This window comes from uncultured Flavobacterium sp. (assembly GCF_963975515.1).
Lineage (GTDB): Bacteria > Bacteroidota > Bacteroidia > Flavobacteriales > Flavobacteriaceae > Flavobacterium.
This window is the reverse complement of the sequence record NZ_CAXBGY010000002.1, coordinates 346,029-403,699: the sequence shown is the minus strand read 5'-3', so window position 1 is coordinate 403,699 and position 57,671 is coordinate 346,029. Positions and strand designations below refer to the sequence as shown.

At 29.4% G+C, this 57,671-nt stretch carries 56 protein-coding genes and 1 tRNA gene (2 of these 57 cut by a window edge); 32 read left to right on the top strand and 25 right to left on the bottom strand.

The features are described 5' to 3' along the window. The 3 genes in view from AAC008_RS04260 to AAC008_RS04250 are tightly spaced (at most 35 nt apart) and all read right to left on the bottom strand, a layout consistent with a single transcriptional unit that may run on beyond the window. Positions 1-267, bottom strand: the 5' portion of a protein-coding gene (locus AAC008_RS04260) for a DUF5458 family protein (protein WP_339887622.1). Its footprint begins 1,098 nt before the window's first position; the window shows 267 of its 1,365 coding nt (coding positions 1-267); it begins with the start codon at positions 265-267; the stop codon falls past the left edge of the window. Between the two features lie 11 nt (positions 268-278). Beyond that, entirely contained in the window at positions 279-743 is a 465-nt protein-coding gene (locus AAC008_RS04255; RefSeq protein ID WP_035666091.1) for a type VI secretion system contractile sheath small subunit, read from the bottom strand. A gap of 35 nt (positions 744-778) precedes the next feature. Beyond that, a complete protein-coding gene (locus AAC008_RS04250) occupies positions 779-1,759 on the bottom strand; it encodes a PKD domain-containing protein (protein ID WP_339887620.1) in 981 nt (326 codons plus the stop codon). Positions 1,760-1,959: 200 nt separating this feature from the next. On the opposite strand from AAC008_RS04250, the gene AAC008_RS04245 reads away from it, so the two are divergent. From AAC008_RS04245 to AAC008_RS04195, 11 genes are all read left to right on the top strand, one after another. Next, positions 1,960-2,706, top strand: a complete 747-nt coding sequence (locus AAC008_RS04245; RefSeq protein ID WP_339887619.1) for an electron transfer flavoprotein subunit beta/FixA family protein — start codon at positions 1,960-1,962, stop codon at positions 2,704-2,706. Positions 2,707-2,763: 57 nt separating this feature from the next. Continuing rightward, positions 2,764-3,732: an electron transfer flavoprotein subunit alpha/FixB family protein gene (locus tag AAC008_RS04240; protein ID WP_339887618.1), complete on the top strand. Its 969-nt coding sequence runs from the start codon at positions 2,764-2,766 to the stop codon at positions 3,730-3,732. 233 nt (positions 3,733-3,965) lie between these two features. Further along, a complete protein-coding gene (locus AAC008_RS04235; RefSeq protein ID WP_339887617.1) occupies positions 3,966-4,592 on the top strand; it encodes a bifunctional nuclease family protein in 627 nt (208 codons plus the stop codon). A 19-nt stretch (positions 4,593-4,611) separates the two neighbouring features. After that, complete coding sequence (locus AAC008_RS04230) at positions 4,612-6,270, top strand: nucleoside transporter C-terminal domain-containing protein (protein ID WP_339887615.1); 1,659 nt, start codon at positions 4,612-4,614, stop codon at positions 6,268-6,270. Positions 6,271-6,288: 18 nt separating this feature from the next. Then, a complete protein-coding gene (locus tag AAC008_RS04225) occupies positions 6,289-6,630 on the top strand; it encodes a hypothetical protein (protein WP_339887614.1) in 342 nt (113 codons plus the stop codon). 79 nt (positions 6,631-6,709) lie between these two features. Further along, a complete protein-coding gene (locus AAC008_RS04220; protein WP_339887612.1) occupies positions 6,710-7,534 on the top strand; it encodes a thymidylate synthase in 825 nt (274 codons plus the stop codon). A gap of 9 nt (positions 7,535-7,543) precedes the next feature. After that, positions 7,544-8,344 (top strand): energy transducer TonB, encoded by an 801-nt coding sequence (locus AAC008_RS04215; RefSeq protein WP_339887611.1) that lies wholly within the window; start codon positions 7,544-7,546, stop codon positions 8,342-8,344. A gap of 6 nt (positions 8,345-8,350) precedes the next feature. Next, entirely contained in the window at positions 8,351-9,148 is a 798-nt protein-coding gene (locus AAC008_RS04210) for an energy transducer TonB (protein ID WP_339887610.1), read from the top strand. Between the two features lie 33 nt (positions 9,149-9,181). Next, positions 9,182-9,667, top strand: coding sequence for a dihydrofolate reductase (locus AAC008_RS04205; protein WP_339887609.1), 486 nt, complete (start codon positions 9,182-9,184; stop codon positions 9,665-9,667). Between the two features lie 53 nt (positions 9,668-9,720). Further along, positions 9,721-10,452, top strand: a complete 732-nt coding sequence (gene ubiE / locus AAC008_RS04200; RefSeq protein WP_339887608.1) for a bifunctional demethylmenaquinone methyltransferase/2-methoxy-6-polyprenyl-1,4-benzoquinol methylase UbiE — start codon at positions 9,721-9,723, stop codon at positions 10,450-10,452. A gap of 9 nt (positions 10,453-10,461) precedes the next feature. After that, positions 10,462-11,151 (top strand): porin family protein, encoded by a 690-nt coding sequence (locus AAC008_RS04195; RefSeq protein WP_339887607.1) that lies wholly within the window; start codon positions 10,462-10,464, stop codon positions 11,149-11,151. Here the strand turns inward: AAC008_RS04195 and AAC008_RS04190 are convergent. Beyond that, entirely contained in the window at positions 11,148-11,879 is a 732-nt protein-coding gene (locus AAC008_RS04190; RefSeq protein WP_339887605.1) for an RNA methyltransferase, read from the bottom strand. The two genes, AAC008_RS04195 and AAC008_RS04190, sit on opposite strands and share 4 nt — an antisense overlap. Positions 11,880-11,915: 36 nt before the next feature. On the opposite strand from AAC008_RS04190, the gene AAC008_RS04185 reads away from it, so the two are divergent. From AAC008_RS04185 to accD, 3 genes are all read left to right on the top strand, one after another. Further along, positions 11,916-14,456, top strand: a complete 2,541-nt coding sequence (locus AAC008_RS04185; protein WP_339887603.1) for a BamA/TamA family outer membrane protein — start codon at positions 11,916-11,918, stop codon at positions 14,454-14,456. 45 nt (positions 14,457-14,501) lie between these two features. Then, positions 14,502-15,569 carry a class II fructose-bisphosphate aldolase gene (gene fbaA, locus AAC008_RS04180; protein WP_339887602.1) on the top strand — a complete coding sequence of 356 codons (1,068 nt, stop codon included), beginning with the start codon at positions 14,502-14,504 and terminating at the stop codon, positions 15,567-15,569. Between the two features lie 65 nt (positions 15,570-15,634). Further along, on the top strand, positions 15,635-16,489 hold the full coding sequence (accD, locus tag AAC008_RS04175; RefSeq protein WP_339887600.1) for an acetyl-CoA carboxylase, carboxyltransferase subunit beta: 855 nt from the start codon (positions 15,635-15,637) through the stop codon (positions 16,487-16,489). A 91-nt stretch (positions 16,490-16,580) separates the two neighbouring features. Here accD and AAC008_RS04170 read toward each other — a convergent pair whose 3' ends face one another. After that, entirely contained in the window at positions 16,581-17,219 is a 639-nt protein-coding gene (locus tag AAC008_RS04170) for a hypothetical protein (protein WP_339887598.1), read from the bottom strand. Positions 17,220-17,242: 23 nt separating this feature from the next. Further along, entirely contained in the window at positions 17,243-18,493 is a 1,251-nt protein-coding gene (locus tag AAC008_RS04165) for an ABC transporter permease (RefSeq protein WP_339887596.1), read from the bottom strand. 165 nt (positions 18,494-18,658) lie between these two features. Between AAC008_RS04165 and purH the strand changes: the two genes are divergently transcribed. From purH to rodA, 6 genes are read left to right on the top strand one after another with little or no spacing between them, the layout of a single operon-like run. Next, complete coding sequence (purH, locus tag AAC008_RS04160) at positions 18,659-20,191, top strand: bifunctional phosphoribosylaminoimidazolecarboxamide formyltransferase/IMP cyclohydrolase (protein ID WP_339887594.1); 1,533 nt, start codon at positions 18,659-18,661, stop codon at positions 20,189-20,191. A 57-nt stretch (positions 20,192-20,248) separates the two neighbouring features. Next, positions 20,249-21,277, top strand: a complete 1,029-nt coding sequence (locus AAC008_RS04155) for a rod shape-determining protein (protein WP_026717393.1) — start codon at positions 20,249-20,251, stop codon at positions 21,275-21,277. A 13-nt stretch (positions 21,278-21,290) separates the two neighbouring features. Then, complete coding sequence (gene mreC, locus AAC008_RS04150; RefSeq protein WP_339887592.1) at positions 21,291-22,115, top strand: rod shape-determining protein MreC; 825 nt, start codon at positions 21,291-21,293, stop codon at positions 22,113-22,115. Then, positions 22,105-22,611, top strand: a complete 507-nt coding sequence (locus tag AAC008_RS04145; protein WP_339887591.1) for a rod shape-determining protein MreD — start codon at positions 22,105-22,107, stop codon at positions 22,609-22,611. Before mreC ends, AAC008_RS04145 begins: the two co-directional genes overlap by 11 nt. Further along, on the top strand, positions 22,608-24,464 hold the full coding sequence (gene mrdA, locus AAC008_RS04140; protein WP_339887589.1) for a penicillin-binding protein 2: 1,857 nt from the start codon (positions 22,608-22,610) through the stop codon (positions 24,462-24,464). The genes AAC008_RS04145 and mrdA overlap by 4 nt, the downstream gene beginning before the upstream one ends. Before the next feature lie 3 nt (positions 24,465-24,467). Continuing rightward, positions 24,468-25,724 carry a rod shape-determining protein RodA gene (gene rodA / locus AAC008_RS04135; protein ID WP_339887588.1) on the top strand — a complete coding sequence of 419 codons (1,257 nt, stop codon included), beginning with the start codon at positions 24,468-24,470 and terminating at the stop codon, positions 25,722-25,724. On the opposite strand, the gene AAC008_RS04130 is transcribed toward rodA, so the two are convergent. Then, positions 25,725-26,513, bottom strand: coding sequence for a DNA/RNA non-specific endonuclease (locus AAC008_RS04130; protein ID WP_339887587.1), 789 nt, complete (start codon positions 26,511-26,513; stop codon positions 25,725-25,727). A 69-nt stretch (positions 26,514-26,582) separates the two neighbouring features. Between AAC008_RS04130 and AAC008_RS04125 the strand changes: the two genes are divergently transcribed. Together AAC008_RS04125 and AAC008_RS04120 are read left to right on the top strand one after the other, a co-directional pair. Further along, on the top strand, positions 26,583-27,164 hold the full coding sequence (locus AAC008_RS04125; protein ID WP_339887586.1) for a hypothetical protein: 582 nt from the start codon (positions 26,583-26,585) through the stop codon (positions 27,162-27,164). A gap of 145 nt (positions 27,165-27,309) precedes the next feature. Beyond that, positions 27,310-28,152, top strand: coding sequence for a L,D-transpeptidase (locus AAC008_RS04120; RefSeq protein ID WP_339887585.1), 843 nt, complete (start codon positions 27,310-27,312; stop codon positions 28,150-28,152). 57 nt (positions 28,153-28,209) lie between these two features. Here AAC008_RS04120 and AAC008_RS04115 read toward each other — a convergent pair whose 3' ends face one another. After that, complete coding sequence (locus AAC008_RS04115; RefSeq protein WP_339887584.1) at positions 28,210-30,342, bottom strand: carboxy terminal-processing peptidase; 2,133 nt, start codon at positions 30,340-30,342, stop codon at positions 28,210-28,212. Positions 30,343-30,510: 168 nt separating this feature from the next. Between AAC008_RS04115 and surE the strand changes: the two genes are divergently transcribed. From surE to AAC008_RS04085, 6 genes are read left to right on the top strand one after another with little or no spacing between them, the layout of a single operon-like run. Next, complete coding sequence (gene surE, locus AAC008_RS04110) at positions 30,511-31,278, top strand: 5'/3'-nucleotidase SurE (RefSeq protein WP_339887583.1); 768 nt, start codon at positions 30,511-30,513, stop codon at positions 31,276-31,278. Beyond that, positions 31,278-31,550, top strand: a complete 273-nt coding sequence (locus AAC008_RS04105; RefSeq protein WP_339887582.1) for a hypothetical protein — start codon at positions 31,278-31,280, stop codon at positions 31,548-31,550. Before surE ends, AAC008_RS04105 begins: the two co-directional genes overlap by 1 nt. Before the next feature lie 2 nt (positions 31,551-31,552). Further along, the gene (gene lpxB, locus AAC008_RS04100; protein WP_339887581.1) at positions 31,553-32,665 is read left to right on the top strand and encodes a lipid-A-disaccharide synthase; all 1,113 of its coding nucleotides are present in this window, start codon (positions 31,553-31,555) and stop codon (positions 32,663-32,665) included. 23 nt (positions 32,666-32,688) lie between these two features. Further along, entirely contained in the window at positions 32,689-33,342 is a 654-nt protein-coding gene (locus AAC008_RS04095) for a C40 family peptidase (protein ID WP_339887580.1), read from the top strand. 8 nt (positions 33,343-33,350) lie between these two features. Beyond that, the gene (locus AAC008_RS04090; protein WP_339887579.1) at positions 33,351-33,833 is read left to right on the top strand and encodes a C40 family peptidase; all 483 of its coding nucleotides are present in this window, start codon (positions 33,351-33,353) and stop codon (positions 33,831-33,833) included. A gap of 12 nt (positions 33,834-33,845) precedes the next feature. Continuing rightward, positions 33,846-35,858, top strand: coding sequence for a ComEC/Rec2 family competence protein (locus AAC008_RS04085; RefSeq protein ID WP_339887578.1), 2,013 nt, complete (start codon positions 33,846-33,848; stop codon positions 35,856-35,858). 7 nt (positions 35,859-35,865) lie between these two features. On the opposite strand, the gene AAC008_RS04080 is transcribed toward AAC008_RS04085, so the two are convergent. Genes AAC008_RS04080 through AAC008_RS04060 form a run of 5 tightly spaced genes read right to left on the bottom strand, consistent with a single transcriptional unit; the run spans position 35,866 to position 42,443 of the window. After that, complete coding sequence (locus tag AAC008_RS04080) at positions 35,866-36,318, bottom strand: thioredoxin fold domain-containing protein (protein ID WP_339887577.1); 453 nt, start codon at positions 36,316-36,318, stop codon at positions 35,866-35,868. 49 nt (positions 36,319-36,367) lie between these two features. Then, positions 36,368-36,832, bottom strand: coding sequence for a thioredoxin fold domain-containing protein (locus tag AAC008_RS04075; RefSeq protein WP_339887576.1), 465 nt, complete (start codon positions 36,830-36,832; stop codon positions 36,368-36,370). 52 nt (positions 36,833-36,884) lie between these two features. Beyond that, positions 36,885-38,690, bottom strand: a complete 1,806-nt coding sequence (locus AAC008_RS04070; protein ID WP_339887574.1) for a peptide MFS transporter — start codon at positions 38,688-38,690, stop codon at positions 36,885-36,887. A 35-nt stretch (positions 38,691-38,725) separates the two neighbouring features. Then, positions 38,726-40,270 carry an oligopeptide:H+ symporter gene (locus AAC008_RS04065; protein WP_339887572.1) on the bottom strand — a complete coding sequence of 515 codons (1,545 nt, stop codon included), beginning with the start codon at positions 40,268-40,270 and terminating at the stop codon, positions 38,726-38,728. A 1-nt stretch (position 40,271) separates the two neighbouring features. Beyond that, a complete protein-coding gene (locus AAC008_RS04060; protein WP_339887571.1) occupies positions 40,272-42,443 on the bottom strand; it encodes a S9 family peptidase in 2,172 nt (723 codons plus the stop codon). A 132-nt stretch (positions 42,444-42,575) separates the two neighbouring features. Between AAC008_RS04060 and AAC008_RS04055 the strand changes: the two genes are divergently transcribed. Then, positions 42,576-43,889 (top strand): hydroxymethylglutaryl-CoA reductase, degradative, encoded by a 1,314-nt coding sequence (locus tag AAC008_RS04055; RefSeq protein WP_339887569.1) that lies wholly within the window; start codon positions 42,576-42,578, stop codon positions 43,887-43,889. A gap of 90 nt (positions 43,890-43,979) precedes the next feature. Next, positions 43,980-44,894, top strand: a complete 915-nt coding sequence (locus AAC008_RS04050; protein WP_339887568.1) for a GYDIA family GHMP kinase — start codon at positions 43,980-43,982, stop codon at positions 44,892-44,894. Positions 44,895-44,898: 4 nt separating this feature from the next. On the opposite strand, the gene AAC008_RS04045 is transcribed toward AAC008_RS04050, so the two are convergent. The 8 genes from AAC008_RS04045 to AAC008_RS04010 all read right to left on the bottom strand — a co-directional run bounded on the left by AAC008_RS04045 (position 44,899) and on the right by AAC008_RS04010 (position 53,499). Continuing rightward, positions 44,899-45,753, bottom strand: a complete 855-nt coding sequence (locus AAC008_RS04045) for a hypothetical protein (RefSeq protein WP_339887566.1) — start codon at positions 45,751-45,753, stop codon at positions 44,899-44,901. A gap of 131 nt (positions 45,754-45,884) precedes the next feature. After that, positions 45,885-47,984 carry a peptidylprolyl isomerase gene (locus tag AAC008_RS04040; protein ID WP_339887565.1) on the bottom strand — a complete coding sequence of 700 codons (2,100 nt, stop codon included), beginning with the start codon at positions 47,982-47,984 and terminating at the stop codon, positions 45,885-45,887. 76 nt (positions 47,985-48,060) lie between these two features. Continuing rightward, positions 48,061-49,332, bottom strand: a complete 1,272-nt coding sequence (locus tag AAC008_RS04035; RefSeq protein ID WP_339887564.1) for a hemolysin family protein — start codon at positions 49,330-49,332, stop codon at positions 48,061-48,063. A 22-nt stretch (positions 49,333-49,354) separates the two neighbouring features. Next, the gene (locus AAC008_RS04030; RefSeq protein ID WP_339887563.1) at positions 49,355-49,531 is read right to left on the bottom strand and encodes a hypothetical protein; all 177 of its coding nucleotides are present in this window, start codon (positions 49,529-49,531) and stop codon (positions 49,355-49,357) included. Between the two features lie 49 nt (positions 49,532-49,580). After that, on the bottom strand, positions 49,581-50,138 hold the full coding sequence (gene lptC, locus AAC008_RS04025) for an LPS export ABC transporter periplasmic protein LptC (RefSeq protein WP_339887561.1): 558 nt from the start codon (positions 50,136-50,138) through the stop codon (positions 49,581-49,583). 1 nt (position 50,139) lies between these two features. After that, positions 50,140-51,507, bottom strand: a complete 1,368-nt coding sequence (locus AAC008_RS04020; RefSeq protein ID WP_339887560.1) for a hypothetical protein — start codon at positions 51,505-51,507, stop codon at positions 50,140-50,142. A 16-nt stretch (positions 51,508-51,523) separates the two neighbouring features. After that, the gene (locus AAC008_RS04015; RefSeq protein WP_339887559.1) at positions 51,524-52,774 is read right to left on the bottom strand and encodes a hypothetical protein; all 1,251 of its coding nucleotides are present in this window, start codon (positions 52,772-52,774) and stop codon (positions 51,524-51,526) included. Continuing rightward, complete coding sequence (locus tag AAC008_RS04010) at positions 52,771-53,499, bottom strand: type III pantothenate kinase (protein ID WP_339887558.1); 729 nt, start codon at positions 53,497-53,499, stop codon at positions 52,771-52,773. Before AAC008_RS04010 ends, AAC008_RS04015 begins: the two co-directional genes overlap by 4 nt. Positions 53,500-53,599: 100 nt before the next feature. Here AAC008_RS04010 and AAC008_RS04005 point away from each other — a divergent pair. After that, a tRNA-Phe gene (locus AAC008_RS04005) sits at positions 53,600-53,672 on the top strand. Between the two features lie 123 nt (positions 53,673-53,795). Beyond that, positions 53,796-55,325 (top strand): hypothetical protein, encoded by a 1,530-nt coding sequence (locus AAC008_RS04000; RefSeq protein WP_339887557.1) that lies wholly within the window; start codon positions 53,796-53,798, stop codon positions 55,323-55,325. Positions 55,326-55,327: 2 nt separating this feature from the next. Here AAC008_RS04000 and AAC008_RS03995 read toward each other — a convergent pair whose 3' ends face one another. The 4 genes in view from AAC008_RS03995 to AAC008_RS03980 are tightly spaced (at most 41 nt apart) and all read right to left on the bottom strand, a layout consistent with a single transcriptional unit that may run on beyond the window. Further along, positions 55,328-55,690 carry a nuclear transport factor 2 family protein gene (locus AAC008_RS03995; protein WP_339887556.1) on the bottom strand — a complete coding sequence of 121 codons (363 nt, stop codon included), beginning with the start codon at positions 55,688-55,690 and terminating at the stop codon, positions 55,328-55,330. 41 nt (positions 55,691-55,731) lie between these two features. Further along, positions 55,732-56,637, bottom strand: coding sequence for a pseudouridine synthase (locus tag AAC008_RS03990; protein WP_339887555.1), 906 nt, complete (start codon positions 56,635-56,637; stop codon positions 55,732-55,734). A gap of 28 nt (positions 56,638-56,665) precedes the next feature. Next, on the bottom strand, positions 56,666-57,586 hold the full coding sequence (locus AAC008_RS03985) for a geranylgeranylglycerol-phosphate geranylgeranyltransferase (protein ID WP_339887554.1): 921 nt from the start codon (positions 57,584-57,586) through the stop codon (positions 56,666-56,668). 2 nt (positions 57,587-57,588) lie between these two features. Continuing rightward, positions 57,589-57,671, bottom strand: the final stretch of a protein-coding gene (locus AAC008_RS03980) for a mevalonate kinase (RefSeq protein ID WP_339887553.1). The gene runs 856 nt beyond the window's last position; the window shows 83 of its 939 coding nt (coding positions 857-939); the start codon falls outside the window, past its right edge — the gene reads right to left on this strand; it ends in the stop codon at positions 57,589-57,591.

Genomic DNA, 57,671 nt, shown 5'->3' with positions numbered 1-57,671 from the left:
ATCTGATGATTTTAATGAATCAGCCCAAAGCTTTAAAACTTTTTTCAAAGTTTCTCTTTCGGCTTTTTTGTTAGATTCTGTTAAAAAAATATTTTTTCTAGCCTTTCTTTCTGGGTTTAAATTTTGAACGCCTTCAATTGATCCTTCTAATAAATCAAAACCTCCAAATTGAATGAATTTTTCTAAACTCTGTTCAATTGAATGTGATTTTTTATCATGTTCTTTATTTGCATTTGCTGCAGCTTTACTATTCTCTTGATTTGCCATAATATATATTCTTATTTATCAGATTGATCAATTTCAGAAATCAATGTTTCTAAAGTTTCTATAATAGATTTTTTTGCTTCAGGATCTTGTAAAGCCAATTTTAAAACCTTATTAGTTTTTAATTGCTTAATCATTTTTTGATACTGTTCTGTTTTAGTTTTTAAATCCGTTAAAAATGCGCTCTGTTGCGTTATCCCATTAATAGAGAAATCTCCTACATTTTTAAACTTTAATTCTTCTTTGATATTTTGTCCGGCTTCATCTTCAAAAGTTACATTTACTTTTGGATCAAAATGTTCAAAAACTTCATCCATATTTTTTAATCCAGTAACTATTTCGGGTTTTACTGGAGTTGTTGGTGTCAATTTCTGAGCAATTAAAGTCCTGTTTTGAGGGATTTCAAGAATTCCTTCTTGGCCTTCAACTCTAACTTCATTACCACCAATACCATAACTGTTTGAAAATGTTTTTGCCATAATATATTTATTTAGTTCTTTAAATTATTATTATATTAGAAAAATGTTTTTTGTTTGTAATAAACCAATACTAACACAATACATTTATTTTTCTCTTTATTAATTTTAACCTCTTTTATTTTTATTTTTTTATCTACTACTAAATCATAAAACTCTTTAAGCGAAATGTACTTAGCAACATCATTAACTTGTACCAGGGGAAGCTTGTCTAAACAAAAATTATTTTTAAAACTTTCATAAGATAATTTTCCTTCAGAAATAATATATATCAATTCTGTTAATTCGACTTCATTGATAGCTTTTATAACCTCTACTTTTGGAGTCTCCAATACCTCAACAACTACTTCGGGAACATTTTCAACTTTATTATTTACTTTTATTCTTTTAATCGTTTTTTTTACTTCTGGCATCACAACTACTATATCTTTAAATTTGACATTCTTCTTGTCTCCATTTACAACTATAGATACTGTTTTAACTCCTGCTGTTTTGTATGCATATGTTGGGTTTTTTTTCTTACTATCCACAACATCCGTTTCTCCAAATCTCCATTCCCAGGTTGTTCCATTTTCAGTTTTGTCCGAAAATTTTATTTTTTGACCTTGATATACCTTACTTGGGACGAAAAAATCAACATCTAATTTCTTCTCAACAACAGCAAGGCTTCTTGGTGAAATCTTAATGTTTTTCTCTAGAACACAAGAATTGTTTATTAATAATTTAACTTTGTAAATTCCGGATTTTTTAAAAACATGAGTCACTTTTGACTTGTATGAAATATCACTCCCATCTCCGAAATACCATCTCCAAGCATAAGAATTGTCAGAATTGTCAGAAAAAGTTAGCAATTCTCCTTCCTCTAACGCAAGGCCTTCAATATTGAAGTCTTCTACCAAACATGCTTCTTTTTCATTATTTTTAAAAGCCAATAAACCACAAGAAAAAACAAACAACAAAGCAAAAAAGATAATTACATTACTATCAAAGTGTGTTTTAATTTGATTCTGGTTGTTCATATCTATGATTAATTCTTACAAATATTTTTATCAAATATATAAAAAAAAATATTTATTATACTCTTTTTTTCCTAACATAAAATATTTCAGGAATATCTTTTTCGTTAAAATTCCAATTTTAATAAAATTTATTATGCATGCATAGTACTTTTAAAACATTTTTTTGTATTTTCGTGCCATAAATATTCAAATTAGATAAGATGAAAATATTAGTTTGCATCAGCAATGTGCCTGATACTACTTCGAAGATTAATTTTACAAATGGCGATACTGAGTTTGACACAAATGGTGTTCAATTCGTGATTAATCCGAATGATGAGTTTGGATTAACAAAAGCTGTGCATTTTAAAGAACAACAAGGAGCAACTGTAACGGTTATTAATGTTGGATTAGCTGATTCTGAAGCTACTTTAAGAAAAGCACTAGCAATTGGTGCAGATGATGCTATTCGTATAAACGCTAACCCAACTGACGGAACATTTGTTGCAAAACAATTAGCTGAAGTTGCAAAACAAGGTAATTATGACCTTATAATCGCAGGAAAAGAATCTTTAGATTATAATGGTGGAATGGTTCCTGGTATGTTATCGGCTGATTTAGGTTACAATTTTGTAAATTCTTGCATAAGCTTAACGGTTGAAGGAAATAACGCAACAGCCCAAAGAGAAATTGATGGTGGAAAAGAAACGCTTTCTGCAACATTACCTTTGGTAGTTGGTGGTCAAAAAGGTTTAGTAGAAGAAAAAGACCTTCGTATTCCAAACATGAGAGGAATTATGCAAGCTCGAACTAAAGTAATTACGGTTGTAGAACCATCTAACAATGAAACAGCTACAAAAGCTGTGAAATTTGAAAAACCAGCTGCAAAATCTGCTGTAAAATTAGTTAGTGCAGATAACCTAGATGAATTAGTGAATTTATTACATAACGAAGCAAAAGTTATTTAAATACGAATTTCGAAATCTTTAAATTATTAAATTTTTCAATCTTTAAATCAAAAAATTATGTCATTATTAATATACGCAGAATCTGCTGACGGAAAATTTAAGAAAGTTGCTTTTGAATTAGCTTCTTACGCAAAAAAAGTTGCAGATTCATTAGGAACAACCGTTACCGCTGTAACAATTAACGCTGGTTCAACTGCTGAATTAGCAAATTACGGAGTAGATAAAGTATTAAAAGTAAACAATGATTCTTTATCAAAATTCAATGCAAAAGCTTTCGCTGATGTAGTAAAACAAGCCGCAGAAAAAGAAGGAAGCAAAGTAATTGTTTTATCTTCTTCAACAGATAGTTTGTATCTTGCTCCATTAGTTGCAACCTATTTAAATGCTGGATTTGCTTCTAACGTGGTTGCTTTACCAGTTAGCACAAGTCCATTTCAAGTAAAACGAACAGCTTTTTCAAACAAAGCTTTCAATTTTACAGAAATCTCGACTGATGTTAAAGTATTAGCTTTAGCTAAAAACTCATTCGGATTAGTTGAAGCTAGTTCTTCTCTTTCTGAAGAAGATTTTACTCCAACACTTAACGAAGCAGATTTCTCTGTAAAAGTTGAAAAAGTTGAAAAAGTATCAGGTAAAGTAACTATCGCAGATGCAGATATTGTAGTTTCTGCCGGTCGTGGATTAAAAGGTCCAGAAAACTGGGGAATGATTGAAGAATTAGCCTCTGTTCTTGGAGCAGCAACTGCTTGTTCTAAACCAGTTTCTGACATGGATTGGAGACCTCATAGCGAACACGTTGGTCAAACAGGAAAACCAGTAGCCGCAAATTTATATATTGCTATCGGAATTTCTGGTGCAATTCAACATATTGCTGGTATTAACTCATCAAAAGTAAAAGTTGTAATCAACACTGATCCAGAAGCTCCTTTCTTCAAAGTTGCTGATTATGGTATTGTTGGAGATGCATTTGATGTAGTTCCAAAATTAATCGAAAAACTAAAAGCTTTCAAAGCTTCGAACGCTTAAAAACAAGTGTTTAAAAATAAATTATATTAAAATTAGAGTTATCTTTGTTTAGATAGCTCTTTTTTTTATTTTTGGAGCGAATGGCTTGGTCTTTATTTAGCAGCCATTTTCCTGCTTTTCGCTATATCTTTTTTTCAAAAAAGGATGCCGCTACAATCAGGGCTATTAGAAAAATGTATTTTGTATTTATTAATGTAAGGCTTGATTTAATCAACTCTTAACTTACACAAAGAATGAGTTTAGTAAAATTAACTATTAAAGGAATATCGTACAGTCAAACTCAAAATGGAGCTTATGCTTTAATTTTAAACGAAGTAGATGGCGAACGTAAATTACCAATCGTAATTGGAGCTTTTGAAGCGCAATCCATCGCAATCGCTCTCGAAAAAGAAATAAAACCTCCTAGACCTTTAACGCACGATTTATTCAAGAGTTTTGCTGATAGATTTGACATTGTAGTTAAACAAGTCATTATTCATAAATTGGTAGACGGCGTTTTCTATTCAAGTATTATTTGTGAAAGAGATAAAATTGAAGAAATAATTGATGCTAGAACTTCAGATGCAATTGCACTAGCTTTACGTTTTCAAGCACCCATTTTTACATATAAAAATATTTTAGACAAAGCCGGTATTTATTTAAATACAAATCCAATTGACGAAAACATCGAAAACATTGATAATGATGGTGTCTTATCAACTCCAGAAACTTTTGCTAATGAAGAAAAAAAACCTAAAGCAGATGGTTTAAGCCAATTTACAGTTAAAGAATTATACGAAAAGCTAGAAGAAGCTGTTCAAAACGAAGATTACGAAAAAGCTGCTCGCATTCGTGATGAAATTTCAAAAAAAGAATCTTAACAAAACTAACCAAACGAAAATGTTTAAAAAAATAGTTTTTTTGTTGGCTGTACTTTGCAGCTTCAATGCTATAAAAGCTCAAGAAATTGAAAAAAAATGGCAATTATCAAGTTCTGAAAGTGATTATTTAGAGCTTCAAAAAGGTTCTTACACATTACAAATTGCTAATGACAGCATTAATCAAAAAGGTGATTATTTAGTGCAAGATAATTTTATCTTTTTGTTCGAAAACGGTTCCGATTCACCAACAAAACGTTTTGTAATCGAAGCTAAAACAGATTCAACTTTAGTCATCAAAAACAAAGGAAAAGCCTATTCTTTTTTTGCATCAAATAAAGAAGTTAAAAAAAATACAAATGCTCAACTCATAAAAAGTAAAGGAATGACTTTCACTAGTATTTGGAGAGGAATTTTAGGAATGTTATCGCTTTTAGGAATTGCTTATCTTTTTAGTGCCAATAAAAAAGCCATAAATTGGAAAACGGTTGGTTTAGGAATTGCAGCTCAATTAATATTAGCAATTGGAGTTTTAAAAGTTCCTTTTGTAAAAGCTGGATTTGAATTTGTTGGAAATTTATTCGTTTTGGTACTTGACTTTACAAGAGCTGGAAGTGAATTTCTTTTAGGAGGCATGATGAATATCGAAAGTTTCGGATTCATATTCTTATTTCAAGTATTGCCAACTATCATCTTTTTCTCTGCTTTGACTTCATTATTATTTTATTTAGGAGTAATTCAAATTGTAGTTAAAGGCTTAGCTAAAGTATTAACTAAACTACTATCTATTTCTGGAGCAGAAAGTTTATCGGTTGCAGGAAACATATTTTTGGGTCAAACCGAAGCACCATTAATGATTAAAGCTTATTTAGAAAAAATGAATAAGTCAGAAATTCTATTAGTTATGATTGGTGGAATGGCGACGGTTGCCGGTGGAGTTTTAGCGGCTTACATTGGTTTCCTTGGTGGAAATGATCCTGTATTAAGATTAGAATTTGCTAAACATCTATTAGCGGCTTCAGTTATGGCGGCTCCAGGTGCAATTGTTATATCAAAAATGTTATATCCTCAAACAGAAGAAATAAATACTAATGTAGAAGTTTCTAAAGAAAAAATTGGTTCAAACATATTAGATGCAATTTCAACAGGAACTACTGAAGGTTTAAAATTAGCAGCAAACGTAGCGGCAATGTTATTAGTTTTTATCGCTTTTATTGCAATGATTAATTACACTCTTGGTTGGATTGGTGGTTGGACAGGCTTAAATGATGTCATTGCTAGTAACACTCCATATAAAGCTTTTTCACTAGAAACAATTTTAGGAATTATATTTTCTCCTTTAATGTGGCTAATTGGTGTAGCGTCTGAAGATATGATGTTAATGGGACAATTATTGGGTGTTAAATTAGCGGCTTCTGAATTTGTAGGATACATACAATTAGCTGAATTAAAAAACATGTCAAGTAATATTCATTTTACTTATGATAAATCTGTTATAATGGCTACCTATATGTTATGTGGTTTCGCCAACTTTGCTTCAATCGGAATTCAAATTGGTGGAATAGGTTCATTAGCACCAAACCAACGTAAAACATTGTCAGAATTTGGATTAAAAGCTGTAATTGGAGGAAGTTTAGCTTCGCTTTTATCAGCTACTATTGCTGGAATGATTATTGGGTAAAATTTAAAGAAAATTGAAATGTTTTTAAACCATGTTTTTAATTGTAATTTTTGTAATTCTGAAAACAAAGTAAAAATTGATTTTGATGATAGAGGAACTCTTCAGATGAAAAAAGGAGATGAATTGTCATACACATGTTTTTCATGTCATAAGAAAGACAAAATACACATTAATAAAATTACAGCTAAATCAAATAAAATAATTCTATTGATAAGTGTTTTTATTTCAATATTATCACTTATTTTGACCTTTAAATCTGGATTCATAGCCTATGCTTCATTGATTTTTCCTATTTTAGTTTACACATATTTAAAAAGCCTTGAAGATAATTTTAATTCATATAGAATAAAAACTAAATAGATGCTGAAGTTAATTCAGTAGACAAAAACAAACTCAAAGCCATTTAAACTTTTAAACACCTAACCTTTTAACCTAAAAAATGAAACAATATCACGACTTAGTAAAACACGTTTTAGAACACGGAAACCAAAAAGGAGACAGAACAGGAACAGGAACAAAAAGTGTTTTTGGCTACCAAATGCGTTTTGATTTGAGTAAAGGTTTTCCAATGGTGACTACTAAAAAACTACACTTAAAATCAATTATTTATGAATTACTTTGGTTTTTAAAAGGGGATACAAATATTGATTATTTAAAAGAAAACGGAGTTAAAATTTGGGATGATTGGGCAGATGAAAACGGAGATTTAGGTCCTGTTTATGGCTATCAGTGGAGAAATTGGAATGGTGAAGAAATTGATCAAATCACAGAATTAATCGACACTTTAAAAAACAATCCAAACAGTAGAAGAATGTTAGTTTCAGCTTGGAATCCAAGTGTTTTACCAGACACTTCTAAATCTTTTGCAGAAAATGTAGCTAATAACAAAGCAGCTTTACCACCTTGTCATGCATTTTTTCAGTTTTATGTGGCTGATGGAAAATTAAGTTGTCAGTTATATCAAAGAAGTGCTGATATTTTTTTAGGAGTTCCTTTTAACATTGCTTCTTATGCATTATTTACAATGATGGTGGCACAAGTTTGTGATTTACAAGTAGGTGATTTTGTACATACTTTTGGTGATGCACATATTTATAACAATCACATGGAACAATTGGAACTACAACTTTCAAGAGAATGTCGTCCACTACCAAAAATGATATTAAATCCAAATGTAAAAAACATCTTTGATTTTACTTTTGATGATTTTACTTTAGAAGGTTATGATCCTCATCCACATATTAAAGGAGCTGTTGCTGTTTAAATTTTATATATGAAAAAGCTGTTTTTACTTTCGTTTTTGTTTATTGTTTCAATTTCATTTGCTCAAAAAGACACCGTCTACAATAATGTTTTTTTTCATAATGATACTATGAAAAAATATTCCAAATATGAATATTCTAAAACTATTAAACAGATAATAAAAAATGAGTTTGTAAAAGAATTCAATTCAAATTATAAACTTAAAGAATTAGACAATTCCCCATTTAGTATTGTTATAGTTGCAGATACAACAGGAACAATCAGCATTTTAGAAGCAAGTAATAGTGAGGTCTTCACTTTTATTGACAAAATATTTAAAAAATTACCAAAAATTAAACCATTTGTTAATCAAGATAATTTTAAAAATTGGTATTCAATTGTTATGGTTTTTAGACTAGATTCAAAGTTTGAATTACCTATTGAAAAAGACACTGTAAAAGATCTTGATAGGTTTAAAATATTAGAAAAAATTCCACGTTTCAAAAATTGTAATCCTATTTTAAGCAATGAATCAATGAAAAATTGCTTCATGGAAAAAATGAATAATCACATAAAAGAGAACTTTACGTATCCAAAAAAAGCAATTAAAGATAACATTCAAGGAAGAACAATTGCTTTTTTTACTATAGAAAAAGATGGAACTATTGAAGACATTACTATTGTAGAAGGACATCCAATTATCCAAAGTAGCACTTTAGATTTAATCTTAAAATTACCACCGTTTATTCCTGGTGAATTAAATGGAAAAAAAACTAATGTTTCTTATGCACAACCTATATTTTATAAACTAGAAAATAAAAAAAGAAAATAATTATTTATGAAAAATTTATTTTTAATAACCCTTTTATTTATTACTTCAATATCTTTTTCTCAAAAAGACACCATCTATAAAAATATTTTTTTTCATAATGATACTATGAAAAAATATTCAAAAGCAAGTTATTCAACAACTATCAAAGAAGTAGTGAAAAATGAATTTGCCAAAGAATATAAAACAAATGAAGAATATGTAAAATTCAATAATTCATCTATCACTTTTACAATAATAATTACGACTGAAGGTAAAGTCGAAATTTATGAAGTTGAAAAAGAATCTGCATTCATAACAAATCTTCTTGAAAAAACTTTTAACAAACTACCACTAATAAAACCATACGTTAATAACAATGGTTATATAGAAAATTACATTGCAACAATGGTTTTTAAGTTAGATTCTGAATATGTTATGATAGAAAAATCAAATAAGCCAAACGAAAACACAAAAATTGATGTTATTGAAAAAATTCCATCTTTTAAAAACTGCAAAGTAAAAGAAGATAATGAGTTAATGAAAAAATGCTTTATGGAAAAAATGAATAACCATATAAAAAAACATTTCGCTTATCCAACATTAGCTAGAGAAAACAACATTCAAGGAAGAATACAAATTTTCTTTATTATTGAAAAAGACGGAACAATTGAAGATATAACAGTCTTTGATGGTCATCCTATTTTACAAAAAAGTGGCTTGGATATTATTCAAAAAATGCCAACACTAAATCCGGGTCAACAAAATGGCAAAAAAGTTAAAGTATCATACCTTCAACCAATTATTTTTAAAATGGTTGGTAGATAATAAAAGAATATTTTTAAAATAAACTCTATTAAAATGCTAACACTTATCGCAGCAGCTTCAGAAAATAATGCTCTTGGAAAAGACAACGATTTAGTTTGGCACTTGCCAGATGATTTTAAACGTTTCAAAGCTTTAACTTCTGGTCATTATATTGTGATGGGAAGAAAAACTTTTGAAAGTTTCCCAAGACCTTTACCTAATAGAACTCACGTAATCATTACAAGACAAGAAGATTATGAAGTTCCTGAAGGTTGTATTTTGGTAAATAGTTTGTCAAAAGCTATTGGAGTTTGCCCAGAAAATGAAGATATTTTTATTATTGGTGGTGGACAAATCTACAAGCAATCTATCGAAATTGCTGATAAAATTGAACTAACAAGAGTTCATACTACAGTTGATGCTGATACGTTTTTTCCTGAAATAGATGAAGACATTTGGGAAGTCATTCAATCTGAATATCATCCAAAAGACGAAAAACATGAATATGATTTTACTTATTTAACGTTTGTTAAAAGGTAATAATTATTTGATTATGATTATAAATTGTACTTTTGCAGTCCAATAAAAATAAAATGGCAGAAAACATAAAACCATATAAAGATTCTGAATTAGGTAAAAAAGAGCAAGTTGCCCAGATGTTTGATAACATTTCTGGTAATTATGACGGCTTAAACCGTGTAATTTCATTTGGAATTGATGTAAAATGGCGTAAAAAAGTATTGCAATTAGTTTCAGCTAAAAATCCCAAAACAGTTTTAGATATTGCAACTGGAACTGGTGATTTAGCTATCTTAATGACTAACACTTCTGCCGAAGAAATTATTGGTCTAGACATTTCCGCTGGAATGCTAGAAGTTGGAAAAAAGAAAATCGCTGAAAAAAAATTAGATTCAAAAATTCAAATGGTTTTGGGTGATAGCGAAAGTATTCCTTATCCTGATAATTATTTTGATGCTATAACAGTTGCTTTTGGAGTAAGAAATTTTGAAACTCTAGAAAAAGGTTTGTCGGAAATTCTTCGTGTGTTAAAGCCTAACGGTATTTTTGTAATTCTAGAAACTTCTGTTCCTACAAAATTTCCTTTTAAACAAGGATATGCTTTTCATTCTAAATTTATTTTACCTTTGGTTGGAAAATTGTTTTCAAAAGACAAAGCAGCTTATAGTTATTTGTCAGATTCTGCCAATGAATTTCCTTTTGGTGAAGCATTAAACAATATTTTACGAAAAATTGGGTTTATAGATGTACAGCATCTTCCTCAAACATTTGGAGTTGCTACAATTTATCATGCATCTAAGAAGTAATTGCTAAAAATGAAAAAACTTTTTATAATCTGTTTTGCGTTATTTACGCTCACTAATCAGGCACAATTTGGAAAAGACCCTATAATTAATTTAGAGAATTTTCAAAAAAATAGGGTTCATTGGGGATTTTATTTAGGTTTTAATTTCTATGACTTTCAGTTTGATTATAAATCCGTTACAAAAGATTTAGAAGTACAAAACACTACTGGTTTCAATGTAGGTTTAATCGGAAATTTAAGACTTCACGAAAATATTGACTTACGTTTTGAGCCAGGTCTATATTATACAGAACGAAATTTAATTTATCCAGATATTGTTGATCCTGTAGATCGCTTTAGAGAAGTTAAATCTACTTACATTCATTTTCCTTTATTGGTAAAATTCTCTTCTAAACGATTCGGAAACGTTAGACCATATCTTATTGGTGGTGTTTCTAGAAGTTTAAATTTAAGTAGTTTTGAAGATTCTCCAGACGATAATGAATCTGACGTTTTTAGAATGAAAAAATGGACTAACAATTACGAATTAGGGTTTGGAGTTGATTTATATTTGGAATATTTCATCTTTTCACCTTCAATTAGAGGTGTTTTTAGCATGAATGACGAATTAGTTAGAGATAAAGACCCAAATAGTCAATGGACGAATAACATAGATGCTATGCGAACAAGAGGCGTTTTCTTAAACTTTTCGTTTCATTAAGAATTTCTACAAAACTCACTTAATACAATTGCTGTTGCTGTTGCTACATTTAGACTTTCGGTTTGTTGCAAAGTTCCAAAACGTGGAATCGTGATTTTATGAGTAATTAGTTTTTGAATTTCTTCAGATATTCCATTAGATTCATTTCCTAAAACAATAATGCTTGGCTGCATTAATTTTTCAGCATAAATGTTTTTTCCTTCTAAAAGCGTTCCATAAACCGGAACTTTTGCTAAAAGTAATTCTTTTTTTAAATCGCAATACTCAACATTTACTCTAGCAATTGAACCCATAGTAGATTGAATAACTTTTGGGTTAAAAACATCAACTGTAGCTTCACTACAAATAATATTCTGCACACCAAACCAATCAGCTAATCTAACAATTGTTCCCATATTTCCTGGATCGCGAATGTCGTCTAATGCAATTTGTAAAGTATTTGAATAATCAACTTTAACTTTTTCTGGAATAATAAAAACCGCTAAACATTCATTTGGTGTAACAAGTGCACTAATGCTTTTTAAGTCAGCTTCTGAAATAAAATTTAATTTTGCTTTTTCAATATTTAAGAATAATTCTTGTGTTGTAAACAATTCAACCAATTCATAATTGGAATTAAGCAATTCTTGAATTACTTTTACACCTTCAGCAATGAATAATTGATACAGTTTTCTGTATTTTTTTTGTTGAAGACTCTTTATTAGTTTAATTTGATTTTTACTAATCATAAAAAGAAGTATTTTTGAACCAATATATACTGCAAATTGAAATATAATTTATCAAAAATAGCATTATTAATTGTAATAACTGCAATTATCTATTCTTGTTCTCCTTTAATGCGAGTGCCAGATGATGAAATGCTATTAGTAAAAAATGAAATTATCATTGACAATCAAAAAGTTGCAGAAGATAGTATTCAGGTATTACTTTATCAAAAACCAAATTCGAGCTTTTTAAAAATTCCCATTCGACTTTATTTATATCATTTAAGTAAAAAAGATGTTGATTCGTCTTATGTAGCTTGGTTAAATAAAAAACCGAATAGAAAAGAAAATTTAATTAACCTACTTTCCGAAAAACAGGTCAATCGTTTGGGAGAATCTTTTTTGGTAAAAGGATATAGTAATTTCTTTAAAAAAGTAGGAGAAGCTCCTATTATTATTGACGAAACTAAAATTGAAAAATCTAAAAAAAGATTAAATTCTTACTACAACAGCATTGGTTATTTTGACAATGAAGTAAAAGCTGAAATTGATTCGATAGGAAAAAAAAGAGGAAAAGTAACTTATACTTTAGTAAAAAACAAACCATATTTAATTGATTCAATATCCTCAATTATTGAAACTAAAATTATTGACAGCATGTATCAATCAATTAAAAACAAATCCTATTTAAAATTAAATAAAAAATATATTGTTACCGATTTTGAAATAGAACGCAAAAGAATAACTAATCATTTTAGAAATAATGGTGCTTATTATTTTCAAGAAAACGACATTAATTATGATGTTTATCAAGATACTATTACAAAAAAATTAGCTGTTGATGTAAAAATAAACGACAGAAACATAACTGTTGATGAAACTAATTATGAAATTCCACACAAAATTTACAAAATTGAAAAAGTAAATGTTTATGTAGATAATGATGCTATAAAAGACAAATCAAAAATCACAGATAGTATAACTTATAAGAACTATACAATTTATGGATCAAAAAAAATAAAATACAGACCAAAAGCAATTACCAATGCAATTTTTATTAGTAAAGATGATTATTATAGTGATAATTCTCGTTTTTTAACTTCACGTTCTTTGAGTAATTTAAATGTATTTAATTATCCAAATATTGACTATAAAGAAAATAAAGATAGTACAGCATTAATTACAAACATTAATTTATCGCCATTTAAAAAATATAATCTTAACCCTAATGTCGATTTTATACATTCAAATATTCAAGATTTTGGAATTGCAGGAAATTTATCTGTAACCTTCAGAAATGTTTTTAGAGGTGCAGAACTACTTCAAGTTTCAACTAGAGGAAATGTTGGTTCTTCTAAAGATTTAGCCAATCCAAAAGGAGTGTTTTTTAATTTATCGGAATATGGTGCTGATGCCAAATTAACTTTCCCTAGAATATTCTTTTTATTTCCAACATCAAAGCTTATTAGAAAAGAAATGTTGCCTTCAACAAATATGTCAGTAGGTTTATTTAGGCAAACAAATATTGGACTTGACAAGGAAAATTTTTCTGGAATTATTGATTATAGTTGGACTCGAAAAATCAACAATGTTTCCAAATTTGAATTATTAAACCTTCAATATGTAAGAAACCTAAATATTAACAATTACTTTAATGTGTATGGCTCTTCTTACGATGATTTAAATGCAATTGCTCAAACCTATAATATTAATCCTGAAAACATTGAAAACGGCAATTTAACCTCTACGGGTGCAGTGTCCTTTATTAATGATGTTATTACATCGCAAACATCTCTTACACCAAGCAACACTGACTATCAGACAGTAAGAAGTATTGGAGAAAGAAGACAACGTTTAATTGAAAATTACTTAATAGCTGCATCAAGTTTTACATTTTCAACTACTAACAAAAGTGATATTTACGATAATAGTTTCCACAATATAAAGGTAAAATTAGAAACTGCAGGAAATGTTATTTCTCTTTTAACAAATGTATCTGATCAACCCAATAGCGATAATGGAAACAAAACATTATTTGGTGTTGAATATGCACAATATATAAAAGGAGATTTTGAATACATTAAACATTGGGACCTAGGTGGAAAAAGAAGTTACGCTATGAGAAGTTTTGTGGGATTAGCTGTTCCTTATGGAAATTCTAATTCTATTCCATTTTCTAAAAGTTACTTTTCGGGAGGTTCAAATGACAATAGAGGTTGGCAACCATATGCCCTTGGGCCAGGCTCAAGTGGTGGAATTAATGATTTTAATGAAGCAAACTTTAAAATGGCCTTCAATGCTGAATATCGTTTCCCGTTTTTTGGACAATTATATGGCGCTTTTTTTGCTGATGCAGGAAATATTTGGAATGTTTTTGATAACGTAGAGGACAAATCTTACACCTTTAACGGAATTTCTTCATTAAAAGACATTGCATTAGGAACAGGAATAGGATTTCGCTACGATTTTAGCTTTTTTGTATTCCGTTTAGATTTTGGATATAAGACATATAATCCTGGAAGACCCGAAAATGAAAGATGGTTTAGAGACCTTAACTTTAATAAAACTGTTCTAAATTTTGGAATAAATTACCCATTCTAATATTTAAAATTCATATTTTTGTCAAAATAACATAACAATCTAATTATGGCTCACAATATTAAACCTGGTGTTGCAACAGGAGATGAAATACAAAACATATTTAAATTTGCAAAAGAAAAAGGCTTTGCTCTACCTGCAGTTAATGTAGTTAGCTCTAGCACAGTTAACGCTGTTATGGAAACAGCAGCTAAATTAAATGCACCTGTTATTATTCAATTTTCAAATGGTGGTGCACAGTTTAATGCTGGAAAAGGGCTTTCAAATGAAAATGAAAAATCTGCAATACTAGGTGGAATCGCTGGAGCAAAACACATTCATACATTAGCTGAAGCTTATGGTGCAACTGTAATTCTTCACACAGATCATTGTGCAAAAAAATTATTACCTTGGATTGATGGCTTATTAGATGCTTCTGAAAAACATTTTGCAGAAACAGGTAAACCTTTATATAGCTCTCATATGATAGATTTATCAGAAGAACCTATTGAAGAAAATATTGAAATTTGTAAAACTTATTTAGCTCGTATGAGTAAAATAGGAATGACTTTAGAAATAGAATTAGGAATTACAGGTGGTGAAGAAGATGGAGTTGATAATACTGATGTAGATAGTTCAAAATTATACACACAACCTGAAGAAGTTGCTTATGCTTACGAAGAGTTAATGAAAATTAGTCCCCGTTTTACAATTGCTGCTGCCTTTGGAAACGTTCATGGTGTTTATAAACCAGGAAATGTAAAATTAACTCCAAAAATCTTAAAAAACTCTCAAGAATACGTTCAAAAACACTATAATACTGAAGAGAACCCAATTGATTTTGTTTTTCATGGTGGAAGTGGTTCTACAGTTGAAGAAATTAGAGAAGCTATTGGTTATGGTGTAATAAAAATGAATATTGACACTGACTTGCAATTTGCATACACAGAAGGATCAAGAGATTACATGACTAAAAATATTGAGTATTTAAAAACTCAAATAGGTAGCCCAGACGGACCAGATAGTCCAAACAAAAAACATTATGACCCAAGAAAATGGGTACGCGAAAGTGAACTAACTTTTATCAAAAGGTTAGAACAAGCTTTCTCAGATTTAAATAACGTAAACACATTATAATAATTACGAATTTCGAATTACAAATTAATTCATAATTCATAATTTATAATTCATAATTATAAAATATGGCTTGGTTTAAAAGAAAAGAAAAAGGTATAACAACCGCTACAGAAGATAAAAAAGATGTACCAAAAGGTTTATGGTACAAATCTCCAACCGGAAAAGTTGTTGACACAGAGGAATTAGCAAAAAATCTATGGGTTAGCCCAGAAGATGATTTTCATGTAAGAATTGGAAGTAAAGAATATTTTGAAATTCTTTTTGATGAAAATACATTTAAAGAGTTAGATGCAAAATTAACATCTAAAGATCCTTTGAAATTTGAAGACACAAAAAAATATAGCGATCGTTTAAAAGATGCTATGAAGAAAACTGAATTGAAAGATGCAGTTAGAACAGCAGTTGGAAAATCAAAGGGAAATAATTTGGTAGTTTGTTGCATGGATTTTGCCTTTATTGGTGGATCAATGGGTGCAGTTGTTGGAGAAAAAATTGCTCGTGGAATTGATTATTCAATAAAACACAAATTGCCTTTTGTAATGATTTCAAAATCTGGTGGTGCACGTATGATGGAAGCCGCTTATTCTTTAATGCAATTGGCAAAAACTTCTGTAAAATTAGCACAACTAGCAGACAAAAAAATACCTTACATTTCATTGTGTACTGATCCAACAACAGGTGGAACAACCGCGTCATATGCAATGTTAGGTGATATTAATATTGGTGAACCAGGAGCTTTAATTGGTTTTGCTGGACCAAGAATTGTAAAAGACACCACTGGTAAAGATTTGCCTGACGGTTTTCAAACTTCAGAATTTTTATTAGAACATGGTTTCTTAGATTTTATAGCACATAGAAAAGAGTTGAAAAACAAAATAAACTTATATATTGATTTAATATTAAATCAAGAAATTAGATAAATAAAAAATCCCATTCTTAATCTGAATGGGATTTTTTTTATAATTAATATTTTACACTTAAAATCTATTTTTTTTCAACTAATGTTAAAACTTAAAGTTCTTGAGTAAGAATCCATTTTTTTGTGGGTTCAACCCAATCTTTATAGGGTTTGTATAAAAAACCATGGCCTAGTTTTTTATCAATTTTTATTTGCTCAAATTTGGTAGTGTAATTTGGTTTATTTTTCCAATAGTCATAATTCTTTCCTGCTATAGTATCAGAATCATCATAGAAACATAAAACTTGTCCGTGAAATTTCCATTCATTATGTTCTTCTTGATAATTATTATTACCAGCTAAAAAAACATAGTTTATTGGATTAGAGTTTATACTTGAAATGTTACTCGCAATAATAGCACCTTTTGATGCACCAATAACGCTTATATTTTTTGATTTAATTCCTGATTTAACTAGGCTATCTATTTCTTTAGAAACCTTTTTTGCATATTGTAGATAATCAACATTTTCATTTCTAACTTCTGCAATTACTATAGAATTTGAATCTTTAAATGCGTTAACAATACTGTCAAATTCATATTTTCCATATTCATCACTAACAGCATTTTTACCTTGAATTTCAATTATTCTTCCGTGTAAATAATAAATGTATTTTTTTTCATTATGTAAGTTTGAATTACATCTAATTTGAATTGCAAATAATGACAATATTAATAAAGATATTATTTTCATTTTTATTTCAAATTTGAAAAAAATTACATTCCAGTTCTAATGGCTTCCACAGGATCTAATTTCGAAGCTGTTATTGCAGGAATAATTCCAGATAATAAACCAATAAAAGCAGCTAAACCTGTTCCTAAAAGCATGTTTGATGCACTCAATACGAATTCAAAATCTAGAGCGCTAGATAATACTAAAGCTATTATCCAAACCAAGAACATTCCGATTAAACCTCCAATTAGAGATAAGATTATGGCTTCAAATAAAAATTGAAACAATATAAACCTGTTCTTTGCTCCTAATGCTTTTTGAATTCCAATTAAATTAGTTCTCTCTTTTACAGAAACGAACATAATATTTGCAATTCCAAAACCACCAACTAACAATGAGAACAAACTTATTACCCAACCAATCATATTCATTTGCCCAACAATATTGTCAATAAAATCCGTAAAGCCAGATAAAACATTCATAAAGAAATTATCAATCTCACCTGGTTTAACTCCACGCATTGTTCGCAATTTCTGACTCACGTCTGCCTTAAATTCCTCAATATCAATTCCTTTTTCTGGCTTAATTAAAATAGCTGGTGTTAATGATGTGTTGTTATCCCCATACATTCTTCTCAAAAAATTTACCGGAAAAAATACAGCAACGTCATTACTATCGCCAAACATACCTTCACCTTGCTTTTTTAGCACCCCTATAACAGTGAATTTTTGACCATATAATCTAATTTTTTCTCCTAATGGATCAGAGTTTCCAAACAACCCATCTGCAACTTCACTTCCAATTACAATTACAGCTGAACCTGAATTTGATTCTGATTCATTAAATAACCTTCCACTTTCAATTTTAAAGGATTCAATATCAAAGAACTCATTTGTAGATGGTTTTACACGAATAGAATTTACTGTTTTGTCTTCATATTTTATGTTTTCATTTCTGGTAAACATATTAAACGATATTTTATCAACTCCATTTACAGAGCGTTTTAAGGTTTCAAATTCTTCATAAGTTACATTTGGAAATTGTTCTCTTTTCCAACGAGGAACTTCAGATGGTCCAAATGAAAACCTCATTAGATAGATAGTGTTCATATCCATATCACTCAAATCTTCTTTTATTTTTTTATCCATAGAATCAACTGCTGCCAAAACTGCAATAATTGAAAAAATACCAATCGTAACACCCAATAATGACAAAAGGGTACGAAGTTTATTATTTCGTAAAGCATTTAAAGCAAATTGTAAACTCTCTCCAAGTAGTCGTAAGTATAAAATCATAATCTTGTTTGATTACTTATAAGTAGAATTAAATTTGAATTTGTTACATAAAAAACAAAAAAACACTTATAATTATTCTTGAATCTTTTGTTTACAATACCTACTTTTGCAACACTAAACATCATAAGAATCTAAAATCTATTTAGATTAAACAAACAACACACAATGACAACTACAAAAAAAATCAATTCGGCACTTATTTCTGTTTTCGATAAAACAGGTTTAGAGCCAATCGTTAAAGCACTTCACAATAATAACGTTACTATTTATTCAACTGGTGGAACAGAATCTTTTATCAAAGAATTAGGAATTCCCGTTGTTGCAGTTGAAGATGTAACTTCTTATCCTTCAATTCTTGGAGGAAGAGTTAAAACATTACATCCAAAAGTTTTTGGTGGAATTTTAAACCGTCAAGACAATGAAAGTGATGTTGCTCAAATGAAAGAATTTAATATCCCCCAAATTGATTTAGTAATTGTAGATTTATATCCTTTTGAAAAAACAGTTGCAAGTGGTGCAGGTGAAACTGACATCATTGAAAAAATTGATATTGGTGGAATTGCTTTAATTAGAGCTACAGCCAAAAACTTTAAAGACACAGTCATCGTTGCTTCAGTTGATGATTATTCTACTTTGCTAAGTTTCTATTCAGAAAACAATGGTGGTACAACTTTAGAAAACAGAAGATTATTAGCTACAAGAGCTTTTAATGTTTCATCTCATTATGATTCAGCAATTTTTAATTATTTCAACGCAACTCATGAAGAAGCTGTTTTGAAAATTAGTGAAACAAACGGAAATGTTCTTCGTTATGGAGAAAATCCTCATCAAAAAGGTTTCTTCTTTGGAAAATTTGAAGACATGTTCTCTAAACTTCATGGAAAAGAATTATCATACAACAATTTATTAGATGTTGATGCTGCTGTGAATTTAATGAATGAATTTAAAAATGACGAACCAACATTTGCTATTTTAAAACACAATAACGCATGTGGAATTGCTTCAAGAAAAACTATGAAAGAAGCTTATCTTGATGCACTTGCTGGTGATCCAACTTCTGCTTTTGGAGGAGTTTTGATTGCAAATGGTAAAATTGACAAAGCAACAGCACAAGAAATCAACAAGTTGTTTTGCGAAGTAGTTATTGCTCCAGATTATGAAAACGATGCTATTGAAATTCTTGAAGAAAAGAAAAATAGAATTATTTTAGTACAAAAAGATGCTGCATTACCAGCAACTACAGTGAGAACATGTTTAAATGGTGTTTTAGTTCAAGATAAAGATAATGTTACAGATACTAAAGAGCACCTAAAAAACGTTACTATAGCTAAGCCTTCTAATGAAGAGATTGAAGATTTAATTTTTGCCTCTAAAATTTGTAAACATACAAAATCAAATACTATTGTTTTTGCAAAGAACAAACAACTTTGTGCTTCAGGAACAGGTCAAACATCAAGAGTTGATGCCTTAAAACAAGCTATTGATAAAGCCGTTTTTTTTGAATTTGATTTGAACGGTGCGGTTATGGCAAGTGATGCTTTCTTTCCGTTTCCTGATTGTGTTGAAATAGCAGATAAGGCTGGAATAACTGCAGTTATCCAACCAGGAGGTTCTATTAAAGACGAATTGAGTATTAATTATTGCAATGAAAATAATGTTGCGATGGTATTTACAGGAATTCGTCATTTTAAACATTAATTTTATTACTTTTGTATCCATAAATATCTAACTAGTAACTAATACCCTTCTTATAATATGGGATTTTTTGATTTCATGACCGAGGATATAGCAATTGACCTTGGTACCGCAAATACCTTAATCATACATAATGACAAAGTTGTAATTGATAGCCCGTCTATTGTTGCAAGAGACAGAATTACTGGAAAAATTATAGCTGTCGGTAAAGAAGCCAGTATGATGCAAGGTAAAACACATGAAAACATTAAAACAATTCGTCCCTTAAAAGATGGTGTTATTGCTGATTTTGATGCTTCGGAAAAAATGATAAGTATGTTTATTAAAAGTATTCCTGCATTAAAGAAAAGATTATTTACTCCAGCTTTACGAATGGTTATCTGCATTCCTTCTGGAATTACAGAAGTAGAAATGCGAGCTGTAAAAGAATCTGCTGAAAGAGTTAATGGAAAAGAAGTATATCTTATTCATGAACCTATGGCAGCTGCAATTGGTATTGGAGTAGACATTATGCAACCTAAAGGAAACATGATTGTTGATATAGGTGGTGGAACAACAGAAATTGCAGTTATTGCTCTTGGCGGAATTGTATGTGATAAATCTGTGAAAATTGCAGGTGACGTTTTTACAAACGACATTATCTATTACATGAGAACACAACACAATTTATTTGTTGGAGAAACTACAGCAGAAAAAATAAAAATTCAAATTGGTGCAGCTATTGAAGAACTTGAAAATGCTCCAGAAGACATGTCGGTTCAAGGTAGAGATTTATTAACAGGAAAACCCAAACAAGTTGATGTATCGTACAGAGAAATTGCTAAAGCTTTAGACAAATCTATTCAACGTGTTGAAGATGCTGTTATGGAAACTTTATCACAAACTCCTCCTGAATTAGCCGCTGATATATATAACACAGGTATTTATTTAGCCGGTGGTGGTTCAATGCTAAGAGGTTTAGACAAGCGAATATCATTAAAAACTGATTTACCCGTTTATATTGCAGAAGATCCCTTAAGAGCAGTTGTAAGAGGAACTGGAATGGCACTGAAAAACATAAACAAATACAAAGGAATACTTATCAAATAATAGAAAAACGTAAATGCAGCAAATAGTAAACTTCTTTATTAAAAACAGCTATAAATTGCTGTTTTTGCTGCTTTTAGGCATATCTATTTATTTTACTATACAAAATAATTCATATCATAAAAGTAGAACAATTAGTTCTGCTAATTATGTAAGCGGTTATGTCTACGAAAAGATTGATGAAGTCAATATTTATTTTGATTTAAAAGAAGTAAACCAAGAGTTAGCCGAAGAAAATAGTCAGTTAAAACAACTTCTTTATAATAGTAAAGACACTATTTTAACTACTCCTTTAGATCTTCCTGAAAGCTTACTTCAGTATAAAGTTATTCAAGCTAAAGTTACTAAAAACTCTTTTGATGTGTATGATAATTATCTTTCTTTGAATGCTGGAACAAAAGATGGAATAAAAGAAGATATGGGTGTCATCAATAGCAAAGGTGTTGTTGGAATTATAGATAAAACCACAACTAATTATGCAACTGTTTTAAGTATACTTAATACAAAATCACAGTTGAATGCAAAAATTAAAAACACCAACCATTTTGGAACTTTAACATGGGATGCTAAAAACGCTGGATATGTTCAGCTAGTTGATGTTCCTAGATTAGCTAACCTTAAAAAAGGAGACACCATTGTGACGGGCGGACAATCTGTTATTTTTCCAGAAAACATTCCTATTGGAAGAATTGACAAAGCATATACAGACAAAAACACTAACTACTATACAATTAGTGTTCGGTTATTTAATGATATGACGAACGTAGGGTTTGTTTATATTATTGATAATACAAAAAAGACTGAATTAATAGAATTACAAAACTCATATAATGAACAGTAGTCTTTTACTAAATATATTTAGATTTATTGTATTGATAGCCCTTCAGGTATTAGTGTTTAATAACATTAAGCTTTTTGGCTACCTTGACCCATTTCCCTATGTGCTTTTTATTATTCTGTACCCAGTTAATAGCAATAGATCGTTATTTTTACTTATGAGTTTTTTGTTAGGATTAACTCTAGATATGTTTGGTGATACTGGAGGGATTCATGCAACAGCTTGTTTAATTCTAGCTTATATTAGGCCTTCAATATTTAAATTTTCTTTTGGCTTGAGTTATGAATACCAAACCATAAAAATTGCGGAAAAAATTTCTTATGATCGAATTTCTTTTATCGTTATATCCGTTTTCATTCATCATTTCCTTATTTATATGCTAGAATTATTGCGTTTTGGTTTAATTTTAGATATATTCCTTAGAACACTTTTAAATACTATATTCACAACCATTGTTTGTATTTTGACTATATATTTAATAAAACCAAATAGGCGATGAAAAAAATACTATTACCAGCAATAGTAATCATATCAGCAATCATTATTTTAATCAGACTCTTTTATCTTCAGATTATCGATGATAGTTTAAAAATAAAGTCAGACAATAATGCTATTAAAATTGCCTATGATTTTCCAGAACGTGGCTACATCTATGATAGAAACAGTAAATTATTAGTTGCCAATCAACCTTCTTATGACATCATGGTAATTCCTAGAGAAATTAAGGAATTAGACACTGTACAATTATGTCAATTACTTAAAGTTGATATGAGTTATTTTAAAAATAAATTAGAAAAAGCAATAGTATATAGCCCAAGATTACCATCTGTATTTTTGCCACAATTAACAAAACTAGAGTACGCTGCCTTTCAAGAAAAAATAAGAAAATTCAAAGGATTCTATATTCAAAAACGTTTTTTACGCGATTATCAAATAAACTACGCTCCTAATGTCTTTGGATATATTAAACAAGTAAACGAAGGTCAAATAAATAAAAACCCCTACTACAAAAGTGGCGATTTAATTGGCATACAAGGAGTTGAACAAGAATATGAAGAAATTCTAAGAGGTGTTAAAGGTGTTAAATATTTTCAAAAAGATAGGTTTAACAGAATTATAGGTTCTTATAAAGACGGAAAATATGATACAATTCCCATTCAAGGTAGAGATCTTACACTAACTATTGATGCTGAATTGCAAAAATATGGTGAAGAATTAATGATAAACAAAAGAGGTGGAATTGTTGCCATCGAACCTAAAACAGGTGAAATCTTAGCACTTATATCTGCTCCTTCTTATGATCCTGCACTTCTTGTTGGGAAAGATAGATCAAAAAATTATACCATGTTGTATTATGATTCTATTGCAAAACCTTTATATGACAGAAGTTTATTAGCTGAGTATCCTCCTGGTTCACCTTTTAAAATTTTGACTGGACTAATTGGCTTACAAGAAGAGGTAATTGACGAAAACACTGGCTTTATTTGTCGTCACGGGTTTTCTTATGGTCGCGGTGCTTTTATGAAATGTCACGATTCGGGATTATCTATTCTTCATAATGGAATTTATCGCTCTTGTAATACCTATTTTGCCAATGTATTTAAAAAAACTATAGATAAATATAAAGATCCATCCTATAGCGTTGATAACTGGAATAGACATTTACAAAGTTTTGGACTAGGTAATTATTTAGGGTATGATTTGCCTATTGGAAGAAAAGGCAGAATTCCTTCTTCAAGTTTATATGAAAAATTTTACCCCAATGGTGGTTGGAGAAGTAATACAATAATTTCAAACTCAATTGGTCAAGGAGAAATTGATGTTACTCCTATGCAACTTGCTAACATGATGGCAGCCGTTGCAAATGAAGGATATTATTACACACCTCACATTGTAAAGAAAATTAAAAATTTTCAAATTGATAAAAAATTTACAACTCGTCATCAAACGTCTGTTGATAAACAATATTTTAAACCTGTAATTGAAGGCTTGTATGATGTGTATAATATCGGAACCGCTTCAACTTTAAAAGTAAAAGATTTGGCAATCTGTGGAAAAACTGGTACAGCAGAAAACTTTGTTAAAATTAACGGTGTAAGAACTCAATTAACAGACCACTCTATATTTGTTGCTTTTGCTCCAAAAGACAACCCGAAAATTGCCATAGCCGTTTTAGTAGAAAATGGCTATTGGGGAAATAGATTTGCTGGCCCAATTGCAACATTAATGATTGAAAAGTACCTTAATAATGTAATTACTAGAACTGACTTAGAAAAAGCAATGCTTACAAAAAGCTTAGAATCAGAATATGCAAAAGTAATTAGTGGAAAACCTTTCACTATTAACCATTAATAAATGAAAAACCAAAGTGTAATAGCAAATATTGACTGGATAACGATTTTAATCTATATAACATTGGTTATTATGGGTTGGATGAATATCTATTCTGCTTCATTACCTTTAGAAGAAACTTATATTTTAGATACTTCACAAATTTATGGAAGACAACTACTTTTCATAATTTTAACCGTTCCAATTATTTTGATTGTCCTAAATATAAATGCCAAAATATTTGAAAAATTTTCAGTTATTTTTTACATAATAGGTATACTCTTATTATTAGGTTTATTTGTTTTTGGAACCTCGGTTAAAGGGCAAACCAATTGGTATAAAATAGGTGGTTTTGGTTTTCAACCTTCAGAAATTGTTAAAATATCTTGTTCTTTATTATTAGCAAAATATTTAAGTGATGCACAAATAAACTTAAAAATCAGGAAATTTCAATATATAGCCATAGGAATTATTATGGTGCCTGTTGGATTAATTATGTTGCAACCAGACGCTGGAAGTGCAATGATATTTTTAGCCTTAATTTTTGTTCTAAACAGAGACGGACTTCCATCTTGGTATTTATGGACTGGAGTTACTGCTATTGTAGTGTTCTTGTTAGCTTTGTTTGTAAAACCAATTTTCTTGGTCGCTTTTATATTACTGTTTATGATAATTCATTTTATCTTTAATACTAAAATATCTAGAAACCCTATTATTTATGTTTTGTTATTCATACTAATTTCTGGATTTACTTTATCGGTTGATTATGTATATGAAAATGTATTAGAACCCCATCAAAAAGATAGAATTGATGTATTATTTAACGATAATGTTGACATGAAAAATGAAGGTTATAATTTAAATCAATCAATGATTACAATTGGATCTGGAGGTCTATTAGGAAAGGGATATCTAGAAGGTACACAAACCAAAGGAAACTTTGTACCAGAACAACATACCGATTATATTTTTACAACAGTTGGTGAAGAATGGGGATTTGTAGGTTCCTTTGTTGTAATAGCCTTGTTTGTTACACTAATTCTTCGGATCATAAAATTGGCAGAAAATCAAAAAACCAAATTTAGTCGCGTTTATGGATATTGCGTAGCAACAATTCTCTTCACACACTTTTTTGTAAACATAACCATGCTGATAAAATTATTTCCAACTATTGGAGTTCCTTTGCCTTTCTTCTCGTATGGTGGTTCAAGTTTATGGTCTTTTACTGTTTTACTATTTGTGTTTATAAAACTTGATGCCAATAAAGTAAATGAATGGTAATTAAAACTTCCAGTTTTTATATCCGTTATTTGCTTCTAAACGATTTTCGAGATCATCTGGCAAATCTTTAAAAAAATCAATTCCAGTCATTTTTTCTATAGCATCAACAGGAACAACGAAATTGTATAAAGGTTTATTAGAATCCTTGTGAGGTATTAAAAAACCAATCATATTCGATCTGTCTTTAGTTAAAATAATTTTATAAAAATAATCAGGAACAGCAACATCTTCTGTACCAATTGTTTTTAAACCATCTTCTAAAACGCCTCCAGTAATTACATAAATACCATCATATCGTTCTGCCCAATATCTAGTTTTCTGTTCTAATCTATTCCAAATTCCAGCATTAAAATCATATAATTGAGGAGAAGCATTTGAAGTTAAAAAAGTTAACTCATACATTTCGTAAGAACTTTTTCTATCGGCAGCCGGACAAAGATGCCCTTTGTTATAGCCTGAATTTTTAAAATTTCTCCAATCTGCCGATTTAGTTTTAACTGATTTATCTTGGTTAAAATAAGGTCTTTTATAATCTGCTCTAGGCATATCACTTTTTGTTAACTCATAGGCAACCCATTCGGCTTGTTCAAAATTTTCCTTGTAAGAAAAAGTATAAGCATCATTCGAATAAACATCATTTGAAGTTGAAGTAGGCAAATAATTAAACTCAGAATTCTCAGTATAAGTAGACGATTGCTCACTTTCATCAAATATATCAACAGAATTTACCTGTTTACAGGATAAAAATTGCATTATGGCGAATAATAGTAAAATTTTGATGTTCTTCATACTTATAAGAATTATTTTAACTTGTTTTTTCTTAACTTTGTAAAGATAATTTAAAATAATAAAATCACTATGAAAACAAAATTAATACTAGTAATAGCAATCTTAACATTTCAATTTGGATTTAGTCAAGAACCCGTTAGAGTTAACTCTGTAGCAATTGATTCTGTTAAAACTGCACCTTTAGAATTAGAAAAAGAAACAAAAGCTAATGTAAAAGCAGAAAATGACAGATTGAAAGATGAAAAAAGAGAACTTGAAGCAGAAAAAAAAGAATTAGAAAAAGCTGAAAAGGAAAAAAATGCCATAGAAAAAGAGCATCAAAAAGAACTTGACAAAGCTAAAAAAGAAGCTAAAAAAGCTGAAAAAGAAAGAAAAGCTTCAGAAAAAGCAATAAAGAAAATAGAAAAAGATAAAAAGAGATTAGACAAGGCTACTAGAAATGTTGAAAAAACAGAAGATAAAATTAGAAAAGCAACTGCCGATTTAAAAAAAGAAAGAGCAAAATACGAAAAGGATAAACTAAGAGGAAAACTTTCTCCAAATGATGATGTTAAATTGAGAGAAAAAATATTAAAAAAAGAAAACAAAATCAATGATTTACAGCTTGACTTAGAAAAAGACAAAAAAAACTTAAACAAATTATTAAAATAGTTTAAATCTTTTATCAATAAAAAAATCCCATTCTTAATTTGAATGGGATTTTTTTGTTAAATATGTGAAACTAACAAGAGTTTTGAAAAATTATGTAAGACACTTTAATGCTATTTAAACCAATTTTACAAAAAAATAAATAGCTATGAAAAAATCAATTATTACATTAAGCATCATTATACTTTTTATATCTTCATGTAAAAATCAAACCGAAAAATCAAACCGAAAATTACCCAAAAGAAATGAACCAAAAAATGTGTCTTTCAAAATAGAGAATACAAAAAACTGGTTTGAGGAAAATAAAAACAACATTAAAAATTTAGATATTGTATTCGCTATAAATAGAGTTGACAAAGAAAACTTTACCAAATTGGATTCCGTAATTATTCCAACCGATTTAACTGGTGATAAAGAATTTTACTTGCCCTTTCCTTTTGAGGTGTCCTCTTTGGACAAAGTAGATAAAATTATAGTATTTTCTTATCCTGCACAAGCCTTTGCAACTTATGAATATGGTATTTTAACTTATACTGGACCAACAAGCATGGGAAGCAAAACACACAAAACTCCAACCGGTTTGTTTTTTACCAACTGGAAAGCTGAAGAAACAACTAGCACCTTTAATGACGAATGGGAGTTAAAATGGAATTTTAATATTGAGAATAAAGAAGGTGTCGGTTTTCATGAGTATAGTTTACCCGGTTTTCCTGCTTCACATTCTTGTTTGAGGCTATTAGAAAAAGATGCAAAACATTTATATAATTGGGCAGACCAATGGGTTTTAGCTAATGCAGAAACCGTGAAGATAAAAGGAACTCCTGTTGTAGTTTTTGGTAGTTATAATTTTAACGAACCAAAACCATGGTTGCAATTAGTAAATAACCCGAAAGCATTATCTCTAAGTGAAAATGAAATTAACTCTATTATCAAACCTCATTTAAATACAATTTTAAAAGAGCAAGAAAAAAGGATAGCCTCAAAAAAATAATACCAAAAAAATCCCATTTTCTCAAATGGGATTTTTTTATTTTAACTTATTTTAATCTTATTTTCTAGACTTATTCACAGAAACATAATTTGAAGACTTTACTAATTTAGCGATATCTTGTATAACATTTAATGATTCATCTACATAAGGATCTTTACTTAATTCTTCATGCCATCTATCTCTTTTGTCTTTTAGCAAAGTGTCTTTTTTAAATTCTTCCATTTCGTATGGAAGTGAGCTAAAAGTTAAATTATTTTTATAAGTTTTAAGTCCGTCATAAGTTTTGTTTTTAGTCTCTAATTCGGCTAATTCTTTTTTATATGTGATATAATTTAAGCTTACTTCTTTATCATCTTTACGTTCAAAATTCCATTTAGCGTAAGAATCAATTAAGTTAAACTCAATGTTTTTCTCAACTCTCATTTTACTATTGGCTAAAACCACATCAAAGTTAGCACCTGTTGTATTGTAAGTTGCAGGAGCAATTTTATCCCAAGGTAAAGCTTCTGGCTCATCTCTTTCACCTGTGTCAAAATAAGCAAAACGATCTGGCAAAACTATATCAGATAATACTCCTTCTCTCTGAGTTGAACCTCCATTAATTCTATAAAATTTTTGAATAGTTGTTTTCAACGAACCTAAATCACCTAAAGAGTTTCCTCTAACCATGTCATTTAAATCAATTACATTTTGAACAGTTCCTTTTCCATAAGTATGTTTACTTCCTATAACAACACCACGTTTATAATCTTGAATAGCAGCTGCGAAAATTTCTGAAGCTGAAGCTGAATAACCATTTACCATAACTACTAAAGGTCCGTCCCATTGAACACTTGAATCTTTATCATCTAATATGTTTGGTTCAGATTTGGCATATTTTACTTGTACAACTGGTCCTTTATCAATAAATAAACCAACCATATCAACAACAGTTTGTAGCGAACCTCCACCATTATCTCTCAAATCCATAATAATACCTTGAACTTTTTGCTTCTTTAAGCGTTCAATTTCAATTGCTACATCTTTAAAAGCATCTCTTTTATCTTTGTTATCAAAAGAAATATAGAATTTAGATAAATAAATTATACCAAATAATTTTCCATCTTTAACAACAGTACTAGATTTGGCAAAAGTTTCTTCCGTTTCAACAACATCTCTGATAATTGAAATTACTTTTACACTTCCATCAACACGCTTTACTGTTAAACGAACTTCAGTTCCTTTTGGTCCTTTAATTTTTTTAACAACATCGTCAATTCGCATTCCAGTAATATCAATTGGTTCACCTTTTCCTTGAGCAACTTTTATAATGATATCTCCTTGTTCTAATTCTTTTCCTTTCCAAGCTGGTCCACCAGAAATTAATTCAGAAACTTCTACTCCAACATTTTTCTTTTGTAAACGTGCACCAATTCCTTCGAATGTTCCACTCATACTTACATCAAAACGTTCTTTATTTTCTGGAGAAAAATAAAATGTATGTGGATCAAATCGCTCAACAATCGAATTTAAATAAACACCAAACCAATCATCTCTATTCAAATCTTTAATACTAAAATAAGTATCATCTAAATTCTTCTTAATTGATTCTCTAGCATCCTTTTCTAATTCAGTGAAAGTTTTAATTTCTACTTTATTATTTGTATCTGCTTTTTCCTGAATTTTTTCTTTGTCATCAATAGATGATAATACAGAAAACTTAAGCTGCTTTTCCCAAATTTGATATAAGTCTTTTTTATTTTTAGCAAACGGAATTTTTTCATAGTCCACACTTATGGTTTCATCTAAATTAAAATTAAATGGTTTGTCTAAAACATCTTTATAAATAGCTTCAGATTCATTCATTCTTTGAAGCAATCTACTATGGGTTAAATCAAAAAATTTCAAATCCTTATTTTTAATAAAATCATCAATTGAGTCTTCATAAACTTTAAATTCTTCAATATCAGATTGAACAAAATAGCGTCTAAAAGGATCTAATGAATTCAAATATTTATCGTATACTTTTTCAGAAAACTTATCGTCCAAAGCAATTGGGCTATAATGTCCTTTTTCAAGCACATAAGCCAAAAGCTCCAATAGCAATTTATCCTTCTCGGGATTTGCTTCAACTTTTTTAGGTCTAAAACTCCAAAAAAGCACTGCTGATAAGGCAGTTATAATCAAGATAATCTTATAATTCTTTTTCATAAATATGACTAAACGGTTCATTCAAAAATTTTCAACTAAATTACATAAAATATTATGCCAAACTCTTAAAAAGAAGATAAAAATTTGGTAATATTTACCTATTTGTGTGAAATATTAGCATAAAGTTACTTTCAAATTTAGTAATTTAGCATTTCCTATTTAAATAAAATGAAAAAACCTTTAATATTAATTACAAATGACGACAGTATTGTTGCTCCAGGAATAAGAGTACTTATTGAAGTTATGAAAGAAATTGGAGAAGTAATAGTTGTAGCACCTGACAGCCCACAAAGCGCAATGGGTCATGCAATTACTATAAACAACACTATTACTTTAGATAAATTAAATTTAGACAAAGAGATAGAGCATGAATATAGCTGTTCTGGAACACCTGTAGATTGTGTTAAAATTGCAGTTCATGAAATACTAAAACGCAAACCAGACTTATGTGTTTCAGGCATTAATCACGGGTCAAATTCTTCCATAAATGTAATTTATTCGGGTACAATGAGTGCTGCTGTTGAAGCCGGAATAGAAGGAATTCCTGCCATAGGTTTTTCATTACTAGATTATAGTTGGGATGCAGATTTTGAACCTTTTAAAGCTTATGTCAAGAAAATTGCAATGCAAGTTTTAGAACAAGGATTGCCTGAAGGTGTTGTGTTAAACGTGAATTTTCCAAAATTAAAAGCAGAAGAACTAAAAGGAATAAGAATTTGTCGTCAAGCGAAAGCAACTTGGATTGAAGAATTCGACAAACGAACAAACCCAATGGGAAAAGAATATTATTGGCTATCTGGTGAATTTGTAAACCAAGATAAAGGTGAAGATACTGATGAATGGGCTTTGCACAATGGTTATGTTTCTGTTGTTCCTGTTCAGTTTGACTTGACAGCATATCACGCTATTTCTCAATTAAATAACTGGAATTTATAATGCAAAAAAAAGATTTAATTATTGGGGTTTTAATTGGACTTGTAACTTCTTTTATAGGTTGTTTTCTATTTATAACATTATTTACTTCAATGGGTTTTGTAGAGGGCTATACCAATTTAAAAGCACAAGGAAGTTTAGGTAAATTAATTACGTTGGGAGCTTTATTAAACATGGGGATAGTCTTTTTATTATTCAAAAAAAATAAAGATGAAATGGCAAAAGGCGTTATTTTATGCATATTTATATTAACGATTTACACTTTATTTGCCTAGTTATGAAATACTACATAATCGCAGGAGAAGCTTCGGGAGATTTACATGGATCTAATCTTATGAAAGCATTGTATAAAGAAGATGCAAATGCTGAAATTAGATTTTGGGGTGGAGATCTAATGCAAAACGTTGGAGGAACTTTAGTAAAACATTATAAAGAGCGTTCTTTTATGGGTTTCTTAGAAGTCATTCAAAATATTTCTAAAATCTTTAAAGACATTGCTTTTTGTAAAAGTGACATCGCTTCTTTTAATCCAGATGCTTTGATATTCATTGATAATTCGGGTTTTAATTTGCGAATTGCTAAGTGGGCAAAAGAACAAAATTTTCAAACTAGTTATTATATTTCTCCACAAGTTTGGGCTTCTAGAGCTGGTAGAGTTGAGGCAATAAAACGCGATATTGACCACATGTATGTAATTTTGCCTTTTGTGGAAGATTTCTATAAAAAGTATGATTATAAAGTTGATTTTGTAGGTCATCCACTAATTGATGCCATTGAAAATAAAACATATGCTGATGAAACAGATTTTAGAAAAGAGCATAATTTATCAAACAATCCAATAATTGCACTTTTGCCCGGAAGTAGGAAACAAGAAATCACAAAAATGCTTTCTATTATGCTTTCTGTAACCGATGATTTTAAAGGGTATGAATTTGTAATTGCTGGTGCTCCAAGCCAGGAATTTGAATTTTATAAACCTTTTCTAAAAAAGAAAAATATAAACTTCATTTCAAACAAAACTTATGATTTGCTGAATATTTCTCACGCTGCTCTAGTAACATCTGGAACAGCTACATTAGAAACGGCTTTATTCAAAGTTCCTCAAGTGGTTTGTTATAAAGCAAATGCTGTTTCCTATCAAATTGCTAGACGAATTATTACTTTAAAATTTATTTCATTAGTCAATTTAATTATGGATAAAGAAGTTGTTAAAGAATTAATTCAAAGCGACTTAAATACAAAACAACTAAAGAAAGAGCTCAACAATATACTTACTTCACCAAAAAGAGAAGAAATTTTAAAGGACTACGAATTACTTCAACAAAAACTTGGGGGAAAAGGTGCAAGTGAAAAAACTGCTCATTTAATACACAAGAGATTGAAAAAATGATATATTTGCAAAAATTAAATACTTTGAAGCACTACTTTCTTACACTTTCATTTCTTTTCTTAATTCATTTTTCATCTGAAGCTCAGTCAGTTAACGAACACATGACTATTGCACCTGTTTCTGAAGGAATGGGTATTATTGAAAAATATGATGCAAGTGAAAAAGCATTGGTTAAAAACTTTAAAAAGAAAGATCAAGAACTTAAAAAATTAAAATTAATTTCTGTTAAACTTCAAAAAAGACTTACTCTAGAAGACGCCACTACTATTTCAAATGTAAATTTTCCTAATTTTCAAAAAGCTGAAGTTATTGAAGCCGCTAAAGAATATATTGGAACACCCTATCATTATGGTGGAATGTCAAAAAATGGTATTGATTGTTCTGCATTAATGTTGTTTGCTTACACAAAAAACGACATGGAACTTCCTAGAACTTCAAGAGCTCAATCAAAAATCGGCAGAAAAGTCAAAAAATCTAAAGCTGAACCTGGAGATTTAATATTTTTTAAAACCAATAGAAGAAGAAATATTATTACTCATGTTGGATTGGTAACAGAAAATCATGAAGGGCTAATAAAATTCATTCATGCTTCGTCAAGTCAAGGTGTTATTGAATCTTCTTTAGATAATAGTTACTATAAAAAAACATTTGCAAAAATCAAACGTATTATAGAATAATATAAATTTTGAAAAAACCTACCTTACTCTTATTTATCCTTTTTTCTGTTGTATTTAGTAGTTGTAAATCTTCAAAATCTGTTACAAATACATCTAAGAGCGTTTCAAAACAAAAGAATTCGATTGTAAAAACAGCTGAAGAAAATTTAGGAGTTAAATACAAATTTGGTGGCACAACAAAATCTGGAATGGATTGTTCTGGATTAGTTTATAGTACTTTTCAAAAATTTGATTACAAGTTGCCTAGAAGTTCTTATGAAATGGCAAATGAAGGCAAAGAAATATCAAAATCCAAAGCTGAACCAGGAGATTTAATTTTTTTTAAAACTGGTGGAAGTCGAAAAATAAATCATGTTGGATTAATTACTGAAATTAAAAAAGATGAAATATTTTTCATACATTCGTCAACAAGTAAAGGAGTAATAATCTCTTCCACAAACGAAGCCTATTACGCAAAAGCCTTTGACAAAATAAAACGAGTTATAGAGTAAAACATAACATAAATGGATGTACTAAAATATCCAATCATACTTATTGCTGTTTGTTTTGGATTAGGAATTGTAATCCAAAATTATGCGCATTTTTCGTTTACTACTCTTTTATATTCTTCAATAATTTCTTTCGTTTTGTTTTTAGTACTTTTTTTTAAGTATAGAAATAAAAACACTAAAAACATCTTATTTGGATTGCTTACTTATTTCCTCATTCTTTCTGTAGGAAGTTTATCTTTATATATTCATCTAGACTTTCACAACAAAAACCATTATTCTAATCTTGAAATAAAAGAACAAAACAATATTAAAGGTTTAGTTGTTGAAGAATTAAAATCAAATGAATTTTACACCAAGTTTATTGTTAAAATCGATTCCTTTAATCATCAGAAAAGTTCAGGTAAACTTTTGGTTTATTTTTCAAAGAAAAACCCAGATTCTTTATTTATTGGTGATTTAGTTTCTTTTAAATCTGAACTAAAACCAATTCTAAAAAACTACAATCCAGATACATTTGACTATGCTAATTACATGGAAAACCAAAACGTTTATCATCAAATAAAATGTTTTGAAAATGATTATTTTATTGGAGAAAAAGTCAAAAATTTTACCTTTTACATTAATGAACTTCGAAAAAAATTAGTGCATAGTTTTGATGCACATCATTTTTCTATTAGAACAAAATCTATAATTAACGCTTTATTATTAGGTCAAAAACAACAAATTGACAGCGAAACTTTAAACGATTATAAAAATGCTGGAGTTGTTCATATCCTAGCCATTTCTGGTTTACATATTGGTATTATTTATACTTTTTTCAATTTTATTTTTGGATTTCTAAATCGCGTCAAGCATGGAAAAACCATAAAACTAATTATCATAATTCTTCTTTTGTGGCTTTTTGCTTTGATTTCTGGTATGTCTGCTTCTATTACTAGATCTGTTACAATGTTTAGTGTTATTGCATTTGGCACTTTCTTAAACAGGAAGAACTTTATGTTTAATGCTATTGCTGCTTCGTTCTTAATCTTATTGATTTACAATCCACTTTTAATTTTTGATGTTGGATTTCAATTGAGTTATGCAGCAGTAATTTCGATTTTATTGTTTCAGCCATTTTATCAAAAATTTTATTATTCTAAAAACAAAATTGTAGTTTATATCACCGATTTATTTTTAGTTTCGTTAACTGCTCAACTTGGTGTTTTGCCTTTAATGTTGTTGTATTTTAAACAAGTTCCAATGTTATTTTTATTAGCAAATTTTGCAGTTATTCCTGTTGCAACTGTAATTTTGATTGTTGGAATTATAGTTCTTTTTCTGAATTTTGTGTATTTACCTTTAGCACTACTTTTAGGAAAACTGATTTCTTTTTTGGTAGAAACAATGAACAATTACATTCATTGGCTATCTAGTTTTCAAGATTATGTGATTAAGAATATAACATTTACACCTTTTTTAACTGTTGGATTATATCTCTTACTTTTAAGTGTTGTTTATTGGATTTACAATCCTAAAAACAAACGCTTTTTATACGTTTTAGTTCTGATACTTTCATTTCAAACCTTATATTTTTATACAAAAAACGAAACTTCACATAAAACTGAATTGATTGTATTTAACAATAAAGAAAGTGCTATTTCAATTTTTGATGCTAATAAAATTACAATTTTTTCGAATGATAGTTTAATTGATAAAAACCAAAGTATTCAAGAATATGCTACGGCTAAGTTTAATCCGAAAGTAGTATTTCATCCTTTGGAGAATGTCTTATTTTTCAAAAAGAAAAAAATAATTATTGTTGATGAAAACACAATTTACAACACATCTATAAAACCTGATGTTGTTATTCTTAGACAAAATTCAAGAATTAATATGGAACGTTTAATTTTAACATCAAAACCGCAACTAATAATTGCTGATAAAAGTAATTCGTACACTTCTTTAAAAAGATGGAAAGCAACTTGTATAAAATACAAAATCCCTTTTCATGCCATTGCCGAAAAGGGATTTTATAAATTATGATAAAAAATTATATCTCAGCTTTCAACTGTTCAGCTGTTCTATATCCTAATACATTTGTTTTTATTTCACCCGTTGCATCAAAAATATACATAGTTGGGTAACCTTGTACTTTTAGGAAAGAAGTAAATTCGTGTACTCCATTTCTTCCTGTTTTGCCAGCTACATATTTTGGATTAGTATATTTAACTCCTTTAAAGTTAATTGTTTCATTTCCTTCAGCATTAAACTTTACAGCATAATAATTTTTTGAAACAATTTCAACTATTGCAGCATCATGAAAAGTATTTTTATCTAACATTTTACATGGCCCACACCAATCCGTATAAACATCCATAAAAATAGGTTTTGGATCTTTTTTTTGAGCCTCAATAGCTTCGTCCATTGTCATCCATTTGATTTCTTGTGCAAATGAGACTATGCTCAAAAGACTTAAACTTAAAACTAATATTACTTTTTTCATTTTTACTGAATTTATTTTAGCATCTCTTCAAGGATACCGAATATTTTTGTTATTTCTTAATTATACTATTTGCTCCTTCAAGCCATTTTTCTGGACCACCAGCAACATAACCTGTACTACCTAATGCACTTAAATTAACTTTTCCTTCGTCTGTTTTTTCAGGATTTACCAACCATATTGTTGGATAACCTTTGACTTGAAAAATTTGTTGCATTTGCTGGTTTTGTTGTTTTACTGATAGATCTTGTGGAGTTCTTCTAGGATAATCTAGTTCAACTAAAATCACATTTTCTTTTGCCCATTTTGTAAACTCATCTTTTTTAAAGACTTCATTTTGTAAACGAATGCACCAACCACACCAATCAGATCCAGTAAAAAATAACATTAAAGGTTTCTTTTCTTTCATAGAAAGTTCGGAAGCCTTCGCCATATCTGTATGCCAAGTCAACTCCTCTTGTGCTTGAGCTACAATTGAAGACAAGGTTACAAAAAGTATGAATAGTATTTTTTTCATTATATTTTATTTCTATACAAAAGTATACAAAGAAGATGCCAAAGATTGTTTGTTATCTAACACCGTGCATTAATTTCTTGATTACTGGTGTCATTAAAACAGACAAAGCAGCCATTACTAAGGAGATTATAGTTAACATCCAGAAGAAAGAACTTAATCCTGACTCATTGGCAATTTTATCAATTTTTTCTCCAAACATACCTGCACCTTTCATTCCAATTGCTACAGCTAAGTACCAAACTCCAAACATAAATGCAATCATTCTTGCTGGCACTAATTTACTTACGTAAGACAATCCTACTGGAGAAATACACAATTCACCCATTGTATGGAATAAGTACACTAGAATTAACCAAATCATACTTACTGATGCAGTTTTTGCTCCTGGCTCAATACCTGTAGCTCCAATTGCGACACATGCCATTCCTAAAGCTAATAATCCCATACCAATTCCGTATTTCATATTTGCATTTGGATTGTATTTACTTTCCCACCATTTAGAAAACAAAGGTGCTAATGAAATAATGAATAATGAGTTTAATGTTGAGAACCATGTTGCTGGAACTTCGGTAATTGCTTCAGTTACTTTATCAATTTTTAACATTTGAAGTGTTGAATCTGAAAGATCAATAAATCCTGCAGTATAGAAATCTTTCATAAGCATCCAAATTGCAATTGCCCAAACAATTACAAAACTAGTTGCTAAAATTAAATTAGCTACTGCATAGGTTTTAAATGTTTGTTTGAATAATAAGTATAAAACCCAACTAATAATTGCTAAAGGAACTACTGTAATTAAAGTATTTATAAATAAGAAAAATGTGCTCCAATTTCCTTCTAATACTCTGTCTGTATAGTCACTTGCAAAAATTGTTAATGAGTTTGGAGATTGTTCAAAAATTGCCCAAAAGAAAATCGTTAAGAAGGCAAAAAATGTTACTGCAATAAGTTTCTCTCTTGTTATTTGAGAATACTTCATTAAACGAGTTACAAGTAAATAGATAAACAATAATAATGCAGTTACAATTGCAATTGCATTTCCGTTTTCCCCTAAGAAACCGAAAACATTAACTTTTCCTCCTGATATTTTTGATGCTGGATCATTTATAATCCATAGTAAACCTAAAGTTGCACTTACAGCAATTATTCCTAATTCTAATTTTGTAAAAGGATTTCTTGTATCAGTATCTTCAGCTTCTGCTTTTGCTTTACTTTCAACTGTTGGTTTTAATCCAATATCACCAAAGATATTTTGAGACATCCAGAATTGTAACATTCCGAAGAACATAAAAATTCCTGCTAATCCGAAACCGTAACTCCATCCTACTTTTTCTCCTAAATAACCACAAAGAAGAATTCCGAAGAAAGCACCAGCATTTACACCCATATAAAATAATGTATAAGCACCATCTTTCTTTTCTGGTCTGTCTTTGTACATTTCAGAAATTATAGAAGTCATATTTGGTTTGAAAAATCCGTTTCCAAATACTAACAACACTAAACCTAAATAGATAGAAAATTCAGTTTCAACAGCCATAGAAGCGTGACCTAAAGTCATTAAAACGGCTCCAACAACAACTGCCCATCTAAAACCAATAATTTTATCGGCAAAATATCCACCTAACATCGTAGATAAATAAACTAAACCTACATAAGAACCAAATAGTGCAGATGCATTTTCTCTAGTCCATTCCCAACCGCCATCTGTAAAAGATGCTGTTAAGAATAATATTAAAAGTGAACGCATTCCGTAGAATGAAAAACGTTCCCACATTTCTGTGAAAAACAATACAAATAAACCTGCTGGATGACCTAAAACAGGATTTTTAAAAAATTGATCTGTTGAATTTTGATTCATAATATTTAATTGTAAGTTAGTTTGGTTTTTGTTTGTTAGTTATTTAATTCTTTATCTACTCCGTGCATTAATTTTTTTATTACTGGAGACAAAGCTAATAAAACAGCTCCAAATCCAATACCTGTATAAAATAAATATTCAAATAATTTTAAATAACTTTGTTTAGCTAAATTCAAATCTGGTGCTTGTCCGTTTGATGTATCAACTGATGCAATATTAGCTAAAACAGAAGCAATAAATTCTGAACTTGCTGTTGCTAAAAACCAAACTCCCATCATAAATCCAACGATTTTTTTAGGAGATAATTTTGTAACTGCTGAAAGCCCAACTGGTGATAAACTTAATTCTCCACAAGTGTGTAATAAATAAGCTAATATCAACCAAACTGCTGCAACTTTTCCAGCTCCTGAAACGTTGATTCCCATTACTAAAGCTCCAAAACCTAATCCTACTAACATTAATGCTAATGCAAATTTAACTGCCGTATTTGGGTTATACTTTCCTAATTTAACCCACATCCAAGCAAAAACAGGAGCTAAAATAACAATAAACAATCCGTTAAATGTTAAAAATTGTCCTGCTGATGGTTCAAAACCAAAAATATGTCTGTCCAATGCTCTGTCTGCAAATAGATTCATAGAAGTATAAGCTTGTTCAAATAATGCCCAAAAAACAATTGTAAACACAATTAATATTGTCAAAGCAATTAGTTGATCTCTTGCTTTTCCATCTAATTGTGTGGCTGCATAATAAACTATATATAAGAATGAAATTCCACCAGCAATTTTTAATGCCCATGAAACTGCTTCATGATTTTGAACCATTTGCCAAAATAATAAAGTAGATAAAATACTTCCAATATAAATTAACCATTCATTTTTAAGTCCAAATGATTTTTGCTCTAAGAAAGGTTGATTGTTTGATTCACCTTTACCCATTAATAATTTTTTACCTGAAATAAAAGTTACTAAACCAAAGAACATTCCGACACCTGCAGCACCAAATCCGTAACTCCAACCATAAGTTTCTCCTAGCCAAACACAAATAATTGTTGCTAAAACAGAACCTAAGTTGATTCCCATATAGAAAATAGTAAAACCTGAATCTCTTCTTTTATCACCCTCAGTATATAATTCTCCAACTAAAGATGAAATATTTGCTTTTAAGAATCCAACTCCAAGAATAATTAAGGCAAGTGAAAAGTAAAACACTTGTAAAGCTACATTATCTCTTGTAATCTCTCCAGTAATTGATTGTGTGGCTGCATTTCCTTCATAAGCCATTCCTAAATGCCCTAAAACTAACATAATTCCTCCAAAGACAATTGCCTTTCTAAAACCTAAATATCTATCAGCAATAAATCCCCCAATAACTGGAACTGCATAAACTAAAGCAGCATAACTTCCAATTAATAAATTTCCAGTATCATCAGCAAATAAATGATATTTTGTTAGATAAAAAATCAATAAAGCTTTCATTCCATAGAACGAAAAACGCTCCCACATTTCTGTGAAGAACAATATAAAAAGTGCTTTTGGATGTCCAAAGAACGTTTGCTCTTCCATTGGTGTATTTGTCATATTATAATTTTTCTTGAATAAAATTAGTCATTTTTGTAAACAATTGTAATCTTGTGGCACCACCATAAATTCCGTGGTTTTTATCTGGATAAATAGCCCAATCAAATTGTTTGTTAGCTTGTACTAATGCTTCTACCATTTTCATAGTGTTTTGCACATGTACATTGTCATCAGCTGTTCCGTGAATTAAAAGATAATTTCCTTTTAATTTTTTTACATGGTTTATTGGTGAATTATCATCATATCCACTTGCATTTTCTTGTGGCGTTTGCATGTATCTTTCTGTATAAATTGAATCATAATATCTCCAACTTGTAACTGGTGCTACAGCAATTGCCGTTTTAAACACATCATTTCCTTTTAAAATACAGTTACTACTCATGAATCCACCGTAACTCCATCCCCAAATTCCAATTCTAGAGGCATCAACATAATCGTACTTTCCAATTACTTTTGCAGCATCAATTTGATCTTCAACTTCGTATTTTCCTAATTCTTTATAAGTCACTTTTTTAAAATCTGCTCCTTTGAAACCTGTTCCTCTTCCATCAACACAAACAATAATATATCCTTTTTGAGCTAACATGTAAAACCAATAATCATTATAAGAATTCCAAGAATTATGAACTTCTTGAGAACCTGGTCCAGAATATTGTGTCATAAAAACTGGATGTTTTTTTGAAGCATCAAAATCAGCTGGTTTAATTATGTATGCATTTAGCTCATGTCCTTTTTCAGTTTTTAAAGTAAAAAACTCTTTTGCACTAACTCCATATTTAGCTAATTTTTCTTCAGCTTCTTCGTTTGATAAAATCTTTTTAATTTCTTTTCCAGATTTTGATTCGTTTAAAGTATAAGATGGCGCTTGAGTTGCACTTGAAAACGAATTGATGTAGTAATCAAAATTTGGACTAAATGTAGCTCCATTTGTTCCTGTTTTTGATGATAATCTTGTTTTTGATTTTCCATCAATCTTAATGGAATAAACATCTCTATTTATTGAACCATTTTCAACCGATTGATAATAAATCATTCCCGATTTTTCATTGAAACCGTAATAATTTGTCACTTCCCATTTTCCTGAAGTGATTTGTTTTTTTAATTTTCCGTTTTTATCATAATGATAAATGTGATTGAATCCATCTTTTTCTGAAGTCCAAATAAAACTGTTGTCTTTTAAGAACGTTAAGTTATCCGTAATATCAACATAAGCTTTATCTTTTTCGTTTAAAACGATTGTAGTTTTTCCTGAATTTGAATCTACAAAATGTAAATCCAAATTATTTTGATGACGGTTCATGACTTGAACACTTAGAATATTTGAATCATTTGTCCATTTAATTCTTGGAATATAGAAATCAGTATAATCACCTAAATTAATTTTTTGTGATTTTCCTGTTTTTAAATCATACATATATAAGGATACAACTGCGTTTTTTTCTCCTGCTTTTGGATATTTGAAAACTTCTTGCGTTGGATATAATCCTTGATTATACATGTCCATTGAAAATTCTGGAACTTCTGATTCATCAAAACGAATGTAAGCTATTTTTGTTCCGTTTGAATTCCAGTCATAAGCTCTTACAAAAGCAAATTCTTCTTCATAAACCCAATCCGTAATTCCATTAATGATGCTATTTTTCTTTCCATCAGAAGTAATTTGTAAATGAGAACCCGAAAGCTCATCATATACATATAAGTTATTTTCAAATGCATAAGCTATTTTAGTTCCGTCAGATGAAAATGTAGGTTCTTGAATTTGTTTTGAAGTAAATTTTGATAATTTTTTTGATGAAATATCGTACACAAAATAATCGGCTGTGAATGAATGTCTAAAAATTGGAGCCGAATTTGAAGCAATTAGTATCTTTTTTTCAGCTTTATCAAACGTATAACTATCAATTGAAGTTAATTCTGGAAAATCTTTTGAGTCAATTAAAGTTGACACTTTTTCTAAAGTTGCGAAATCATATAAGTCAATTTGCGTACTTCTTGATGTTCTGTTAAAATCTAATACTGTGTATTGATTTGTGTTCTTCATAGCTTGGAGTTCGTCCATGCTTTGCGTTCTAAATGCTCCTGACCAAATCTCTTCTAAAGTGATTTTTTGTTGAGCAACAATTGATAATGAAGTAAATAAGAATAAAATTCCGAATAAAAACTTTCTGTTCATAATAATGTAAGGTAAAAAACTCCCAATTTTACTAAAAATATATGAGAAAACCTTGTTTTTTATCATAAATTCACAAAAAAAAGGTTGTTAAAATATGTTCTATCTTGCTTATATTTGTAAAAAATATATACAATGCTCCAAAATAAAGGTTTCTCTAAACTTACTAAAGAAGAAAAAATAAATTGGATTACAACCACTTACTTTTCAAATCCTGAAGAGGCTGAAAAATTAGTAAAACAATATTGGAATTCAGATGTAGATTTACAAAAATTGCATGATGAATTCATTGAAAACACATTGACGAATTTTTATTTACCACTTGGAGTTGCTCCTAATTTTGTTATAAATGACAAGGTTTACACAATTCCAATGGCAATTGAAGAAAGTTCGGTTGTTGCTGCTGCAAGTAAATCGGCTAAGTTTTGGGCTGCTCGTGGTGGTTTTAAAGCTACTGTTTTAGGAACAGAAAAAATTGGTCAAGTTCACTTTTCATATTCAGGTTCATTTGAAAAATTAGAAGCATTTTTTAACGAAATAAAACCAGCTTTTTATAAAGATACAGAATCCATCACCAAAAACATGGAAAAACGTGGTGGTGGAATTTTGGACATTAAATTAGTTAACAAAACTGATAAATTAGAGAACTACTATCAACTACATGCTACTTTTGACACGAAAGACAGTATGGGTGCAAATTTCATCAACTCTTGTTTAGAGCAATTTGCTAAAACTTTAGAGAGAGAAGTTTCTTCTTACGAAGGATTTTCTAAAAGCGAAAAACAAGTTCAAATCATCATGTGCATTTTGAGCAATTTTGTTCCAAATTGTGTGGTTAGAGCTGAAGTTTCTTGTAAAGTTGAAGACTTAGTTGAAGATTCAGGAATCAATCCAATTGAATTTGCTGAGAAGTTTGTAAAAGCAGTTAAAATTGCAGAAATTGAACCTTATAGAGCTGTGACTCACAATAAAGGAATCATGAACGGAATTGATGCTGTAGTTTTAGCAACAGGAAATGATTTTAGAGCAGTTGAAGCTGGAGCACACGCATATGCAAGTAGAAATGGAAGTTATTCAAGTTTATCTCACGCTTCCATTGAAAATGGTATTTTTAAATTTTGGTTAGATATTCCATTAGCTTTAGGAACTGTTGGTGGTTTGACTTCTTTACATCCTTTAGTTAAATTTTCATTGGAAATGTTAGGAAAACCTTCTGCCCAAGATTTAATGAAAATTGTTGCGGTGACTGGTTTGGCTCAAAATTTTGCAGCTTTACGTTCGTTAACTACAACTGGAATTCAAAAAGGACATATGAAAATGCATATTCATAATATCTTGAATCAATTTCAAGCTACGAAAGAAGAAAAGGAAAAAGTCATTGCTTATTTTAATGACACAACAGCTTCTCATAGTTTAGTTGTGGATTATTTGGAAAAGATTAGAAAGTAAAGAATTTTAACTAACCCTTTTAGGGTTCAAAACCCTAAAAGGATAAAAATAGTTTTAGTATGATGAGATACTGAAACGAGTTCAGTATAAATGAAAAAAGAAACCTATTATAGCAACGGAAAATTATTAATAACTGGAGAATATTTGGTTTTGAATGGAGCTAAATCTCTAGCAGTTCCAACAAAATTTGGGCAAGATTTAGAAGTTACACCAGCTTTAGGAAAAAAAATATATTGGAAGAGTTATGATTCAGATGGAATTATTTGGTTTGAAGACGAAATTCTTTTTGATGCTATAATTGAGAAAACTTCATATGTAGAAAATAAGATTAAAAACACTTTAGTCGAAATTTTACATCATGCTTATTTATTAAATCCAGATTTTATTATAAACACAGAAGGTTATATAATTGAAACTAAATTAACATTTCCTAGATTATGGGGCTTAGGCACTTCGTCTACGTTAATTAATAATTTAGGACAATGGTTGTCAATTGACTCATTTGAGTTGCTTAAAAACAGTTTTGGAGGAAGTGGTTATGACATTGCTTGTGCACAAACCAATCAATCTATTATTTATCATTTGGAAAACGAAAAACCCTTTTTTGAAACGGTTGAATTTAATCCAGAATTTAAAGAACATATTTATTTTGTGTATTTGAATAAAAAACAAAGTAGTAAATCAGCCATCAATAATTATTTGAACAAACAGTTTTCTTTAGATAAAGTAAAAATCAAGATTGATAAAATTACAGCATTTGTATCTGAAACGAATAATGTTGATGACTTTATGTCTGCATTAGAAAAGCATGAAATCTTATTAAGTGATATTTTAGAACAACTTACAGTAAAAGAATCTTTATTCCCAGATTTCAAAGGAACCGTAAAAAGTTTAGGTGCTTGGGGTGGAGATTTTGTAATGGTTGTTTCAAAAGAAAACCCTTTATTTTATTTTAATGAAAAAGGTTATGATACAATTTTGAAGTATGAAGAGATGGTTTTATAGAAATTTATTTTTCCATTTCTAAAGTCATTTGATCTAAATAATTATCATATTGATTTTTACTTTCTGACCATTTTTTTGCTTCCTCTTTCCATTTATAAAAATTCTTTTTGTCATTTTTTACATAATAATAATAATATGCTAAATTAAAGGCCGTTTCTTGTACAAAGTTTTTCTGTTTACAAATTTTAGTCATTAAATTATATACTTCGATATTTTTGTCAATTTTTTCAGAATTTTTATAAGTATAAGCTAACTCTTTTAACGTGTAACAATCTTTTGGGTCTTTTTTAACTGCCTTATTCAGTACAACTTCTGCTTTATCGAATTGTTCTAAATGGTTATACGAAAATGCCATTTCAGTTAACAATCCTTCATAATTTGAATCAATTTTTTCAGCTTTTTCTAAATAAATTAATGCAGTTTCACACTCATTCCATGCGTTATAAATAAAACCCTTATTAAATAATGAATTAATATCATTGTCATCTCTTTTATAAATTTCTAACCAATCAGGAAATTTTTCGACTTTTAATTCTTTAAATTTTTCTTCAGGAATTTCTGCAACACTATTTCTACTTACATCTAAGCGCATTTTTAATGAAGTAGATTCCTTCGCTAATTTATTTTCGATATTAACAAAGTCCCCATTCTTGTTAATTTTAAAATCACCACCATAATTAAAAGTTAAACCAGCACTATTATCAATGTATATAAACCCAAAAGTGTAAGTACTATCTTTACCAATAGGGAATGCCATCCACTTATCTACACATTTAATATAAGTTTTGTCATACTTAAGTGTATTTTGTGCACATACGTTAATTGCAAAAAAAAGTAAAAACAGATTAATAGACTTCATACTTTAGGTTTTAATTTTGGTTAATTCATATTTTGTAAGTAAATATCGAATAAAGTCTAAATATATCAAAGCTAAAACAAAAAAAATCCCGAACAAATTGTTCGGGATTTTTTTATACTATTAAATTCTTTTTATTGAATTCTTAAATCTTCAATTTCAGATTTTGCTTTTAAAGCTTCAATAGCTTTGTTAGATGCAGAACCTTGAGCTTGAGATTTTGCTTGATTTACATATGATGTATAATTTGGTATAGCATTAGCCTTTACAACAGCTTTTGTTTTTACAATATATACACCTAGGTTTCCATCAATTAAAGCTGAAGTAGTTCCTGCTTTTTGAGCAAATGCTTTTCCGACAACTTTAGGTTCTGGACCAATGTTTGGTAATAAAGCACTTCTAAAAACAACATCAGTTGCAGAAACAATAGATGCATTAGTTGCTTTTGAAACTTCTTCTATAGTCTTTCCAGTCATTTTCTTTCTAATAATAACTGCTTTCTTCTCGTTCTTTAAAATTGGCTCAACTTGCGCTCTAGCGTTTTCTACTGAAGTCAATCCTGAGTCATTAACTGCTTTTAATCTTGCAATTACATATCCAGTTGGTACATCAAAACGTTTTACATTTCCTATTTCAGTATCTCTACCAAATGCCCATAAAACAATTCCTCTTTGCGGACCAACAACTGGCATATTTTCATCAGATGTTTTAATATTTGGTGCTTGTGTAACTTCTAACCCCATATCTTTTGCTACTTGAGCAAAATCTTTACCATTAGCATCTGCTTCAAATTTAGAAGCTTTAGTATAGTTTTGATCAGAAGTTGCTTCAGATGGCTCATTTTTTTGAGCTACTGTTGCTAATAAAACTGAGTTATATTTATCTGATACTTTAATAACGTGAAAACCAAAATCTGTTTCAACAACTCCAATACTTCCTATTGGGCTATTAAATACAAAATCGTTAAAAGGTTTAACCATTTGATTTGGTGCAATGTTGTCATATTCACCACCAGTTTGTTTTGAACCTGGATCGTCTGTATTAGTTGCTGCTAAAGCTCCAAAACCTGCTGGATTTGCTTTTGCTTGCGCTAATAAGCTATTTGCCAAAGCTTTTGCTTCTTCTTTGGTTCTTTTTATAGCTGGGTCAGCTCTTTCTGCTCCTTCAAAAGCAATTAAGATATGGCTAGCTTTTGCAGCTGCACCAGATTTGCTTCCTATTTTTCTTGATAATTTTTGAAACCCATTATCTGCGTATGGTCCAAAAACTTCTCCAACAGGAAGATTAAATAATTGTTCTTGATATTCTAATGGTAAATCTTTTTTGGCAACATAAGTTGAATCAAATTTAATGTCAGAATTTTTATTTACATATTCTGCAACATTAGAAACATTTCTAAAACTAGGAATAGTATCATTTATACCCGTTTCTTTATTATATTCTACTTTTCCATTCAATAAGCCTTGAATAGAATTTTTCATTTGATCCTCATCATCTTTAGATGGTTTGTTTTCAATAAAAACCAATTCCACATCAGCCATTTTATCTGATTTGAATTTTTTCTTATTGTTTTTAATGTAAGCCATAATCTCATCATCTGAAATCTTAACTTCATCATCATTCACTGTTGCATAACCAACTGTTACAAAATCAAAATTTACTTTGTCATTTTCTTCTTCATATAAAGCTTGACCTTCTGCTTGTGTTGTATGTATACCTGATTTTATTAATGTATTATACATTTGTTCAGTAAACATTTTTTCAACATCAGCTTCAAAAGCTTCCCATTGAGCTTTTTGTTCTGGTCCTTGCGTATAAAAGTTAGTACTAACATATTCTTTGAACTTTGCTACATCAAATTTTCCTGCTTCGTTTAAAAACTGAGGATTTGATGCAAAGTTAGGATTCTCTTTCATTACATTGATTAATTGGTCTGGACCAACACGTAATCCTAATTTTTCAAACTGTTCTGCTAATAGAATTCTCTTAACTTCTTGATCCCAAACTCCATTTGAAGCTTGAACATTGCTCATACCTTGCTGTTCTGCTTGTCCAACTTTCGATTGGAAGTCTTGTATCATTATGTTTTCTCCATTAACAATACCAGCGTATTTTGAACCACTACCAAAAGATCCACTTTTAATTACATCCGCTAACACAAAAGAAAATAAGGCTAGTGCGATGATTACTATTAGGAAAAATGAACGTTGTCTAATTTTTGATAAAATTGCCATTTTATAATTTGTTTATTTTTTACAGAAGGCGAAAATACAATTATCTATGAAATAATAAAATACTAAAGCGATATTTTTATCTTTTTTCTTCAGATAATGAAAGTTTTACAAGTTCAATTTTTTTATTGCTTGCAGAATGTATGATTATTTCGAAGTTTTCTATGTGAATTTTCTCTCCATTTTGAGGAAAATCTTTAGTATAATCAACAATAAAACCTCCTAAAGTTGAATAAGAATCGCTTTCTGGAATTTCTAAATTATATTTTTGATTGATAAACTCTACATCTAATCTGGCAGAAAATAAATATACTCCATTTTCAATTTCTTCGTCGATTTTTTCTTCTCCTAAATCATGTTCATCTTCAATTTCACCAAAAAGCTCTTCGATTATGTCTTCAACAGTGATTAATCCAGAAGTTCCACCATATTCATCAAGAATAACGGCCATACTTTTTCTTTTTTTAGTCAAAATATCTAACAAATCTTTAATGAAAATAGTTTCTGGAACATATTCAATTGTCATCATTATTGACTTAATATCTTTAGGTTTTTTAAATAATTCAAATGAATGTACATAACCCAAAATATCATCAACTGAATTTTGATATACAATAATTTTTGAATAACCTGTTTTTATAAATAGTTCTCTTAACTCTTCAATACTATCTTCAATATCAACGCCAGAAATTTCTGTTCTTGGCGTCATAATATCTCTAGCTTTAAGTTCTGAAAACTCTAAAGCATTTTGAAATATTTGAATTTCTGAATCAATTTCATCATTGTCAGAAACCGAACTCATTTGTTCGTTAATGTAATTTCCTAATTCTACTTTACTAAAATAGTCTTGTACTTGATCTCCTTCTGTCTTGAAAAATTTCATCAAGATAAAATCTGAAATCCAAATAATAAATTTAGAAACCCAATAAAACAATTGGTGAAAGAAATAGGCTGGAACAGCGAATAATTTGATTAATTTATTGGAATAGATTTGAAAAAAAACTTTAGGCAAAAATTCTGCTGTGAATAAAATCAATAAAGTTGACAATACTGTTTGAGAAATTAAGCTTACAAACTCGTCTTGAAAAAATGGCGATAATGTTTCTAACCATTTTGTTATCAAATCACCCGTTATAAACCCGTAAATTACTAACGCCACATTGTTACCAACTAACATTGCTGTTATAAACTGAGAAGGTTTTTCGGTAAGTTTATTTAAGATGTTGGCATTAAAATTATTTTGTCTTTTTTCAATGGACAAAAAAACTTTGTTAGATGAAAAATAAGCGATTTCCATCCCAGAAAAAAAAGCTGAAAGCAATAAACAAATAACTATAATTGTTATTTCCATAAAATTGGATTAATTATTATACTTATTTATCGTATTTGTTGTTAAATCTTCTTCTAAAGAAAAACATAAACAACGCTGCAGCTGCAAGCAATAAGCTCATAGTTACACTTTCATTATTTTGATACTTTACAAATGCATCATAAACGAAAAAAGCTGCGAAAATTATATAAACGTATTGAAATAGTTTTAGAAAACTCATGGTTTAATTTTTGTCAAAAGTATAAATTTTATAAATAACTATACTACAATTAGTCTATATTATTTAATTCTCCATTATTCCCTTGCATATTAAAGACACTAAAGTCTTTACTAAAATCAACTCCAGGACCTTGAAGAAATCCTCCTTGACCGTCTGAATATTTGAATTGTTTTTCAGTAAAAAACCATTCGTTTTTTTGGTCGTAGTATAATTGAGATGTTTCTAGAATTTTATTGTCGAAAGAAGTGATTTTTACATTTCCTTGTAAGTCGATAAGGTTTGTTTTTTTATAAGACACCGCATAATCAGCATCTATATAACTTTTATTGTCTTTATCATCGAAAATAGTGACTTTTATACCTTTAGGGAATTCGGTATAAGGATTCTCAAGTGTACCGTAATCAATCATCTTTGGACTTACTAAGATAGCTTTTACTCTACCTGAATCCGTATAAACCAAATTAATTGTATCTGCTTGACCTGATGGAATAAATGTTTTTTGATTCAGTTTTTGTACTTCTTTAAAATTACTTTCACATGAAAAAAACATAGCCACAGCGAAAACTGTGACTATGTAAGTGATTATATTTTTAAAAGTCTTACTCATATTATAAATTAGGAACTCTTACTGATTCTCCAATCCAACAATTAAAAGATATTGTTTTTCCAGCCATATTAGCGTTAAAAATATCAGTTCTTGATGGCGCATAACCGTTATAAGAAGCTGCTTGTCTGTTTGCAGTAGCTTTTAAAGCTGGATCTACAGAAGCTGCTTTATTTGCATATTGAGCACATAACCAATAAACAGCTCTTTTATCAAATGGAGTTTGTCCACATTCATTTGAACTACTAGCATATAATTGAGCTATTAGCATATATGCTTGACCAAATGATGGTTTTGCACCTAAAGCTTTTTTAGCATATGTACGTGCTAAAGATTTGTTTCCATTACCATACATCGTTGCTATTTTGTAATATACTTTTGCTTTTTTAGTAGCATCAGTAAACAATTGCGCTGATTGGTTGAAATATTCTAAAGCTTTACTTGTATTTCTAGCTCTTTGAGCAGCAACTCCTAATAAATAAGCAGATTCTGCTGTTGGGTTCAATTTATGTAATTGCTCAGATATTTTAGCAAATAAAGGATCTGAATCACAATCTTTAGCTTCTAAACGCTCAGCAGCTCTTTTTAACCAAAGTACATCTGTTTTCTTTTCTTCAAATGATTTTTGGTAGAAAGGAATAAGTTTTTCGCAAGTAGAAAGCAATACAATTTTTGCATCCATACTTCCTTTTACAGTACTAAACTGTTCAATGTTATATTCGTTTCTTTCTTTAAGCCTTGTTTCTTTATCAGTAAGTTCTTCTTGAGCTTCAATTTTATTTAATAAAACATCTAACTCATCAGAAAGTCCTTTTTCTTCTAACTCAAGTTTTTCAGTAATTTCATCATACTTGTCAAACACTTGTTGTAACTCAAGACCTTTTTTCCCTGCTTCGTAGTCATCTACAAATAGTTCAAAATAAGTATATAATGCTTTAGCTGAAGTAAAGTTAGCTGCATCAGTTTTAAATGCATTATCTAAGTAACCGTAAGCTTCTTCTTTTGTACCTACATTATTATCTAAAAGCAACATTGCTTTCTTTACAGTATTACCTGCACCATTACCTGGATAGTTTTTATCATGTTCACCATATAAAGCAACTAAATCTTTAACAAATTTTGCTTTTTCTTCTGGAGCTTGTGTATTGTCAATCTTATCTTTTAGGATAAACTCTCCATAAATATAAATTGCTTTGTGATAAGTAGGACATTCCTTTCTCATACTCTGCAAATATGGGTAAGCATCGTTATAATCCTTAGATTTAGTAAATTGTACTAAATACTGAATATCTTCAGCACATTTATCACTTGACTGAGCATTAGTTAAAAAACTAACTGCAATTAATAACACTAATGTTAATTTCGTTTTCATTTTATAAAAATTTGTATTAATCATATTTTCTTTTTTCGAACCATAAATCATTTAAAGACAAACCTACGCTTATATTAAAATAATTTTCTTCTATTAAATTATTGTAGATAGTTCCTTTCTTTCCATATTCAAAACCAAGATTGATATTTGAGAACCTTCCGCCTACTGGTAAACCTAGACCAAAATTTATGCCATAATCGTTAATTTGTTTAGAATTTATTATTAGACCTGTGTTTTCATATCTAAATCCAGCTCTATAATTAACTCTACTCCAATAACTTGAGAACGAATTATACTTAGGAATAAAATTTCCTCCTAAGATTATTTTTTGAGAATTTTCGAATGTAGCATTGTTTATATCATCAAATCTATTACCTAAATTACTATTTTCTTGGTAAATATATTCTAAACCAACAAACCATTTTTTAGGTAGACCAATACCTGCACCAAGTGTGTATTTTGCAGGAATAACCAATTTAGTATCTCTGACTTCTAAGTCATCATTATCATTAACAAACTCAACTCCAGTTGAAGTATAAGAAATTGTAGCAATATTTCTAGAGTTTTCAGAATTTAATTTTGCTTCAGGAGCATAACCAAAACTAGTGTTTAAGGTTAATTTATTTGCTAAACTTTTAGTGTATAACAAAGCAAAGTTTGTAGAAAGACCGCGAATGTTTGATTTGTTTCTTTCTCTTGAGCCTAAAATTACATTAGGAAGGAATATTGCAGATTCAGTTTCGATTGTTCCAAAATTATATTGAATATCTAAACCAACACTAAGATTGTCCGAAATATTATAAGCTGTACCAGCAAAAAATTTATTAATTCCTCCTTCACCCGTATACCTAGTGCTTCTTAAATCACCGTCTGATGTTTGGTTTTGAATTTTGTATCCTACTGAAGAAAATGGCATTAATCCAAATACAGCTCCAAACTTCCCTAAAGGAAGACCAACTGCTAAATAATCTATAGCCGTTCTTTGGGCTGTTTCTTTGCCTTGTTCGCTAGATAAGTTATTGTAGGTTGTTGTTCCTCCAATTGTAAAGTTAGTGATTTTTAGTCTCGAATAAGTTGCCGGATTCAATAGATTTAAATGTATTGAGTCATAAGCTATTCCTAATCCTCCCATAGCTCTAGCGTCATGAGTTCCTTTAAATTTAATATCTCCTAATCCATAAAAAGAATATGGTGAAGATGTACCTTCTTGTGCTGAAACAACAACTGTTGCAAGGAAAGTTAATGCAAGAAATAATTTCTTTATCATTGTATGTTATATTGATATAATAAATTCAAACTCTCTAGTAAGAAATTTGAATTGGCAAATATGGGGTTTTTTAATCTTTTAGCCAAAAAAAGTGCATCACCACCTGTTAAAATTATTGTTAAATATTTATTTTCTCTTAAATAATCGTTAATAAAGCCTTCAATTTCATACACCACACCATTAACTACGCCTGAGTGAATGGATTGATTTGTAGAATTACCTATGTATGAATCTGGTTCTTCAGTATCCAATCTTGGCAATTTTGCAGTGTAATTATTTAATGCTTTATACCTCATTTCTATTCCTGGAGAAATTGCACCTCCAAAATAGTTCTTGTTTTCGTCTACAAAATCATATGTTATACACGAACCCGCGTCAATTATTAAACAATTTTGTTTTGGAAACTTTAATACTGCACCTGAAACAATTACTTTTCTATCCATTCCTAAAGTTAAAGGTGTTGCATATTTGTTTTCAAAAGGAAATTTGCTATCATTAGTAAGAAAATACAATTTACCCTTACTTTTAAGTAACAAAAAAACCTCTTCTGACACATTTGAAACGCTTGAAATGATTGTTTTATTACATTTTGGAAATTTTTTATAATTTTTTTTTAACCCTTCCAATAAAGTTTCATTTGTATAATCTTCTTTCGAAATCATTGTATCTTGTTCAAAAACAGCTACTTTAATTTTTGTATTCCCAACATCAATTGCTAATATCATTTTTATATTTTAAAACTTCAAAGATACAAATTGATTTTTTTTAATAATTGTTTTGTATAAATTAAAAATCATTCTATATTTGCACTCGCAAGAGCGAAAAGGTACCTTAGCTCAGATGGTAGAGCAATGGACTGAAAATCCATGTGTCCCTGGTTCGATCCCTGGAGGTACCACAAAACCCGAATAGAAATATTCGGGTTTTTTGTTTTTTAATGCCAACAAGATTAAATAATTCATTATATTTATTGTTGTTAGCAAATCTTATGCACAAGAATAAAAAAATCCTCTTCGTTGTTTTGGGAATAGTAATTTTTCTAGGCCTAATAAATTTAGGTATTAATATTTGGGTTGAATCAAAATTACCTAAATTAATAAACAATGAAAACAATACAGACTATAACATCGTTTATAAAGATATTGATTTGTCAATTTGGAACGCAAAAATCACTGCCTATGGCGTATCTATTTCTCCCAAAAAAGCTCTAAATGATTCAGATGAAAAATTTGGCCTTTATGGAAGTATTGATATAATAGAGATAACTAAATTTGATCTTTGGAGTATTTTATTTGGAAAAAAAATAAAAGCTAAGAGTTTATTTTTGTCAAATCCAAGAATAACTTTATACAAAAACAATGATAGTGCCATAAATGACTATAACAATATTAATTCGAAAGTATTTAAGCCCTTTGAAAAAATAATCATTGTTACTGACCTATTTATAGAAAAAGGAAAATTTAAAATTCTCAATACAGTTGACAAAAGAATACTAGCAAACATTCAAAATATTAATTTCAAGCTTGAGGGAATTGTTTTAAATGAAAAAACGCTAAATGAAAAAATACCAATATCTTACAATAAATACGCTTTAACTTGTGACAGTGTTTTTTATCAAATAAATGAATTTTATGATCTAAAAAGCACAAAAATAGATGCTACTGAAAAAAGTTTAAATATCAAAAATTTTAAATTTCTTCCAAAACATACTCGAAGAAATTTTGTTCGAAAAATAAGAAAAGAGAAAGACTTATATACCATTTTAGTTGACGATATTTCTATAAACAAAATGGCTTGGGGCTTTAAGAATAAAGTTTTTTTCTTCAACACAAATTCAATTGTATTAAATAATGTTGCTGCAAACATCTACAGAGGAAAAATGCCTGCTGATGATTTATCCAAAAAAGAATTATACAACCGTTTATTGCGAAATTTGAAAGCAGATATTAAAGTTGATTCGCTTTTTATAAAAAATTCTTTATTAACCTATGAAGAAGAAAAAACTTTCGAGAAAGGACCAAGCAAGCTATTCTTTAGTAACTTCAATTTGTATGCACAAAATATTGAAAGTGGCTATAACAAAACCAAGCTTCCTGATGTAAAAATTAAAATTAATTGCAATTTTATGAAAAAATCACCTTTAAAAGCAGATTGGTCATTTAATGTTTTAGATAAAACAGAAGGATTTAAAATTGCTGGTTTTATTAACAAATTTGATGCTGAAGAGCTGTCAGTCTTCACAAAACCTTATATAAACATTAAGGTAAACGGTGAATTCGATGAAATTTATTTTGATTTTTTTGGAAATGATTTTCTTAATAAAGGAACTTTTTCTTTAAAGTATGATGATTTAAAAGTTGTAATTTATCAAAATGACAGACGACTGAAAAAGAATAAATTGTTATCAGCACTTGGTAATTTATTTGTAAAAAATGATTCTGATGGAGAACTATTAACAACCGAAATCGAAGTTAAAAGAGTTCAGGAAAAATCATTTTATAATTTACTTTGGATAAGTCTTGCTGAAGGGCTTAAAAACACATTATTATAACACTATCCGTGATAAACTCTCGATTTTGTTATTTTACCTTCTCTAATTTCAAGAACTTCTGCCACTAACATATCTTCTTCTCCTTCAGCTTTACGAACATATTCCATAAAAACTCTATCAGAATTAGCTGTTAGTGATTTTAGCTCATATTTTAATGTTGGTAATCTATCAAAAGCATCTTGCCACCAAACTCGCATAGCTTCAACTCCAATAATTAATCCATTGGTTTCTGGTTGACGGATTTTTAATTTTGGGCTGTAATGCTGTGCATCATTTTCATACAATGATAATAATTTATCTAGTTGTTTAGCATTAAAAGCTTCAAACCAACGAAAAGCAATTGATTGTAATGATTCTGGGTTCATATAAAGATTAAAAAAAATCCCGATTTCTCGGGATTAAGTTGTTAAATGTTTTTGATGTTTATTATTTCTTGTTCTGTTAAGAAACGATAATTTCCTCTTGGTAAGTTCTTCTTAGTTAAACCAGCGAATGTTACTCTATCTAATTTAATAACATCGTATTTTAGGTGTTCAAATATTTTTCTTACCACCTTAATGTTGGCAGTTTTCATTTTGATACCAATTTCACTTTTCGGTTGATTATCAATATAAGTTACTTCTTCAACGTAAACTCTATGTGTATCAATTGTTAAACCCGAAATAATTTTCTCTAAATCTTCAAAACGTAAATTTTTATCTAAAGTAACTTGATATAATTTACTAGTTTTCTGATTTGGTTCTGTGAATTTTCTTATAATATCTGTGTCGTTTGTAAACAATAACAAACCTGTTGTTGTTTTATCCATTCTTCCTACCGGTTGAATTTTTGATTTAGTAGCACTACGCACTAAATCTAAAACACTTGGTGAATAAATATCATCATCTCCTGCGGTTGAAAAGTTTTTTGGCTTATTCAATAAAATATATTCTTTCTTTTCTGGATTTAATTTAACCCCATCAAAAATAACTTCATCTGTTAATTTTACACGATGTCCCATTTCCGTCACAACAATGCCATTTACCTTTACATTTCCACTTTGAATATAGATATCTGCATCTCTTCTGCTGCAAATTCCTGAATTCGAAATATATTTATTCAAACGTAATTCGTCTGGGTTTTTTGGTGTTTTTGGTGCTTGGTTTGGTTTTTTTGCTGGTTTTGGTTCAGCTTTTGAATCTGACTTTACAGTTGCCTTCGGTTTTTTTCGTATAGGTGCATTTCCTCTTGAAGCACTAGGTTTTTTTGGTCCACCTTGTCTTGAAGAAGTTCCTTTTTTCTTATCATTACTGTTTCCTTGATGACGCGTCATTTTATTCTAATTTTTTGCAAAGATATAACTAATAAGCGGAAATAAGTTTTTTTCCGTGCAACAAAACTGAAGGTTCAATTAAAACTATACTAAAAACTCCAGCTACAATGATGAATTTTAATAAAAAATGTAATTTAAGATACTGTGGTTTTGTTTTAGCATTTCCTAATTTTAGTAAAAAAAATATTAAAACAAGTAAGCTTAAATAAAAGTAAATATCCATATAACCAACATTAAACACATCAACCAAATAATAAACTGGAATTACTGTTAAAATTGTTAAAACAGTTATAATACTTTTTGCTGTTTTGACTCCAAATAAGACTGGAATAGTTCTGTAATTAGAAACTAAATCTCCTTCTATATTTTCTAAATCTTTAATTAATTCTCTGATTAATATAAGTAAATATAGAAACATAGCATGAGCAAAAATTACATGATAAAAGTTTTTATAATACAATAATATTCCGAAAAAAGGCAAAACAGCTAAAACAGAAGCTGTAACATTACCAATTATTGGATATTTTTTTAGTTTATGAGAGTAGAACCAAATAAGAAATATATACGTTGAAAAAAACAACATCGCTCTCCACGAAACAATACTAGCAATTAGAACTACTATAAAGTTAATTGTAAAGTACACCGTTAATTTTGTTTTTTGACTAACCAATCTATCAATCATTGCTTTTCTTGGGCGATTGATTAGGTCTTTTTGGGCGTCATAAAAATTATTAATAATATATCCAGAAGCAATTGTTAATGAAGAAGCTAAAACCAGAATAAACAATTGATAATCTAGGATTACGTTTAGTGCTCTAATTTCTGGTGAAAGAATAAAAATAGCCGCAAGATATTGCGCCAATACAATTACAAAAATATTATACCCTCTGATTACAGAAAAAAAACTGAAAATTTTGGTTAATAATAATTTTGATTTTCTAGACAACATGATTAAAACTGATAAACTACTTCTAATTTATAGTCTTTTAATGATTTTTTGGCCTTTTCAATATCTTGAGTAAAACCCAAAATAT

What these genes read in the sequence shown, in the direction of transcription:
- AAC008_RS04130 (WP_339887587.1), bottom strand. Translation starts at nt 26,513, where the DNA reads ATGAAGAACATCAAAATTTTACTATTATTCGCCATAATGCAATTTTTA.
- AAC008_RS04220 (WP_339887612.1), top strand. Translation starts at nt 6,710, where the DNA reads ATGAAACAATATCACGACTTAGTAAAACACGTTTTAGAACACGGAAAC.
- AAC008_RS04210 (WP_339887610.1), top strand. Translation starts at nt 8,351, where the DNA reads ATGAAAAATTTATTTTTAATAACCCTTTTATTTATTACTTCAATATCT.
- AAC008_RS04225 (WP_339887614.1), top strand. Translation starts at nt 6,289, where the DNA reads ATGTTTTTAAACCATGTTTTTAATTGTAATTTTTGTAATTCTGAAAAC.
- AAC008_RS04065 (WP_339887572.1), bottom strand. Translation starts at nt 40,270, where the DNA reads ATGACAAATACACCAATGGAAGAGCAAACGTTCTTTGGACATCCAAAA.
- AAC008_RS04255 (WP_035666091.1), bottom strand. Translation starts at nt 743, where the DNA reads ATGGCAAAAACATTTTCAAACAGTTATGGTATTGGTGGTAATGAAGTT.
- ubiE (WP_339887608.1), top strand. Translation starts at nt 9,721, where the DNA reads ATGGCAGAAAACATAAAACCATATAAAGATTCTGAATTAGGTAAAAAA.
- AAC008_RS04170 (WP_339887598.1), bottom strand. Translation starts at nt 17,219, where the DNA reads ATGAAAATAATATCTTTATTAATATTGTCATTATTTGCAATTCAAATT.
- AAC008_RS04020 (WP_339887560.1), bottom strand. Translation starts at nt 51,507, where the DNA reads ATGAAAACGAAATTAACATTAGTGTTATTAATTGCAGTTAGTTTTTTA.
- AAC008_RS04165 (WP_339887596.1), bottom strand. Translation starts at nt 18,493, where the DNA reads ATGATTTTATACTTACGACTACTTGGAGAGAGTTTACAATTTGCTTTA.
- AAC008_RS04250 (WP_339887620.1), bottom strand. Translation starts at nt 1,759, where the DNA reads ATGAACAACCAGAATCAAATTAAAACACACTTTGATAGTAATGTAATT.
- AAC008_RS04010 (WP_339887558.1), bottom strand. Translation starts at nt 53,499, where the DNA reads ATGATATTAGCAATTGATGTTGGGAATACAAAAATTAAAGTAGCTGTT.
- AAC008_RS04045 (WP_339887566.1), bottom strand. Translation starts at nt 45,753, where the DNA reads ATGAAGTCTATTAATCTGTTTTTACTTTTTTTTGCAATTAACGTATGT.
- AAC008_RS04050 (WP_339887568.1), top strand. Translation starts at nt 43,980, where the DNA reads ATGAAAAAAGAAACCTATTATAGCAACGGAAAATTATTAATAACTGGA.
- AAC008_RS04080 (WP_339887577.1), bottom strand. Translation starts at nt 36,318, where the DNA reads ATGAAAAAAGTAATATTAGTTTTAAGTTTAAGTCTTTTGAGCATAGTC.
- AAC008_RS04230 (WP_339887615.1), top strand. Translation starts at nt 4,612, where the DNA reads ATGTTTAAAAAAATAGTTTTTTTGTTGGCTGTACTTTGCAGCTTCAAT.
- AAC008_RS04195 (WP_339887607.1), top strand. Translation starts at nt 10,462, where the DNA reads ATGAAAAAACTTTTTATAATCTGTTTTGCGTTATTTACGCTCACTAAT.
- purH (WP_339887594.1), top strand. Translation starts at nt 18,659, where the DNA reads ATGACAACTACAAAAAAAATCAATTCGGCACTTATTTCTGTTTTCGAT.
- AAC008_RS03990 (WP_339887555.1), bottom strand. Translation starts at nt 56,637, where the DNA reads ATGACGCGTCATCAAGGAAACAGTAATGATAAGAAAAAAGGAACTTCT.
- mreC (WP_339887592.1), top strand. Translation starts at nt 21,291, where the DNA reads ATGCAGCAAATAGTAAACTTCTTTATTAAAAACAGCTATAAATTGCTG.
- AAC008_RS04040 (WP_339887565.1), bottom strand. Translation starts at nt 47,984, where the DNA reads ATGGCAATTTTATCAAAAATTAGACAACGTTCATTTTTCCTAATAGTA.
- mrdA (WP_339887589.1), top strand. Translation starts at nt 22,608, where the DNA reads ATGAAAAAAATACTATTACCAGCAATAGTAATCATATCAGCAATCATT.
- AAC008_RS04125 (WP_339887586.1), top strand. Translation starts at nt 26,583, where the DNA reads ATGAAAACAAAATTAATACTAGTAATAGCAATCTTAACATTTCAATTT.
- fbaA (WP_339887602.1), top strand. Translation starts at nt 14,502, where the DNA reads ATGGCTCACAATATTAAACCTGGTGTTGCAACAGGAGATGAAATACAA.
- AAC008_RS04240 (WP_339887618.1), top strand. Translation starts at nt 2,764, where the DNA reads ATGTCATTATTAATATACGCAGAATCTGCTGACGGAAAATTTAAGAAA.
- rodA (WP_339887588.1), top strand. Translation starts at nt 24,468, where the DNA reads ATGAAAAACCAAAGTGTAATAGCAAATATTGACTGGATAACGATTTTA.
- AAC008_RS04205 (WP_339887609.1), top strand. Translation starts at nt 9,182, where the DNA reads ATGCTAACACTTATCGCAGCAGCTTCAGAAAATAATGCTCTTGGAAAA.
- AAC008_RS04245 (WP_339887619.1), top strand. Translation starts at nt 1,960, where the DNA reads ATGAAAATATTAGTTTGCATCAGCAATGTGCCTGATACTACTTCGAAG.
- AAC008_RS04115 (WP_339887584.1), bottom strand. Translation starts at nt 30,342, where the DNA reads ATGAAAAAGAATTATAAGATTATCTTGATTATAACTGCCTTATCAGCA.
- AAC008_RS04235 (WP_339887617.1), top strand. Translation starts at nt 3,966, where the DNA reads ATGAGTTTAGTAAAATTAACTATTAAAGGAATATCGTACAGTCAAACT.
- AAC008_RS04120 (WP_339887585.1), top strand. Translation starts at nt 27,310, where the DNA reads ATGAAAAAATCAATTATTACATTAAGCATCATTATACTTTTTATATCT.
- surE (WP_339887583.1), top strand. Translation starts at nt 30,511, where the DNA reads ATGAAAAAACCTTTAATATTAATTACAAATGACGACAGTATTGTTGCT.
- AAC008_RS04075 (WP_339887576.1), bottom strand. Translation starts at nt 36,832, where the DNA reads ATGAAAAAAATACTATTCATACTTTTTGTAACCTTGTCTTCAATTGTA.
- AAC008_RS04190 (WP_339887605.1), bottom strand. Translation starts at nt 11,879, where the DNA reads ATGATTAGTAAAAATCAAATTAAACTAATAAAGAGTCTTCAACAAAAA.
- AAC008_RS04155 (WP_026717393.1), top strand. Translation starts at nt 20,249, where the DNA reads ATGGGATTTTTTGATTTCATGACCGAGGATATAGCAATTGACCTTGGT.
- AAC008_RS04030 (WP_339887563.1), bottom strand. Translation starts at nt 49,531, where the DNA reads ATGAGTTTTCTAAAACTATTTCAATACGTTTATATAATTTTCGCAGCT.
- AAC008_RS03985 (WP_339887554.1), bottom strand. Translation starts at nt 57,586, where the DNA reads ATGTTGTCTAGAAAATCAAAATTATTATTAACCAAAATTTTCAGTTTT.
- lpxB (WP_339887581.1), top strand. Translation starts at nt 31,553, where the DNA reads ATGAAATACTACATAATCGCAGGAGAAGCTTCGGGAGATTTACATGGA.
- accD (WP_339887600.1), top strand. Translation starts at nt 15,635, where the DNA reads ATGGCTTGGTTTAAAAGAAAAGAAAAAGGTATAACAACCGCTACAGAA.
- AAC008_RS04015 (WP_339887559.1), bottom strand. Translation starts at nt 52,774, where the DNA reads ATGATAAAGAAATTATTTCTTGCATTAACTTTCCTTGCAACAGTTGTT.
- AAC008_RS04145 (WP_339887591.1), top strand. Translation starts at nt 22,105, where the DNA reads ATGAACAGTAGTCTTTTACTAAATATATTTAGATTTATTGTATTGATA.
- AAC008_RS03995 (WP_339887556.1), bottom strand. Translation starts at nt 55,690, where the DNA reads ATGAACCCAGAATCATTACAATCAATTGCTTTTCGTTGGTTTGAAGCT.
- AAC008_RS04060 (WP_339887571.1), bottom strand. Translation starts at nt 42,443, where the DNA reads ATGAACAGAAAGTTTTTATTCGGAATTTTATTCTTATTTACTTCATTA.
- AAC008_RS04035 (WP_339887564.1), bottom strand. Translation starts at nt 49,332, where the DNA reads ATGGAAATAACAATTATAGTTATTTGTTTATTGCTTTCAGCTTTTTTT.
- AAC008_RS04105 (WP_339887582.1), top strand. Translation starts at nt 31,278, where the DNA reads ATGCAAAAAAAAGATTTAATTATTGGGGTTTTAATTGGACTTGTAACT.
- lptC (WP_339887561.1), bottom strand. Translation starts at nt 50,138, where the DNA reads ATGAGTAAGACTTTTAAAAATATAATCACTTACATAGTCACAGTTTTC.
- AAC008_RS04085 (WP_339887578.1), top strand. Translation starts at nt 33,846, where the DNA reads ATGGATGTACTAAAATATCCAATCATACTTATTGCTGTTTGTTTTGGA.
- AAC008_RS04055 (WP_339887569.1), top strand. Translation starts at nt 42,576, where the DNA reads ATGCTCCAAAATAAAGGTTTCTCTAAACTTACTAAAGAAGAAAAAATA.
- AAC008_RS04070 (WP_339887574.1), bottom strand. Translation starts at nt 38,690, where the DNA reads ATGAATCAAAATTCAACAGATCAATTTTTTAAAAATCCTGTTTTAGGT.
- AAC008_RS04215 (WP_339887611.1), top strand. Translation starts at nt 7,544, where the DNA reads ATGAAAAAGCTGTTTTTACTTTCGTTTTTGTTTATTGTTTCAATTTCA.